Raw genomic sequence first — 55,873 nt, forward strand, 5'->3', positions numbered from 1 at the left:
TGTAAGCGTTGTGAGGCGTTGAGCTAACTGATACTAATGACTCGTGAGGCTTAACCATACAACCCTAATGGGTTTTACCGTAGCAATGATTTTTACGGTTCAAGATTAGAACAAAACACTTAATGTAAGTGGTACTCAATATTTATTTAACTTTTGACTTAAACATCAAAAGCAGCTTTTTAAATTGACATATTTAGGTTAATTACGCAGGAAATTGCGATTAACCGTGAAGAATTTGTCTGGAAACCATAGCATTGTGGCCCCACCTGATCCCATTCCGAACTCAGAAGTGAAACGCAATCGCGCCGATGGTAGTGTGGGGTCTCCCCATGTGAGAGTAGGTCATTTCCAGGCGCCTAATAAAAACGAAAGCCCTAGCAGAAATGCTAGGGCTTTTTGTTTTATTTGGCGGAAATGACACTAGAACATGGGAAAATAAAAAGCCCGAACGTAGTGAGATTCAATACCCATGTGCAGCTAGGGGGCATAATAAAAGGTCGATAAATGCTCCTCGGTAACTGCTCCATGCGTTACTCTCGATATTTGCTCCTGCATTATTCTAGCTTCGTCCATCCTTGATCTCGTACCTCCTATATCCTATACAAAGGCCAGTTCAGCATCCATGCTTCTCGTTCATAGGCCCATGACGTTGTCTATTCACCTTGGCAATCGGGCGTTGTTGGCGAAGCATAGCTTTGCGTCCATTGGTAGAAAATCGTTCTCGACATTTTCTGCATTTTCCACGTCCTTATGGGTCAATACGGAGGCACTGGCCATGACAGGCGCCTATTTTACTCGTAAAGAGTACGAAAAAATGATCACTCGAACATGGGAACGTTGAGAGCCCATGTGTGGCATGTTTCCTTTCTAGGCCGAATATCGCGCTAGCGATGTGCTTATGAGCGCGGAGTTTTAGCGTATGGCCATGACAAGCGCCTACTGTCTGTGGCACATATTTCTTAATGGAATTGGTATTATCTATTTCTGTACCTGTCGTTGTAATAATAACCATAGTAGTGAGCATGGGTGTACTCTTTTGCTTCTGCTTCAGTATTAAAGTGAGTGTCATAACGGGAGTGATAATCTTTATCTATGGGTAATTGTCCCGCTAAATGCGCTTCGGCCATTTGCAAATGATCTGGACCCATCTCTGCTTTACCATTTTCAGCCGGAGGTTTAGCACTGCTACTGGGCGCAATAACATGAGCCATTGGATCATCACTTCTTACTGAAGCGAGCGTCAGTACATCCCCCACATGAGGTGCTGCGGCATCTCTGGCTGTCAGGCTGGGTAAATTGAATCGTTTTTCAACGGTGGATAATATTGAGGTATGGTCTAGAGGCGTACTGGATTGGGTTCTAAATACCGTACCCGCTTCAATCAGAGGGGAGACTAATACTGTCGGCACTCTTACGCCAAAACGTTGAAAATTAAAACCAAGGTTATCAGGGCAATTAGCAGGCTGGGCTGCATTTTCTGGTGGCGCGACATGATCATAACAACCACCATGCTCATCATAAGTAATGATGAGCAGTGTTTTTTCCCATACTGGTGCATTTTTCAGTGTTTGGTATATTTCAAGCAGCAGTTGTTCGCCTTTGGCTACGTCGTAATTAGGATGTTGGCTGTTACCGTTTACGCCCCATTCGGGGGCTAGAAAGGTATAACTGGCCAATTGATTACTGTTAGCCGCTTGTTTAAAGGCGGCAAAATCACCAAACTTTCCATATTGAGGTTGAGGAGGCAGAGCAGCTAATGATTGACGGGTTAAAATAGGTTCACTGTCATAACCATAAATAGCCCAAGGCACTTGCGCATGCTCAAGTAAATTATAAATACTGGTGGCATCATAAACTTTATCGTGATCATTAAGCCGACCTAAACTGGTGGCCATTTGCACGAAGGCGCGATTGGGCAAGGTCTCTGTTGGCACAGAGCAGAACCAATGATCGCACACAGCATAAGAACGGGCAAGAGTGGACAGTACCGGTAATAGCTCAGGTGTATACATGCCCATAATATTTTTTGGTTGAGTACCTTCTGCAATGTACCAATTTGCCTCTGAACTTGCATTGTTTTTTCTATGGGTGTTTAGCGTGTAAGCAAAATCAGTAACAAAGCCTTGATTACTGGCAGGTGTGTTGGCTGAAGGCGTTTTATAGTCACCAAATAGTTGGCTATTAGTATTGGAATAACCTTCTCCGGGATCGGTACCGGGCCAATAATAGGCATATTCATTATTTGGTATGGGGAAAACCTGAATGGGTTGACCTTGGCTATCGATATTGCGCTCATTTCCCGTCAGCCCTTCAAAGGGGTGATCTAAGGGCGAGCGATTATTTTGATCTTTATATAAAAAGCCCAGCATATGATCAAAAGAGCGGTTCTCCAGCATGATCACCACTATGTGATCGATTTCATCGAGTTTATCTGTCATTGATGTCATGATCTGCCTCTTTAATCTTATTTTTCATTCGTGTATCCACCACAATAAATGTGGATCTCATTAGTGTGCTTTGCTTGATAAAATAACCACAGTTGGTCTTGATAACATGTTGAACTTAATGGCGTGTCAGGGCTGCGAATAACGCCATTAACCGCTACCTGTTCACTCCACCCCGCCTCGGCCAAGGTGCCATAACCATTACTGGTACAGTCTTCCTTACTGGGATTGTAAGAGACTGGATATCTTGGGGTGAGGGTGCCATTAATGGAGAAGGTTTCTGTAATGAGTTGCTCACCATTGGGGTTGTTATGCAGTAAATGAATGACGCCATTTAAGGTTGCACAGCAGAGATTTCCTTTTGCAGCATAATCATTATGATCTGGCTCGGGTTCAGTCGGCGTATAAATACTGGGTTTGTGACTAAAGTGATTGATAGAGAAAGCGCAGGGGGACCATTGGTTGATACTTGCATCATCATAGGGACCCGCATATTGACTCTTCTCGACCTGAATTTGATTAAACTCTGCTGTGTTGTAGCTAACGCAAGCGAGGCTATGATCTGTATTGGTATAAATAAGTAATAAGCTTGCACCGAGATGCGCTAAGGTAAAATTGGTTTGAGGGTGAGTGTTATTGCTGGGAATGATCTCGGTTTGCTCTTGCCATTGACCATCTTGATAACGGCGACTTAAAAATGTGCCTTGTGAGCTGCAATAAACCAGCATAAAGCCTTCTTGATGGGGAATGCAGGTCATGGCTGATTGAGTGATTTGAGTGTAGTTAAAACAGGTATTATTACGCCAGCCATAGGTGACATCATACTCAAGTACGGTGAGTTGTTGCTGGCTATCGTGATAACTCAACATGAGTTGTTGATTGTTCGCCGCCATGCTTAACTGCTGACACTCATCTTTTAAATGGATCGCCTCTGAAAATACCGTGCCATTAAAGGTACGATAATATAAATGATGCTCTGAGGTCACATAAGCAATAAACATTTGCCCTCGATAACAGCAGATTTGAAGGTCAAGCACATCAGCAATCGGTGTTGTACGATGCTGCTGCCAACGAAAGCGTTTACCCCAAAGGAATTGAAACCAATTGGCGTCGTGATCATTTTTATCCAAGCTAGCTAAATTGAAGTTTTTTTCTACTGTTTTTAGCAAGGAATAATGATTATAACCTTCTGTTTCTTGCCCTGGGATTATCATATCGCCGAGCAAAGTGGTGTAAATTTGATTTGGCCCATCGTAATTATATTTGTACTTTGTCGGTGTATCATAATCAGCTTCAAAATCAGCTTCATCATAGGTCACTACCACTAAGGTTTTTGCGGGCAGTTTGCTATTGGGGCCGGGGAAATTCAGCCGCTTGAAAAAGTTTTGTAACCAGTGTGCTTGTTGATCGACTAAGGCCGGGGCTCGCTCGCCCTTAAGATCGTTATCCGTTGTTGACATTAAGTAATGACCGTCATGCCACATGTTGGGTGTAAACCATGCATATTCAGGGAAAGTGCCATTGAGTAAATCAGCAAAAAACCCGGCTTCATTATCTATTTTTTGCCAACGTTTTTGTTGATTAATAATCCGTTGGTACGAAGTGAATGGATTATGTTTGAGAACATAAGGATAGGCATCGATCGGAGTAAAATCAATTGGTTTCCAAGGTGTCCAACCTGATATATAACTGTCCATATAGGCGCGCCAATCGAGTTGATAAGGTGAAGATTCAATTAAGTCGACAATGGTTTTTTGGGGAAGGTAAGGTGTAGGGAAATTATCATCATTGACCCCACATAATTCGCCTGAGATTGAAGCGATATAATTGGTTTGTGAGGGGTGCATAACCCCATAACTATTTGTTAATGCAATACCTTGAGCAGCTAAATTGCGCATGTAATCATTTTGCATCACATAACTTCGGTATTGATTTTCAAACATAATGATCAGTATATGGTCAAAGACTCTGTGCATCATAAAGGTCCTTTTAAGAGAGACTAGAATACTCAGTTAATCTTATTATCGAATGCTGGATAATGTGCGCTCTTCAGGAGATAAATACTCCCAAGTTGGCGCAGCGTATTCACCAAGCTCATTGTCAGGGATCGGGTTTCTCATCAGTATTTGTATCACTTCTTTGAGTGAAAACATGGTGCAGACAGCGGTTTCTAACGTTTTTGGCTGACCATTGAATGCGAGATGCAATTGATCCAGTAAGCGGCTAAAAATAACATTGACATTAAAATTCATTTCTTCTAATTCTGGATAATGAATGTAATCACCTGACTGAGGATCGGGTTTGAGGTTATACACATCATCATAATTTATGTTGATTTCTGGCCCTGTTGGGCCGCTATTATGACTGTCGCCTAATACATAACGTCGACCTTTTTTTAGTTCATTAAATCGATAAAAATGAGACAGTTCCCTTGGCTGCATAAAAAGCTGATGATCGCCACTTTCAATACCTGTGGTATCTTCAAGAGGGAAGGACTTATCAGGATCCCAATGTTTATTGGGCGCCCCTTCTCCTTGAGCGATAATGGCATTAAGGGCAAATAAGGCAGAGTCAAGGTTGGTGACTTTGTTAATGATCCCACCGCCACCATAATAATATTTATGCTCTATTTGTTTGTCTAATGTGCCGCAAGGAAATAAGTCAGCGCCCATTTTTTCATCCAGATATTTAAGTCCTTTTTCAATATTCTCATAGAATTTACCTATGGTGATCATCGATATTGGCACTAAGTCTCCGGGCATTTCAATGGCGAGAAATAGCATCAGTGCCTGCGGCGATAGCTTGAGTAACCTGGCTTCAAACCATTTTTCATTGTCCGGTAAGAAGGTAGGGTAAATGGGGATGAACTCAGGACTGTTTAAGGCAGGCGAACCGCCTGTGGCAATAAGCACATTAGCGGCATTGGTTAAATGAAACATTTCCTCCATGATAACAGAGCGGATCACACTATAAGCAATGGTATTGCTGCCTTCTTTGATCGAATACAAGGCTTGCAAATAAGTGGGTAAGGTTGAAAACTCTAACTCGACAGCCAGTTGCAGATTATAATGTAAGTCGTCGATGGTCTCGATGGTTCTAAGAGGTTGTCTACAATACATGAGTTATCTCCTTATTCATGTTTGTTCAAGTGCTTTGAGTACATTATCTGCAGCCCAATAAGTTAATGCCGCCATCGTTAAGGTAGGATTACTGGTTGAAATGGTTGGCATGTTGCCACAACCAACAAGGTATAAATTGGGATGGTCCCAGCTGCGTTGATGTTTATCTACTACGGAGGTTTGTGCATTAAACCCCATAATATGCGTACCCACTAAGTGTCCAGCACCATTGTAGCTATAACCTTCACCTTGATAAGTGACATAACCGGGATCGCTTTGTTTGTACTGGGTATAAGCTTCCACACCTAAATAGGCAAATAACTCATCGGATACTTGTTTAGCTTGGGCCATGCCTGCGCGTGTATAGTCAGTGACTTGATAATGGATCACGGGGCGATAATTCCCCAGTTGATCTTTATATCTTTCATCTATGGTAACGCGGTTGTTAGGATCGGGTAATTGCTCGACCAAAAATCCGAGCCTGAACATGCGTGGATAAACAGAGCTGATGGCGCGTTTGAGCTCTGCGCCATATAAATTTTTATTATCGATCAGATCGGGCACAGTACTAATGGGCGCGCCAGCAGGCCAGCTCCAGCCCCAATTACCTATTTCGATCCGAAAAGCCGCTTGTTTACGTCTAAACTCTCCGCCTCGCAGTGAAGGAATGCCAGAGGTCGACCCCGGTCCCCTAAAGGCACCTATGTCCGTTGGCATAAGTCCCCACGTTAACATGGTGGGGTGATCCATTAAATTGCGACCAACCTGATCGCTACTGTTAGCAATGCCTGCTGCCAGTAATATTTTTGCATTTTCCACTGCGTGGGCAGCTAATACGACGATACGGCCTGATACTGTTTTCACTTCATAATCTGTTGTTTGGGTGTCAGTGTATTGCTTGTAAATGACTGTTTTTACTTCATGGGTATATTCATCCAGTGCCATATCGCTGACCACACATTGATTGCGGACTTCAACAAAACCGGTGGTTTTTGCTTGTGCTAATGTTTTAAGGGCATTGTATTTTGCTTGGATTGGGCAGATAGGGACGCAATTTGAGTTGCCTGCGCAGCGCTGACCTAAATTTTGATTTCCTACCGCGCCTACGGGGCGATAATCCCCTCTTGGCATGCCGTTTCTGCCTTGTGGGGTGCTGACAACCTTAATGGGATAATGATGATAATCAATGGTCACCGACATACCTTGTAAACCTTGATTCATGTAATTATCGAGAAAGCTCTGGGGAATTTTCTCCATAGGATAATCATAACCCTCTCTAAAAGGGATGTGTACTGCAGGATTATCTATTTGCTGATAGTTTTGATCGCGTGCATTGGCAGAGACACCGATCATGGTTTCGGCGACTTCATACCAAGGTTGCAGTTCATCATAGCTAATAGGCCAGTCTAAGCCGTGGCCAAAATGGGTTTTGAGTTTAAAATCTTCAGGTAGCATACGTAAGCAAGTGCCAAGCCAATGCAGTGTCGTCCCGCCTTCAGAGCGGGTGTAAGTGCTGGCAAAAGGGTTGGGGCCCATTTGTACAAAATAGCCATTATTTGTAATGGGTTTACCATCAGACATATTGCGCGTGTCAGTCACTAACGGTTGTGGCGCATTGGGGTTATTTGGAAAAGGCGCATTAGGGATTTTGGCCATGGCGGTAAAAAAAGTATCCATATAGGATTCATAACCTTTTTTATCATTATTATTAAAAAAACGGCCATCGGTGCCAGTGCCTGCTTCAAGGATCAGCACCTTTTTTTGTTGCGCGCCAAGCTGCTGTGCCATAATCGCGCCGCTGATCCCAGCGCCGATGATCACCACATCAAATTGTTCACATTTAGTCATGGAGGTTATCTCATTATTGCAGGTGTATGGAGGCGATAGAATTTAGCGGTGCATCGGACCAAGTGCCGTAACCTGGCTGTTTTGCCCCCATAGGATGACTGCCCATTAACGGCCAAACTAAGCCCTGAATATAGGCATTATTGGAAATAATATAATCCTCAGGGGTGGGGGATTCGACACCAATAACCGGTGATGAATAGGCGGGGATACCGTAAGTCATACTCCAGTTGTCGGTCATTTTGTACCAAATGGAGAGGTACCACATCTTGATAATATTGCGGGCGATGGGGCCGTATTTTTCATTGGATAGAAGCTGATGGCGTAAGGCTTGTGGGCAGACTTGGCCGTCATTATTCCGTTCTAACTGAGAAAAACAGTGATAGAGTTCATCGAGGACATCTTGACGTACCCATTGACTCAAAGTTTGATTGTATTCATTGCCTACACCAGTGCCGATCAATCGAGTTACGGGGTAATCAGTTAACGTGGCACTGAGATCATAAAAATCATCTAATCGATACATAATAATATCCTTATTGATTTTTTTATCGATTTACTCAGCATAGAACAAAAATATGCCCTTTGTTGTGCGTTAATTTCCGATAGATATTTTTTTGATGTAGATCAGTTTAGAGCTGTATTGGCTGCTGTTACATTGGTCTTGCATTGGTCTTACATTCAGTTCCGTTTTTGGCTAGTTTCTTTTTATTAAGCCTATATACTTTTTGCATTAGTCAAATAAGGAAAGACGTTCTATGTTGGATGCGACGATTTGTCAAAAAGCGAGGTTATCGCGAGACCCTCGTTTTGATGGGCAGTTTTTTACCGCAGTGAAAACGACGGGAATTTATTGCCGCAGCATTTGCCCTGCAAGTCCGCCAAAAGAAGTGAATGTCACTTATTTTGCATCAGCCATTGAATGTGCCAGCTCAGGTTTTCGGCCTTGTTTACGCTGTCGTCCTGATAGTGCGCCCCATTCTCCAGCATGGAAAGGCGTTAATGCCAGCCTAGAACGGGCGATTAGGTTAATTAATGATGGTGCATTACAGACTCAGTCTTTAGTGCAATTAGCACAGCGTTTGGGGATCAGCGATCGTTATTTAAGACAGATTTTTAATCAATATTTGGGTATGTCACCTAAGCGTTATTCATTATATCAGCAGTGTTTATTCGCCAAGCAATTATTACAGCAAACGAGATTACCCATTATTCAAGTTGCTTTGGCCAGTGGTTTTGACAGTGTACGTCGGTTTAATGATTGCTTTAAATCAGAGTTGAAATTGACGCCGTCACAAATGCGAAAAACAACCGCTGAAAATGCCAATGAATTAACCTTAAAACTGTATTACAGACCGCCGTTTGATTGGACGTTAATGCAAACCACATTAGCCACAAGGGCGGTGGAGCAGATGGAGTGGTGTGATAATGACAGTTATGGCCGCAGTTTTAATTGGCATGGCACCCTGGGCCGTTTTAGTGCGCGACATAAACCTGAGAAAAATATGTTTTTAGTCACTATTGAATTAAATGAGATCACTCACCTAAAGCCTATTATTAATAATATTCGTCGTATTCTTGATTTAGATTTGGATATACAAGCAGTAGAAGCGGATTTAAAGCGATGTTTACCCAGTCACTTTGATTTTAAAGCCGGGGTGAGATTACCTGGAATATGGAGTGTCTTTGAAGCGGGTATTCGGGCTATTTTAGGTCAGCAAATTTCGGTGCCAGCGGCGCGTGATCTAGTGACTAAGTTAGTTAATGAATTAGGGGAAAGCTATCAGGGCAATAAGTTATTCCCGTCGCCGCAAGCGATTGCTGATAGTGAATTAACCTTTTTGAAAATTCCTGCTTCTCGCAAGCAAACATTACACAATCTTGCCCAGTATTATGTCGATGAGGCTAGTCCTGATGTGCCCCAGAATTGGTTGGCGCTCAAAGGCATTGGCCCTTGGACTGTGGATTATGCTCGTATGCGGGGGTTAAGCGATCCCGATGTGTTTCTGGCCAGCGATTTAGGCATTAAAAAAGCATTAGCAAAATACGCTCCCGCTGAAAAAGAGAGTGATAATACATTAGATATAGGCAAGAGTGCAGATCAAATGCCGTTTAAGGCCGAGCAAGTATCGCCTTGGGGCAGTTATTTAACCTTTCAGTTATGGAGTCAACGCTAATGTACACAGACTATATTGATACCCCTTTAGGCATGATGGAATGCAAAGCGTCTAATGAGGGTATTAGACAGCTGATATTTTGTGGTCCTGAGCAAAGTACTGTCAGTAGCAATGAGGTGACTGATGTCTGTAAAGTGCAATTACTTGAGTATTTCAAAGGTCAGCGTCAGCAGTTTGATTTACCACTGGACCCTCAAGGGACGGTATTTCAAAAACAGGTGTGGCACGCCTTACGTCAAATCCCATTTGGGCAAGTGATGACGTATCTTGATATTGCCAAAATGGTGAACAAATCCAAAGGTGCTCAAGCCGTGGGTGGCGCCAATGGCAGAAACCCCATTACGCTTATCGTACCTTGTCATCGGGTGATCGCTTCAAGTGGCGCGTTAACCGGATATGCTGGTGGGCTTGAACGTAAATTATGGTTATTAGCGCATGAAGGTATAAAGGTGAAATCACCACAGCCTCAGCTATTGCCTCAATCAAATGAGTTACACAATAGTGCTTTTGAGTCTGTGATTAAGACGCGACAAGCAAAAACACAGTTTTTAGATTAAGTCTCTTCAGGTAGTGAAGAATAAGAAAACGAAGAATAATAATATCAATCGGAGTGATATATCAATGAATAAATTTGTACAGTTTAGCGCCATGCATGAGCAAGATGAGCCTCTTTTTCTATCTAATGCGTGGGATGCATTATCGGCTTTGGTATTACAACAAGCCGGTTTTAAGGCAATAGGCACCACAAGTTGGGGAATGGCAAATAGCTTAGGTTATGCCGATGGCGAGAACATCACCTTTAGTGATCTTTTATATTATGGTGGAAAAAATCATGGCTGTGATTGATATTCCTGTGACGGTTGATATTGAGTCGGGCTTTGCAGAGAAAAATGACGAGATTGTTGATAATGTGATGACACTGGCAAACCGAGGTGTCGTTGGCATTAATATCGAAGATTCATATAAACCTTCAGCCAGTCATTCGTCTATCAGTGTTGAAGGTGGCTTGAAAGATATAGCTGCCCATGGTGAGCTTATAAAGTTAATTCGATCGGGATTGGACGGCGCGGGTTATCAGGACTTTTTCATCAATGCCCGTATTGATGCTTATTTTCATGTCAAAGATCCGCTTCAAGAGACGATAGCGCGGGGCCGTTGTTATATCGCCAGCGGGGCGAGCGGGATATTTGTTCCCGGCATGACTCAAGGTGATGATATAAAGACATTGACTCGCAGCATTGCTGTGCCCGTTAATGTTATGTCGCTACCCGATCTGACTGATATGAGTCAGCTACAAGATTTGGGCGTGAAACGTTTTAGTATTGGCAATGCGTTATCAGATCTGACGATTGCTTTTATGGAGCATACAGCCACTACATTACTAAAGCAGAACAATACGGTTGCTTTATATCAAAACCCTGCCTTTAATACCCAAGTAAGCACTGTTTTTCATACGGTTAATCAGCCGATGTAAGTTAATGGTGACGAGGAAGCTGCTTCTGGCGCTCTTTATATTGAGGAATAGGCTTGCAGGTTGGGATATTGACGCAAGATATTCTTGATGGTGTATGAGGTGATGTTGATTGGTGCCGCTACTATGAGTATCACTTTTAGATATTTTAGGGTCGCTATTGGTATTTATATTAATTCTAGCGTCATGTGAGTCTGATCGTTTCCCCTTTATTATGTTGAAATAAAAGAAAATTTATTGGCAGGGATCTTATACTGGTTGTGTTGATTTTTTTTATTGAGATTTTCTTGTAATAAGTCATCGATGTGTTTCTTCCAAACAATAATAGCTTTGAGCAAGTTATTTACCAACGCCTTTAATATGTCAGAGTTTATCATGGGTACATCAATTGATTTAAACAGAAGTAACCAATTAGTTTCAGGATTAATGCCAAAGTTAAATTGATTGCTACCTTGGTTCAAAAAGTTCTCTTTTAATAATTTAGATAACAAGTTAACGGATTTGATATGGGTTAAATCAGCAATTTCTTTAAAGGCTGTAATAATTTGTTTCATTCTATCATTTACCATCAGCATCATCATTAACGCCTATGGCATACGACTTTTGTCTGGCATCTATCGGTGAAATACACTAATTATAGATTTTGTAGTTATTTATAGTAAATCTTTTAGTATATTAATATTTTTATAATTGTCAGCACCATGCTGAATCTGGCTGCAAAGTCATTGAAAGGCGCGTTAAAAATTCTCAAAAGCTATTGCGAGAATAAGCGCGTAATGGTGCAACTTTCAGTAGATAAACGATCGCATAATAAACAGCTGTCTAAGATGTATAAAAAGGTGCAGTCGACTGGCCGTAAGCTAAAGCTAGGCTGTTAATACAGCACTGATTATATAGCAATTTTCAATGTCGCTAATTTAGCGGCATTTTTTATGATTAGCTTTACCTAATGATTTATCGCTTACGATTAAAGTAATATTTATTTTTAAGCTTGCTTAAGGAATACTTTTATTTTTAATCACAATGACGAATTCTAAGGATGATATGAGCCGTTTTATTTTATTGTTGACGGTTACAGTGACTGTAATATGGACTTTATTATTGCTACAAGGCTGTAGCTCAACAGAGGTAGTGAGTGATGAAAGTCATATTCATCCAGCTTCTGGAGAAGAGCGACTAGAAGTGATGGGGAGAGATCAAGAGGTACATTTTAAATTTATGTTTAGCGAAAATGGGGGATATAACGATCAGGTCGATGAATGTTGGGGTAATACAATAAGCGTAATAGATTAAAACGTGCTAAGAGAGGTCATTGAGGATAGAGCTGCGTTGAAATAAATTATCAGCAGTAAGGAGGATTAAAGGGTTTGCTGCATATACAACAAACCCGCACAAAATCAATTAACATTTTAATAGCATGGGTACAGAGATCGAGTGTATCAGTGGCAAACGTTAATTGATAAAGACTTGTGAGCTAAGTCTAAGCCTAATATAGTCAGTCTAAGCTTGCTTTTTATTTTGCTCATCAAAGCGCGCATGTTTAAAAGGCGTTATGTCTAAGTCGAGTGGTAGGCCGCGATAGAGATCATTGATGAGTTTACCTGTAATGGCAGAGGTGAGAATACCTGTTCTAAAATGTCCGCAAGCATTGAGATAGCCTTCAACGCCTTCCATTTCACCCAATATTGGTAATTCATCCGGTGTGCCGGGTCTAAGCCCTGACCAACAACGTTTGATGTTCATGTCATTGAGGATCGGTAAGCATCGCATTGCACCATTCGCAAGCTCTTTTAACTCGGGTAGGGTGTTGGTGGTATCAAAGCCTTTTTCTTCAGTGGTGCTACCAATTAACACTTCACCGTTGTCCTTTTGGGCAATATAGCAGTCTGTGGTGGATATACAGCCCTTGAGCACTTTAGGGAGTTTTTCGGATAAAATAATCTGTCCTTTGACGGGGTATACGGGGATTTCAACGCCGCAAGCCATTTTACTGAGTTCGGCAGCCCAGCTCCCAGCAGCATTGATGAGCATGTCGCAATGGAGTGTCCCAGATGAGGTATTAACTCCTGTGATACGATTACCTTGTTTTTCGATGTCAGTCACTTCGGTTTGTAAGAATAGCTCAACACCATTCTGTCTGGCGGCTTCCAGATAGGCTTCATTTAACCGATAGGGATTGACTTGGTGATCACATTTAAATTCTAATGCGCCGATGGCATCCGCATTGATATAAGGTTCATCTTTAGCCAGCTCTTCAGCGCTAAGCCAACTAATTTGATCAGCAAGATCTGGGATCTGTTCAACAATGGAATCGGCATAGAGTTTATCGTATTTGTCATACATGATGTATTTAAGACCGGTTTTTTCAAACTTAAAGTCGACATCATGTTTGTCTTTTAATTCTTGCCACAGGGCGGGATACATATTATTGCTTTTAAGAGCAAACTCAAAAAAACAGTCGGGTAAAATATGCGGGCGTAATGGTGGGAGATCGTCGCCTTCAGCTTCGGCTCTTTGCATTGATATACGTTTAAAAAAAATCACCCCACAACCGAGTCCAACCGACTCGCCAATGGCCCAGAGTCCACCTGCTGAGGCGCGAGAGGCATTCCCCGGCTTTTTTAAATCCACTAAGGCGATATTAAGGTTTTTTTCTTTACTTAAAAAATAGGCACAAGCTGCGCCAATAACACCACCACCAGCAATAACGATGTCATATTTTTTCTCTGAGAGAGTTGGCATGCTTATACACCTTCCGATAATGCAGAAAAAGGAATAGGATCGAGAGGGAAACGGGGTTTAACGTATCCCACATCTAGAGTATCAAGTTCTTGTCTTAATCTGTCTTGGCAATAGCTATTACAGGTTTTACCTTGGCAATCGCCCATTCCCACTCGTGTACGCATTTTTAAGGAGGTAATATCTTTCACACCTTGATTGATCACTTTATCGATATCGGCACGAGTGACGTTTTCACAACGGCAAACTAAGGTGTCAGGTTTAAGGAGAGATAATAACCCTTCTCTGCGGCGACCAACGCGATCGAATCCCGCTCTAAAGAGTTTGACTTTATTTAGTAGATTAAAATACTTACTGGCTTTTTTTTTTACGGCGGTGGATGACAGGATTTTGATTTCTTGAGCAATGGCTAATGCCGCTATTCGACCTTCCATCATCGCGCCTTCACCGCCCAAGATCCCGACGCTGTCACCCGCGATATAAATATTAGCTTGATTACTCATTTGCCATTCATTGACTTGAGGTTTGAGTCCACTGAAAGAGCAAATGTCATGCTCTATGTCCATGAGTTGGGCTAATTGATTACGGGAAACAAACCCATAACCGACCGCGAGGCTGTCGACTTCAATATCGGTTTCAGTATCCTGAATTGGGTACCAATCTTCATTATATTGGGCGACGGTGATGTTGTTTAGAGAGTCTTGTCCCTTTGCGGAGACAATTCCCCAGCCGTAATGGATAGGAATGGCGTGGGCTTTTAAATAACTTAATAATCCCATACCTTCAAGAGTGAGCAGGGGTCGATTTAAAAAGGCTCTACTTTCTTTAGCAAAACCACTAAATTTCCCCGCTTCATAAACACCGACAACATGCACTCCAGCTTTGTGAAGTTGGCAAGCCACTAAGGGGAGCAGTGGTCCGGTACCTACAATCGCTATCTTCTGCCCTGGTTTGACTAAACCGGATTTGAGCTGAAGTTGTACACCACCGAGCAGCATGATGCCGGGTAATTGCCATCCGTCGAAAGGAATACTGCGTTCATGGCAGCCCGTAGCAATAATTAATTGTTCATAGGGTACTTCAAAGACATCGTCTTTATGGCGAACTAACAGTGCGTTATCGCCTGAGGGGCCGAGTACTCTTGTTTCTAGCATTAATTGAATGTGAGGCTGATTATCTTGATATAATTGACGAATATTTGATATTTTTTTTCGGAGTTTATTGTCAAGGTGAGGGAGCTCTATTGCCTCACGAAAAGGGCCGCGAAAAACGGCACCGCCAATTCTAGGAGCTTCATCGATAACAATCGAGTGAATACCGGTTTCGGCTAATTCTGCCGCAGCGGAAATGCCTGCCGTGCCCGCACCAACAATGACAACGGGTAGAGTCGATTGTGGCATATTATAAACCCTCTTCTTGTAGACGGTTTACTTGGGTGGTGATTTTCATTTCTGCTTCAATGAGTGTTTGGCATGCTTTGACTTTATGCCGCCCGTTAACTTTAACAGTACAGCAATGACAGACACCCATGCCGCAGTAGGCACCAGTGATTTTTCCATGATCATTTTTAGTTATTGTTCTTTTGCCAATAGCAAATAGGACGCTGAGAATGTTCTCTCCAGGGATAGCATCGACTGCTTGGTTATCGACCCAAACTCGAGTTGATTGACCACTTGTGGGGACGATATCGTGATTTCTTAGTCGTTTTTCATTTTTATTCATTAGTATTTCCTACGTCTAAAGCTCAAATATACAGATAAATATATGGCTGATTGATAGGGTACAAGTTTTACTTGTTACTTACGATAACAAAAGTGTGACAAATATATGATTTAATATCGATTTTGAGGGTTATTTATACTTTATTTGATCTAGATTAACTCATGCTGATAAAACGAAGCTTATACAAGGAAATAGTAAGACTGGAAATTTGCGTTGCTTTTGGCATATGGATGGAGGCGGGATGGCTGGTGGATAACAGATTATCACTGTGACTAAAAAACATTCGTTTAAACATTTATCGTAAAAAAGTACTTTACCTTTGTCAGGCTTTTCAGCATAATGCGTCTCGTCAACAGGGGTGTAGTTCCAATTGGTAGAACAGCGGTCTCCAAAACCGATGGTTGGGAGTTCGAGTCTCTCCACCCCTGCCAAATAAAACAACGGCTTGCATAGAAATATGCGAGCCGTTTTCTATTTTTAAGCCCTTTATAGAATATCTTATAGAATATAAAAAAATCCGCTTGAATTTTTATGCATGATGATTTTTTTTCTTATGGTTTAATTCGGGCTTATTCATCGTTATCTTTTACTGTTGAAACTATAGGTACACGTCTGTCATAGGTGTCTACTTGTCTCATGGTCTTATGACCACTAAAGTGTTGTTTTTCTGCTATTGTGCCGTCAAAATCACTGATCCCTTTTGCTTTAATATCATGAAAAGTGAAGTCTGTTTTTATCTCTGGAAATTGCACTTTCATTTTTACTATGGCACGCTTCCATGCACTGCGGATCCCTTCTCCGGTTAATCTTCCTCCACCTGCTTTGTTGATCACATAGTCGCCATCAAAATCAGTTCGTAATGTATTGGCTTCATTAATAATATTTTTCAATCTATCGGTCCATGCTTTGATCTGCTTCTTGCCCGTTTTGCCCTGTTGAATATAAAGCCCATCTTCTAATACATGTTCCCACTTCAATTTGAGTACATCGGCTTGTCTTGTTGCACACAGATAACTTATCTCAACGGCAAGGCGTAAACGTTCTTCAGCGCAAGAGATCAACGCTTGATATTCGGCTTGAGTGATATAACGATCGCGCTCTTTAATAGCAAACTTCTTCACGCCTTGGGCGGGGTTACTTTTGCAGTGGCCGCGCTCATACCCCCATTTATAAATGACGCTTAGGCTGCTTAATTCGTTATTGGCCTGTACTTGGCTTTTTAAGCCCCGTTTATCGACATATCGCCTAACATGCTGTGGAAGGACTGCATCGGGTAACATTTCACCGAATACTGAGAGAATGTTATTAAGTTCTATTTGTCTGTCTTTTTGAGTTCGTGGTGCCAAAGCTTTAAAGTTTGGACTTTGCATATAGTCGCTAACTAAACACCTGAGCGTATACACGGCACGACTCATGTGCTTTTCATATTCTCGCCAAACTTCAGCTTTTGTTGCATCACTCTTACATAAAGTAATGCTTTTTTGAGAGCCGGTCGGCTTTAATATATAACAAGTATATTTGCCTTTTTGAGAGTGTTTATACACTCTCGGTGGCATCCATTTATCTTCTTCTTTACGGACTCTCATTGTTTAACCTAATGCTGCAAAATTGGGCTCATGAAGTTTCTTATCAAGCGCCGTTTTTTTATAAGGGTTATTAACAAAATACCAGGTCACGACAGGTTTTCCATCACGGCGTTCGTAATGGTTGATCCCAGCATCGTCCAGCCATTTTTTTTGTTGACCAGCTAATTTATAGCCTGATAGGGCTTCTAAATCTTTAGCGGTTAATAGTTCTGACATACAACCTCCTTAAGTTATTGTACGCGTTCCCAGTGAATGCCTTTGCCAACGGTTTTTGAGATCATACTGAACTGATATTCAACACCATGAATAAGGCATAACAATTTGAAGAAATTGATGTATGGCTTAACCCAAAAGGCGATGTGTGTTTTGACGATTGGTTTAGGTTGCGTCATGTGTTCTTCCTTATGCTGCGCCGGCTAATCTTGCTGGTTGATTGTAATTAGCAGAAACTAATGCGCTGGCTAGTAGTGGTGGGACAGCATTACCGCATCTGGCGACTTGCTTTGCTTTTGAATACTTTTTACCCGTGTGATCTTTATCGATGATGTAATCACTGGGGAAGGATGAAGCGGCAAACAGTTCATGGGGTTCTAGCATTCGCAGGCCGATATCAACGATCTGATAATTCTCTCCTTTGATTGTCACAAGCCCGAAACAATCACCCGTTCTTACCGTGTGTAGTGGCTCATTTATTTTCTGGCCCGTGCCAGTGCCATAATATTTAATCAAAAAGGCGCGAACTTCTCCAAGATGCAAGCCGCCTGCAGTGATTGTGTGAACCGGCTCATTGGTTGGAAAACCGATATTAGTGCCACGCAGTTTTATCATCGAGCTAGTGACTAAGGCAAAGTGACCACCTTTGACTTGAGCGCAAATTGTTCTTAACGGCTCATTGGCTGACATATTGCGCTGGTTTGACGCGTTAGCAAATTCGGTAATGAAAGGAATAATGGTTGCTTCACCTGGCGCAATGAAAGGCTCGTCGGCATCGATGATAAACTTTTGAATACCTCTCGCAATTCGTTGCATTGTTTTTTCTGCAAGTGGGCGTGAGCGATTGAAAATTGATTTACAGGGGATAGACCAGTCGATGATATCCGCTGCGGTTTTCCATGGCTTTAATTGTTTTTTATTAAAGGTAAGGCTATTGGGGTTGCCGTGGGTTGGCGTTGGCCAGTTGATGGGCAGGCCATCACGCCTAGCAACAAGGAAAAACCGTTTTCTAATCGTCGGGCAACCATAATCGCTTGCTGTTAGTAAGCGCCACTCAACTTTATAGCCATGTTGCCTTAATTGGTGGACAAAACTTCTAAATATTTTTCCTTTGCGCTTTTGACAAAGTTTGCCGTTCACCAATGGCCCCCAAGTAACAAATTCTTCGACATTTTCTAGCATGATAATTCGAGGTTTAACTAACGCTGCCCATTTTATTGCTACCCACGCCAATCCCCTGATTTTTTTATTAAGTGGTTTCCCTCCGGCAGCTTTTGAAAAATGCTTACAGTCAGGGCTAAACCAAGCAAGGCCCACAGGACGACCTGCGCAAGCCGTAATGGGGTTAACATCCCATGTCGATTCACAATAATGCGTTGTTAGTGGGTGATTGGTTGAATGCATAGCAATAGCATCGACATCATGATTAATCGCAATATCAACATGACGACCCGTTGACATTTCAATGCCCGTTGATGCACCGCCACCACCCGCATAATTATCGACAATAAGTTCGTGTTGTTCTAAATTAAACGAAAATTGATTAGGGCCTCTATACATTATTCATCTTCCTTGTCTGCGCTTTTCATTTGCCAACACGCTGAAGCATTAACGTCTAACCATGCTATGGCCTGTTCTCGATTTATTTTGTCGCTGTTGGCGATGACATACTCGATCAATTCTTCGGCGTAGGCAGTCACTTAACTGACCTTTTTTGTGAGTCGTTCTGGAAAACCTGCCCAGTCGAGTTCTTTAATTTGTTCAACAATCCGAGCTACTTTGTTTAATGTGCGCATTGCACGGCGTAAATTGCTGGTATCGATACCGTTGGCACCTGCTGCTGAACCAATACCAAAGCCACGAACATAATGATCAACCAAGGCGCTTTTTATCGCGTCAGACTCAATGTCAGTTAGTAACAAGAGATATTGAAGGCGCCGACAATCTTCGCCGCCTTGGATGAGCATGTTCATGATTAATCGCACCCTACGTAGATTGCTTCATCATAAATATCGTTAAGGCGGTGGATTTTGGTTTGTTTGCAGTAAAGCTTGTAGAAGTAGCCTGCTAATCCCATTGCGTGGGTTGCATTGCCGATACCTGAGCTGATAACCCTGTCATCTTCATTAATATAACCAATGTGATAAACGTTATTTTCTTCACCGTGGTTGTAGAAGCTAATCTTTATACTGTTTGAATCATATTCAGGATGCTTTAGCGTCATATAGATCGCGTTATCGCTTTCTCTCCATTCAATATCAATTTCGTCTTTCCCTTCAGAATGAGCAGCTTCTTCCCAATATTTTTTGGTTTCATCTATCAGTACCTGTACATCGATAGCATCTGGTACAGGTTTAAGCTCTTCTTTTAATAATGCATCAATGTTGCTTGCTGCTTCTTTACTTAAAACTTCACTGTATTTCTCGACGACTAATTGACTGACGAAATGGTTGTATTCAGGAAATGAGACTCGATTAAGGCTAGTTCCAATTGATTTCTCAATCGATTCTTTTAATGCTTTACCGAACGAGCTATAACTCTTCATCGCATCATTGACTGTTTCAGCGAGTAAGCTTTCTAGCTTATTTTCGATTAGTTGTTCGATGGTGCCATCTTCAACCATGTTACCGATTTTATTGGTGACGATATCGTGTAGTTCTTTCATTATGCTGCTCCTTGTTCGTTAAGCTTGGGTAGTTGAGTTTTGGTAAGTTCTGATTTAATTCTGTTGATGCAACATAAATGGGAAGGAACGGCTTGAAGGCTGTTTGCTAAAAAGCTTTCTGCGCTGATATTACTTTCATGTGCGTCAAACACAGCATCTAGCAAACTTTGGACTGACAATGCGTTTTTCATTGCGTTGAAACAATCAAGCGGGTTTTCAGTTTCGAGCGACTTTAAAACGGCAGCTTGGGCAGTTGCTAGCTGATTATTGAGTAAGGTTGCATATTGAATATGCAGCGCCGCCTGATTGACTAAAACGTCATATTCAAGTTGGGTATTATTTAGGGTATTAGCACTCAAAGTATTTCTCCTTTGTATACGGTCATTGCCATTGCAGGCTTTTTTGTTTTTGGGTTAGTTTTCCCAGTAGGTTTACGATAACGAATGGTTAAATCGCGGCACTCAACTTGCTGCTGAACGAGTTTTAAAAACTCTTTGGCACGAGTAGGTGATGATAGCGAGTAACTCAACTTGACAGGTTTCATTGATTTATAGAGATTTTGTGTCAAGTCATCGACTTTTTTCTCATACTGCTCTTGTGTGAGCTGGATCATGTTTTTGCCAAATCCTTCAACTAACGTGCACTTTTTTAGCGCTGTTTTTTTCGCGACATCTCGTGTGACACCAAAGACTAAAAACATAGTCATTTCCTTTGAATAACAGCTTTAATAAGACTTAAGTTGATTAGACTTTTGTGCTACTCGCGTGTGACTTTTGCTTGCGTAAATCCCTGCGCATTGCCCGCCACTGCTGAATTAGGCGCTGGAAACAATGTGACTCATGCGGATAGTCACGCTGTGTCTGTTTCAGGCTGGCTATCATGTGGCTGCAATAGCTGATAGCGGGGGCGTTTGAACGCGTACTTTGTAACATGCTGATACAACTAGCGTTTTGAGTAGACATAACAAGCTCCGCTTGTTGTGTAAACGTTAACTTTATATATTGACTTGATTAGACGAATGGACAATATTGTCAATCGCTGTTTTTTTGGAAGTTGTTGTTAACGCGGTTGTTATGCGACTAACATGCAGACGCTTATCTTTAATCTGCAAATTAAAGTTTTTACCTAACTGGCCGATTTGTTTACAATATGTTTCACGGAACAAGCGGCTAGGGTTAAAGATATCAAGACGCTCTTGCAGCTCATTTAAGCGCTTTTGAACACGAGGGCAATGCATTGGATTGCCAACGGCCATAAGGCAGGCGAAATGCAGTAAGGCGAGTAATGGAAACTCAGCGCGTTCTTTATTGGTGTGGGGACACTTTGTTAAGATCATGTTTGGCTCCTTTGTTGGATACATAATGTATCCCTATAACCAAAAGATAGTATAAGTATCTTTTGGTGTCAATACTGTATTTACTAAATTGATAGAAATGCTATCATGAGTTTGCGGCGTGAGTTACATTAACTATGTTTTTATAAAAGGAAGAGTTGATATGATAAGTGGAATATCTAATAACCTATATGTTTCTGTTAGTGCTTTTGATAATAAAATTGATGGGGGGGGCAGCGGTGTAGAGCCAGATAGAAAAAGTAATCCCCTTACTAGCAGTGTTGATACAGTTCAAATATCAGAAGAAGCGCGGCGTTTAAATGAGCAATCATTAGGTAATGGTAGCGGAAACGAGCCTCCATTATCTAGCAATAAAGAAGAATCAATGTTAACAGTTTCAGAATATAGCATTCTTGGTGAAACATCTCCCCAAGGTAGTGGAAGTGGTGGTGGAGTGGAGCCAGACTCAGTATAAAAGTTAATAATTATGGATGAAAATTAAGGATTGAAAATGGATGTTTTTTTACTTAAATTGGATTTTGTTTTAATATTGATAGAAATATTTTTATTTTTAACTATTGTTTATTACTCTTCACACTCAATTTTAAGTGTTTATCGAGGCGGCGGTAATAAATTAAATGAAATAGAAACATCGATATTTATCACGTCACTTTTAGTTCTTATTTTTCACACTATAACATCTTATTTATCATCGAAAATATCAGGCCTTGACACTGACACTGACACTATTACTATTAGGATTTATTTTTATTCTTTTCTAGTTTTAGCTGAGACTTTATGGTTCTTATCTGTAATTTCAATTCATAGAGTAAGTAATTGTCATATAACAAAAATCTCAAGACTTTGCCTCTATCTTTCTCCTTTACTCATACTTACTCAATCTCTTAGGGGGGTTGAAAGAGTTTTTTATGATACGAATGAATTGTTGTATTGGTACAAGTTTGTTGTGACTTTTTCTAACATATCTACAGTTACTCTCCTTTCTTTATACCCATTATATAAAATCATTGGGTTAATTGAATTTAACGAGGCTTAATAAATGAATTTATTAGTAGCATACGTCTTATATTGTATTTTTAGTTTACTTCTAGTTTTATTTTTTTTAAGAAAAGTAAACGTCACAGGTGATACAACTGTCAAAAACAGCGAGGATGTTAATATAAGAGTAATATACAGTGATAATGAAAAGGACGTTGTGACTTCAAATAATACAGGGGTGATTTTAAAGTTTAGAAAGAAAGTTGAACGTTTTTACTTTGGTGATTATAGTCCAGAATTGATTTCTGAACTTGGAAAAATAGCTGTTGATCGTTTAAAAATAGAAGAGGAGGCGTCGTTAGAAAAACAAACAATAGGGCTGAATGAAATTGACGCAAAACTTATGCTAGCTGGTAAGAAAATCCTACTTACTCAAAATAAAATTACAAATTGAATATGTTAGGATATTTTTCTAAAGTCCTCTAATTTTATTATAGAAGAAACATCTCCAGTGCGTTCTATTTCATGCAAAACTTCATATACTTGTATAACCCTTGAAAGATCCAGTTTTTCAAGTAACTGAAATAAGCTTTTTATTTCAGAATCATTCAATTTATCTATTCTAGCTAAGTATTGGAATGATTTAGCGAGAACAGAGTGATCGTTAATGTCTTTATGTTGATCGGTTGATGTAGGTAATTCATCTGAATCACCTATCAGGTAACTTACAGTCGTCCCTAGCTTTTTAGCTAGTCTTTGAACTTCTTCTATTCGTGCTAGTTGACGACCGCTAAACCTATGACCGACCGAACCTCTAGTACCTACATCAAAAACATCTAAAAGATCTTCCTGAGTTATACCTTTAGTTCCCATCATTTCTTCTGCGCGTATAGCCCACAATGGTTTTGCTTTAGTCATTGCACTCATCTCTGTATACAAAAATCCATCCTTAGTTGTAATGATACATCTAGTATCCTAGCTCATCAATGACAATTATGCTACCCACGCGTGATACTAAAACTAGCTTGACTAATTCCAGTGCGATACATATAGTATCTTTACGGTTTTAAAAAGGTATTCATATGGAGAGGTTTAATTCTTTACATAAGTATTTTTCTAGTTTTAAGGAAAAAGAAAGAAAAAAACAAAGGGAAAGGCTTGCTGTTTTTTTGGGTAAAGAAGAGGTAACTATCAGGGCATACGCTAATGGAATTCGTAATATCCCATTTGAGGTTGCATTATCAATAGAAAAATATACCGCTGGTGAAGTTACTGCAAAGCAATTACGTCCTGATTTAATAGAAATTTTAAACTACAAACCGACAAAGAGGCTAGTGCATGAGTGACTGTGCCGATCGCGCCGCTTCGCAAGAGCAATTGAACTTTAATGTTGCCATGGCTAATCGTGTTAACACCCCACCGCTTCCAAAAATTGGCCGCTGTCATAACTGCCATGAGCCTATGGACGAACAACTTTTTTGTGATGCTGATTGTCGGGATGATTATGAACAAAGGAAAAGGGTGAGCAGACAAAATTAACACTAGAAATAAGAAAGCCTGCGTAAGTTTTGGCGACCAGCAGGCTTAATAACGCACCTTAGATAAGGCAAATTTATGCTAGCTGAGATTATTTAATTAATCAAGCGGGTTATTTTGCTAAGGAGATATATGGCGATTTATAAAGCGAATATTTCACAAGAGTTTACTGTGATCCCCAATTCAACCATCCAAGATAAAGTGCTCACTTTTGAAGCTCGTGGTTTGTTAAGCTTCATGCTGAGCCTGCCCGAAAATTGGGGATTTCATACTAAGTGGTTACAAGAGCAGTCTCCTAAGTGCGGCAGGGATAAACTCACTCGTATGTTGACAGAGTTGCAAGGTGCTAATTATGTGCGTAAGCAGGTGGTTAGGAACGATAAAGGGCTAATAACAGGGACGGATTGGTTAGTGTATCCCACGCCCGTTATTCAAGACTCATCCGAACAACTGAAAACCAGCACCGTACAACTGGAAACCCGTCCGACGGATAAACCGTCCGACGGTGAACCCGCAACTATAAAAGAAACAGATCTACAAAATAAACATTTAAAAGATATTACACCCGAAAATAATTCAGGCTTGCCTAGCAAAACGAAAAGAGCCAAAAAGACCAAAGCGGATCCGTTGGCTAAGTTTGATTTTAGCAACTGGCCTTCAATGCCAAGTGATTTGGTCATGCAAGACTGGATTGCCGTTCGTAAAGCTAGGCGTTCGCCGCTGAATCAAACTGCGATTAATCGTATAACACCACATCTAAAAAAGGCCGTTGAAGCGGGATATAGCGTAGAGGACTGCATTGGTACCAGCGCCGCAAGAGGATGGGTTACATTTGAATTTAGCTGGTTACTTAACGCGAATATCAGGCCTAGTGCTAGACCGGTTCAAGCACCACAAGCTGATGACGACTGGACAAGCCAAGTCTTTGACCCAAATGACCCATTATTTTAATTCACCGTAGGCACTGAACAAGGAGCAATTTTAATGAATAACTCAATGAAAAATTTACATACATTAATGCCAGAGCCTGATTCTAAGTCTGGTGATTTTAATGTAGAGCAGACACAAGAATGGGTGTATTCACAAGCGGGTACAACACAACCTCAGCAATCATATCAGCATCATGAAGTGACTAATTATGAGAAAGAACTGGTCAATAGCGTGTTTGCTAAATTACAGATTTTATTTCCTGTTGCTGGACCTAAAGCCGATCAGGTTGGTGTTCACAAGGTTGAATGGTTAAAGACCTTTGCAGTGCAAAAAGTGAATAGTGAGCAGCTTGTTCAAATTGGTCTTAACCGAGCTCGCAGTGAACAAGGCGAACGGATTTTTTGGCCTTCACCTAGACAGTTCTGCAGTTGGTGTTTTAGTGATAACAGCGATGGCTTACCTCGTTTTGATAAGGCGTTTAGAGAAGCGCTTAAATATTATCGACCCGATATAAAACACAAGCACAAGTGGAGTCATGTTGTTGTGCGTTTAGCGGTTGAAGAAACTGGACAATGGCTATTTGCTAGGGGAACAGAGCAAGCGGTAAGAGATGCGTTTGAGCGACACTTGATGATTTATTCGAGGCGTTTTAAGGCTGGGGAGGATTTAGCCGCGCCTATTCATGAGGCACTGCCTATGCCAGGTAAAGCCAGCAATGATTATATGAAAAATAAGCGCAAGTTGGCCGAGTTTAGAGATAAGTTAAATTTACAATGTAGGAACGGATAAATGAGCAGTGTGCAGTATGGCAAACTCAATGACAGTCAAATTAAAAGATGGTTGGCTGATAGTTCGTCGCGTGAGTTTCGAGATCATCGGTATCCTGAATTGCGATTAAGAGCTATTAGCAAACGCGGCCGAGCATCGGTGCATTTGATTTTGCCCAGTGACGGTAAAACCGCATGGAAAAAGCAGGGCAATTGGCCAAGCCTTTGTTTAAAGACTCTGGTGAATGATTTGCCTAAACGCCTAGCAAAGGTCGCTGCGGGTGAGGTGGTGAACTCGGCTGAGCTGGTAACAGTATCTGATTTACTTAATTGGTATGTGGGCCATATTCAAAGCAATACGACGTTAAGTAAAAGCTGGCGGCGCAATTGTAAAAGCATGAGCAAAACGCACCTTCATCCACGCTTAGGCGATGTGCTTTTGTCGCAGCTTGATTTCATCACAGTGGATACCGAACTCGTTAAAACTATGCTGGCAGATGAGTATGCACCGCACTACATAAGATTGACGGCCAATGTATTAAAGCGGGCCCTAAGTACGGCATGTGATTTGCGTTTACTGAGTCAAGATCCATTAGCCGGGTATCGAGTGCAATTAAGTTTAACTTTGCCTCCTGAAATTGATGCGCCATTAAGTGAAGCTGATTTAAACGCGCTATTTAGTTCACTAAAATCGGCTAATAAGCCCTGCAATATGTTGTTCATGCTGATGATTATGTTTGGCTCGCGCATTGATGAGACAAGGCTAGCAAAATGGTCCCATTTTGCGGGGGAGTATTGGTCTATCCCTGCGTTAGATACCAAAACCAAGCAAGCGCACCGGTTGCCATTAACTGGCGCGGCTAAAGGTTTGTTACGTGTTTATAAACGTTGGCAGTTAAAGCATATCGGCAAACGAGAATATTTGTTTGCTGGGGATCGTAGTGAAGTGGTTTCAATCCGTACGGTTCAGTATTGGAGTGAGTCTATCCGGTTTAAATATTTTACTAGCCATGCATTGCGCAAATTGTGCCGCACGATCATTGCCGATATGGGCGTCGATACCATGGTCGGAGAACGCATTTTAAATCATGCATTGCCGTTGTTGTTACGCACTTATGTGCGCACATCGCTGGATAGCGGCATGTTACGAGCGTTGAATGATTACCACATGTATTTGATTGATAAAGGCTGTGCTGAATTGAACAGAGCAGGGGAGCAGGGTGATGAGCAAAAAAGTGCAGGGCTTTGATATTTTGAAAACTGGGCGGCGTATTCGCGGCATGACGCAAACTGAGGTGGCCCTTCATTATGGTATTTGCATTCGCACTTATCGCAATTGGGAGAGTGGCGCCAGCCCTGTGAGCTATGACGATATTTTGGCATTCTGTGATGATGTGTTTCAAATTCCTTTGGCCGAAGTGCAACGGAGCGCAGCTTATGCAAATTGAGCGAATGAGCATTAAAACACTGCGGCGAGAGCTTAAAACATGGGGCCTATATTGGCGGGGGCAGGAGTACGGTGGTGGCTATGGGAGCCGGAGCGCTTGCGACAAACTCGGTGAAATTCGAATTGAAAGCACGGAACAGCCAGTGCCAGATCATGTTCATCAATATGACCAACAAGTCGAGCAATTAAGTAATGATTGCCGTCGTGCGCTGCGCGTTCGCTATATCTGCACAAAGAATTGGGCTCTAGTCGGGTTTGATTCTGAAAAATCATATCAATATTGGCTCAGACGTGCCGAAGGTGAGCTGTTAGCACTATCTTACCCTAAACATCTAACAGCCTCCCTAGAAATTTAATCACAAATTTTAGTTATGCAGAAAGCAAAAATAACAGTGTTTCATGTAAAAGTGACAACTCGTGGCTTATGCTACATTAAATTTTATAGTGACTAATGGTGTGGAAGAGTGACGCACTGGCTTAATAGCACTCAGAACAGGTGTTATTAGGCCATTCAATGATAAATATATAGTCGTAATAAAGTTCACTAGTCCGGTAAACACCACCGTGGTTGTTATAGGCAATACAAAGAAAGCCTATAACATTGAATAAAGCCAATTTAAAAAGGATTGAGATATGTATGCACAAGTAGAGAAACCGAAAGAGAATAAAAGCAGGACGGTTGCTAATACTGTTGTTCAGAAAAAAGGAAATGGGAAGCAAGGTATTGGTTTCGTAGTTAACAGACCTGAATTCATCGCTCAAAGAAAAATGAGACCAGTAGCGTATAATATTCTTTCACAACAAAGGGATGGGCAAGTTGTTCAATTAAAATGGTATGATTGTTTTCTGTCATGTTGGCCTTTTCACAAAAGGACAAAGGTGCCTGAAGCAGAATCTTTATTGAACAGTCAAGAAGAACAACCTAAGTTTGAACAACACTTGGGAGAGCAGTTTAAGGAATTCTTTAATGAGGACGAAGATTATGAGGCGTTAGAGTCTGCTTGCAATGACGAAAATCTTCGCGGTGTGTGTACAGCTTTGACAGTGGACTGGTTTCTCAAGATTATTGCAGGTGACAATATCACAGAGAACCCCTTAAGAATGCCAAAAAAATTGAAGATACTAGTGCAGGAGCACCAAAAATATCAGAAGAAGGCTTTAAAATCATCGAATGGAATGGATGAATATTTGGAAATGAAAGGTCTTAAACGAATGCTGGTTCCAGATGGCTATGATGATTTTGTTCGTGGCTGGATTGATATGAAAACTGGAGAAATCGGTGAAATGAATTATTTAGAGTTGGAAGTTGGGAAAATGTATATGATGGATTTTGGAGATAAAGGGGGAGAAGGAAGAGGACACACAATTGGGATATTTAAAAAAGAGAATGATCAAATTGTTGTGCGTGACCAAAACGTAGGTCAAGTTGTTGTTGAAAATATGGAAGAGCTTTCAACAAAGTATTCCAAAGCCTTTGAGCAAACTGCGAGAGAACGTATTCAAGGTAAAGATGTTCCCCTATATCGCAGATGGACTCTTTACCATGTAATTCAGAATTAGTTGTTACCGAGTTCGAATGCCCATAACAAAACCTATGAATTATTAAAACTCTTTTTAACCCAGTTGATATGAGAGGTGGGCTGACTTAACAATTCCCTTCTAAAGTGAATCTATCAACAGAACAAATAATTTCCCTCAAAAACCGTGCATTTACCATGATAGAGAAGTATACCACGCGACTTTGGCTTTCAGCCGCCAAAGTCCATGCTTTAAGCCTCAAAATTAGGCGTGGGGGGGAATTCATTCACTTTGATGGTCGTGATGGGTTTATAAGTAATATTGCATCTTCGAATAAGGCATTACTAGAATTGCAATGGCAAGGACAGCAACCAACTTATTTTGAATTTTCGCTAAATGGATCATCTAAAGAGTTAAGCGAAATTAAAAAGAGCTGTAAAGCTTCTTTATAACGTATTCACATCGTTTTTAGAGTTAAGTTTCAGAGTGGCGGATTTCACCACTTATTATCATTTAAATTTTTGCCGTTTTTTGCTAAGATAAGGGCTCATTTTAAGGGGGTCAGAGCTCTTTTCCCTCGAACCCCAATGCCGCGTGGCGTCCAATCAGTATTATGGTAAATCGGCGATTTTTGAGGGAAATTATCTTTATTATTGATCACTATGTTTTTTACTATAATTAATTTGTGACCTTCAAACATTAAAAAAATTGCAACCCTATAGCATGATGCATATCAGTTAGCAGGACATACAACTTAACAGATAAACAGGTGTTGATTATTTTCAAGGAGTGACGATGACTCTTACAGATAAGACTGATTTAATGAAAAATGAAAAATGGCACTGGAAATCAGCTTTATTTCTCATTTGGTTATGCTCATTAGGTTTTTATTTTCATCAATATATGTTTCGACTTATTCCTAGTCTATTTGTTCCCCATATACATGATGGTAATATGTTGAACCCCATACAGCTCAATATGGTATTATTTGTTTTTTGGTTTGCTTATGTGGCTTTTCAATCCCCTGCAAGTGTGATAGTTGATAAATTATCCTTTGAGTTTCTCCTATTAATCATGTCTTTGTTACATATTTCAGGCATACTATTACTCGCAATATCAACTCATTTCTACATGGTGGCGATGGCACTCTTTATTTTAGGTATCGCTTCTAGTTTTTCTTTAGTGTTTAGTCTATATATTGCTAAAAATATTTTTACTCAAAAGATGTATTCTTTAGCGTTAGGTATTATATTTGCGATAGGGGGGACAGGAGCCATTCTATCCAGCTTTATTTTTACACTTTTATTTTCTCAATATGGACCGAGTACTGCATTAAAGTTACTTACCTTTATTCCCGTTATCTTAGTCGTTGTTATACTTTTCTTTATGATGATAAAAAAAAGACGATTTTTATTAAAGAGTAATGCTGTTGTTTCTTCTTTACCTTCATACCCTACTGTTAACAATGATCAATCAAAAATAATTAAAAAACATGCTAATTTAATGAAATCTTATGCGTACGTTTTTTTTCATGCGTTACCTATGGTCTCTTTTTATGCTTCTTGGCTATTTCCTTTTATGGAGGATAAATTGGGTGCTCATAATTTATATACAGAAACATCTGTTGCGACCGTTTTTATTGGTTATATTATCGGATCACCTTTGGCAGGTTGGTTAACGAAAATGTTTTATCATTATAGAGAGTTTATCCTATTTATAATCAGTTTATTAGGCATGGTCATAAGTATATTCGTCATTTATGCTACCTTGTCGAATATGTTAACGGCACTGTTATTATTAATGTTAGGCATGATAAGTAGCTTTACTGTGATGGCGATATCAATTACGGCCGATATTGCGCCAAAAAAAACACATTCATTATCAATGAGTATCAGTAGTCAATGTATTAACTTAGGGGGTGCTGTGGCGCTATTGTTCATTGCAGGTGTTTTTTACTGGTTTGATATTGCCAGTTTTTATCCCAATCTAAAAGAGTTTCATGTTATATTGTTTATTATACCAGTGAGTTATGCTGTGGCCATGCTTATTGCATTATCAATGGCAATATATGAACATCAGTTTGTAACGTTATTGACTGATTTTCAGCACTATAAAACAAATTACAATGAGAATAAAACTAATACCGATAAGTTCATTACTCAGAAACCTTTCATTGAAAAAAAGAAGAAAAACCACCCAAACTGAGTAGATAACAGGCGAGATTTATGGATGAATATTTCAAATATGGAGTTAAACCCTACCAGTGATAAGGCACCTTATCACTGTAAGACTTCCCAGCTACATCTACAAATACTGTGTTAATACCAATGTTATAACGAGAATCAAACCAGTATGCTGGTATGATTTTATTTATATCCTAAACTGTAATAAACATACTATTAAAGGGAATGATTATGGTTGCTTCTCGCTATGTTTACTTTCGTTGTCTTGGGTTCATGGGAATGTTCAGTGTCCTTTTCGGTTGTGCTAATAATATGACTCAGTTAACACCAATTTCAGAGCCATATGTTTTATTTAAAGTTTATGACATATCTGATAGTAGCAAAAATAAAGTGCTCACTTCTTTTTTGAATGATAAAAATGTGAGGTTCACCTACGGAAGTGTACGGAATGACAGAGTTAAAATTTTAGTTGAAAGACAATTTAAAACAAGAGAGTCGATGACTGCGTATTTGTACAGCGAAGCTTGGCGCTTGCCTGATCATGTACGTCACCCTGATAAAGAAAAGGGAAAAGAGCCTGTATTTACAGAATCTTTTCTTGCTCCTCCCCATAAATTCGCCTTTAAAGAAGTCATTGAAAATAAAGATTTCTTCTCTAAATCAGAACAAGGGTTACCTACTTCTATTATCGTGTACAAGTTTAGAGATAAACATCAATTAAACACAGCGGTTGATTATTTTTCAAAGCACATTACTCAAGTAGATCTGTATCAATATCAATTATCCTCATCAAGTTATCTAGCTAAAAATGAGGCTGCTTTGGAAGTTTTGCTAGCAGTTAAGTTTAAAAGTGCTGAGAAACAATTAGAATGGCTTAAAATGAAACGGGGTGTTTTACCACCTGATTTCCATCAAGGTTTATATTGCCCTCACCTTCCAAAAATTACCCTTTGAATCTATTGATAATTAAATAAAATTAAAGTTCCTCTACCAGTGATAAACCGGGTTTATCACTGGTAGCCCAATTTGAATACACCCGTGATAAGAACAGTTATCACTGGTAGGGGGAAGGTTCGATTGGGAGATTTAATAGAGTTTTTTTGTGGAAAGTAGAATGGATCAGTGTAACAATCATTACATCCTGTAAACTCAATCACAAGTTGTTATTGTTAATAACATGATTATGATACTGAAATATATTGTTTTTTAATTATAGTTAGTGAGCAATCGTGAAACCCAATGCATGGATAAAACTTACACTCTCTATAATTAAAGGATTAATACTATGCTTCATAAGCGTTATTTTATTGGATTGTTACTGGGTTTAATCTTAAGCCCTCTAGTACAAGCTCAATCAACCTCTTTTTTTCAGATTGTTATTGATAGAACTGGTTCTATGGATCAAATTCGTCAATCAACAGGCAACACTCGTTATCAAGATGCAATTACTCAAGCGCAAAGCGATCTTGGTAAAGCTATCGCAGAGGCTGCCGCTCAAGGTGGGATATTAAAAGTAGCGGTTGCAGCATTTGAATCAAATACTGGTTTTGATAAGCGTCTTGATTTTTCAGATCCCCTTGATGCCATGACAGAACTCGATAGCCTAAAAAGCTTGCCTACAGGGAATATGACACCGTTAGCTGATGCACTTTGTCATAGTGCTGATGAGTTGTTTACACAAAGTAGTGTAAATCCTTACCAAAGAAATATAGGGTTTTACACCGATTTAAATGAAAATCAAAGTTCAGGTGAATGCTCAGGCTCTGATTGGACAGCAAAAGTTATTCAGAAGTTTTTTAGTGGATTTCCTGCCCCAGTCTTTAATGTCACAATGTTTGCTACCATTGATGAATTGACCCAATCGAGCATAAATACATTTAATTTACGAAAAGCTTTAGCTAAAAATGAATCTAAAGCTATTGTCGAAAATTCATTATTTAAAACTGCCAATGCAATTGCTAATATTCAAGATGAAGTAACTTTCATGACATCTTTGGCTCAATATTCAGGAGGAAGTACTTTAGGCTTTGCTGATGCAGTAGAAGATCCAGTTTTAGATTCAGGTGATTCTGATTGCGGAATATTCTTTCCTTGTATTGCAAAATAAATATTTAAATAAATAGAATACCAGTGATAAAAAAGCCTTATCACTGGTAGTATGAAAGAGTCTTTAGGGGAATTTAAATATTAACTTATTTTTAAATCCCCCCTAATAGCTTCTTTTAAGTCATGCGTAAATACAGATTTTAAAGAAACTCACTAATAACTAAACTCATCTCTAAAATCTGTTTCAATAGAATTTAAATTAGGTTGGTCTCCTTGCCAATCGAGAGCATTTTCTAAGCAAGCATATTTACCATCAACCGGAAGTAAACAGCCTTCTATTACTGCGAAGTTATCAGGATGAATATCTGATGCTCTACCGCCTTGCTGCCAATAGTTTCTAAAAAGCTCTAAATCGATTTTTTCAGTTCTACTTGGATTACTCTGATCTTCTATGTAAACATGTGCATTTTTTACATCATTTATGTCTGGGGCTATTGTATAAGGGAAACCATCTTTGGTGACACCAGAAGAAAATTGCTCAGATAAATAAGCAAATCGACCATCATATAGTGCATTGTATAAACCTTTGAGATTTTCACTTGCATCTTTATATACGTCGCGGTCTAAAGCAGCAGTTCCTATTTTAAGAAGCCTACCATCAGGCATTTTATAGGCTTCTCTAGAATTACCGTTCCCAATCATCTCAAGATCTCTAATCATTTCATCTTTGGTTTGAGTGTTTCGATTAAGCTTTACATTATCAATTTCTAAAAATGGATTTGCAAGTGAAGCTGCTTCTGCAATTACATTATCTGCATAGGCAAACTCATTATTTGAAAAGGAGCCGTGACTCCCTTCACCTTCATACATCGCTACCCCTGGTCCCCCTTCACCTTCATACATCGCTCCCCCTGGTCCCCCTTCACCTTCATAAATCGCTAGCCCTGGTCCCCCTTCATCTTCATAAATCGAGAGATTAACTTCTCGTAGATTGTTATGAGCTAATAATTGATTTCTAATTTGGGAATGATTATCAGGATGACTGTGTTGAAGTTCTATCACTTCAACTTCATTTTTCATATTCCCCTTTCGAAAAAGAATATCTGTGCCTTCAATCCAAAAGTTGTTTTGATCGCTCTTGAAGTATTGTTGTGAACTCACACCACACATATCTTTAAGTTGTTGAAATGAAGCTGCTCTACCTTCGTCGCTTGTTTGATTATCCATAATCTTAAATAACAATTCACGAGCTTGGTCTTTGTCAGTACCACAAAAATAATCAGCTATAATGTCCCATACTTTTTCAAATTTACTTTGCTGTTGCTTGAATTCGATAATATTACCAGCATTTTTTATATGCTCTAGTTCGCTCGATCCGATATTTCGTTCTGAGAAAAAATTGTTATTTGAGGATAATGTTATATTAGTCATATTTATATCAAATGAAAGTGGATTACCTTCTATTCTTACTTAAATAAGCAAGATTTTCTTCTAGATTACGTAAAAACTATAAATTTTAGTTGAAAATTTAGTAAACGAGAGAGATTTTCCCTATTGAACATAATAGAGATTGTATGCCACGCGACTTTGGCACTCTGTAGATCCAATATAGTAATGTCACATTCCCCCAATTTAGAGATGTCACATTTTGGTATGCTGGGCACAAATAATCCAGTGTATTAGATGGGTGCCATGTTAATTACGATGAGCGAAGAAGAGCTGCACCGTATTGGTGTAATTAAGGGCGTTTGCAATAAACAATTAACCCAAATGACCGCTGCGTCAATGTTAGGACTGACGCGTCGGCATATTCAAAGGCTGGTGAATCAATTTCGTCAGGATGGCGAAGTGGGTCTAGTGTCTAAACGTCGTGGACAGGCTAGTAATCGTCGTTTCTTGCCTGAGTTTCGAGAGAAAGTTTTCACGCTCGTTAAGCAAAAATATGCGGATTTTAAACCGACCTTTGCCTGTGAAAAATTGGCTGAATTACATGGGATTAAACTGTCCAGTGAAACTTTAAGGCAATGGCTAATCACAGAAGGATTATGGCGGGTCCGTAAGCGTAAACAGAAAAAAATCTATCAACCCCGTTATCGACGTGAATGTTATGGTGACTTGGTTCAAATTGATGGTTCTCACCATGATTGGTTTGAAGGCCGTTCGGCTAAATGTTGTTTACTGGTTTTTATTGATGATGCGACCAGTCAATTGATGTCATTACGCTTTTGTGAATCTGAGACCAGCTATGATTATATGAATATTACTCGTGAGTATATCGATAATTACGGCAAGCCGATCGCTTTTTATAGCGATAAACATTCGGTCTTTAAGGTTAATTCGCCTAGTCGCAAAAGCAGTAAGCAGATGACCCAATACGGGCGGATTTTGTATGAGCTCAATATCGAATTAATTTGTGCCAACAGCTCGCAAGCTAAGGGACGGGTTGAACGAGCAAATAGAACACTCCAAGATCGCCTGATAAAAGAAATGCGTCTTGCAGGCATTAATACCATTGAAGAAGCCAATGCATGGCTCCCCGAGTTTATGGCGGACTTTAATCGTCGTTTTGCTTGCTCTGCTTATTCTTCACAAGATGCGCATCGTCCAGCGCAAGAGTCCGCTGTTGAACTGGACGATATCTTTACAAGGCAAAGCAGTCGTACAGTCTCAAATTCACTGACACTACAATACGATAAAGTCATTTACTTACTTGATCCAACAGACAAAGCGAAGCGGTTAGTTAACAAAAGGGTTATGATTTATGACTACCCTGATGGCACAATTGCGCTTCGATATTGTGGTGAAGAGTTAACATACAGCGTGTTTGATACGTTGAGACATGTTCAGCAAGGTGAAATAGTCAGTAATAAACGTTTAGGTGCGGCGTTGGCTTTTGCGAAAGAGAGTCAAGAAGAAAGAGCGGAAGAACATCACCGTCATAGGAATAAGAAAGCGGGTAGTAGAAAGGCACAGGCAAGATGCATTAATCCCGTGTTTATGCAGGATGTGGAGTTTAAGGCGAGTTTAACAAGGGATTGAAAAGGTATACGACTCATGTGACATGTCTATTTTGCTCCCTAATGTGACATCTTTAACTTGCCTTAACAAAATAGATCTTTAAATTGATCCTATACATCCTAGATATGGTTTGTTTTAGATGTAAGACAAACACTCATTTTTAAGATCTATTGACATGATTTCTAGGGAGGATGTCAATGGTTTTAGCCTCCTTTCTCGTCAATTTCATGAAAATACAGTGCGCATGCGCGTTTTTACTAGTCTAATATGTAAATGCGCATGTGCGCTATATAAAGGTTATGCATCCTAAATTATGAAATACTTTATTATTTTTATCATAATGGCTTTTGGTCCATTACGGCGTCGGTACGTCCAGCACTCAATAACTAAATACATCAAAAAAGTTAATGCATAACAAGCAGCTCAAGCGGGACCTCCAAGAGCTCCACTCTTTCCGGCCCCTTATCTGGGCGTAAAATGCTAAACGGAGGCAGTATGTTTTCATGGTTAATTAGACTGTCAGGCTTGGCAGTGTCTTGGTACTACACCGACCTTGAGTCTTCTATAACATTTCAGAGTACCTTTTGCCCAATATTAGTAGCTGTTTTTCTTGTATCAATCTTACTTGAAATAGTGGGACCGAGGGGGCGAGGAAGTGGTACAGGCGGTGGCGGTTCAGATGGTGGTGGGTTCTTTGGTGGCGATGGAGGCTGTGGTGGTGACGGAGGTGGAGGTGGAGATTGATTAAAGGTAGTGTTCGTAATTCTGTGTCATTTCCGTACAATAGTTAAAAACAGGGATGACACATGATTCAATCTTTTGATTTTGAAGAAGCCTTAAAAGCGTTATAAGCAGGTAAAAACTTAACGGGTAAAGACGGTATTCTCAGCCCATTAATTAAACAGCTCACCGAGGCGGCACTTAATGCTGAAATCGAACAGCATCTTGAGCAAGATACACAGCCTAATCGTCGCAATGGCATCAGTCAAAAAACCGTAAAACATGCCTCTGGCAGCTTTGAGCTTGATGGGGTGCGCTTGGAAAACGGAAAATACCCCACGCTAAGCAATTTATCGAATAATCCCCGCCTGTACAAAACCCAGCAGTTACGTACAGCATCAACTAAACATGTCCGAAACTAAGCTAAATCACTTATGGACACGTAAATCATTTCGTACAACCATTTCGGTCATAATCATCATTAAATATTAATGAATGGAAAAACCTCAACACCTTGCCATACCTACACATCGATTTCCTTAACAAGGGATTGATAAAAGACACTGACTTGTGTGACATGTCTACTTTGCTCCCTAATGTGACATCTTTAACTTGCCTTAACAGCGACTTTGGCACTCAGCCTAAATCCCTATCGAACGTAGTAAAACACACAATAAACGTTAATAAAAACCTAAAAAATTCCACTACTAAAAAGTAGTGGATCTCACCACTTTGGTATTTCAAGTGAAAATCAATTGAAACTCTCAAAAGTATATTTTTTAAGACATTCCTAAGATCAACTCTATTTTGCTCTCCTATTCAATGCTAGATACAGACTGGGCTAGATGGTAGGTCATTGCATCAGCCTAAGAGAAGTATGCAATCACAGGTTGAAAAGTGACCACTGATAAGTGCCGAAATGTAAGGGGTGTCAGTTGAGTGACCCTTTTTAATGGTTAAAAAGGCGGGTTTTAGTGTCGTTTTAGCCTGAAAATAGGTAATTCGGCACCATTTTACCTAAAAGCGGCAAGATTTTGCCGCTTTTTTCCCATAGAAAACGCTAGGATATTTATAAGCTCGAAGTTGTTGTATTTAAATGGGCCGTCTAAATTGACCTTGCATTCCTTACCCGCCTCGAGCGGTTTTTTTTATGCCTATATAAAGTCACCCAGTATTTTGTTTTAGGGATAAGCAATGACAAAAATAACAATAGAAAATGGATTTACCTTATATAACGATGATTGCTTAAATGTATTAAAAGAAATGGAAGATAACTCAGTTGATTTGATTGCGACTGACCCGCCTTACTTTAAAGTGAAAAAAGATGCCTGGGATAATCAGTGGGATGATGAATCATGCTTCTTGGCTTGGCTAGATTCTATTTTGTTTGAAATGTGGCGAGTATTAAAGCCCGCTGGCAGCTTATATCTGTTTTGTTCAGAGCGGCTAGCTGCAAAAGTAGAGGTCTTAATAGATAGTCGTTTCAATGTATTGAATCATATCGTTTGGCGTAAAAAGAACGGCATTCATCGTAAGCACCGTAAGGAGGGGTTAAGAAAGTTTGCTTCTCAAACAGAGCGGATTATTTTTGCTGAGCATTATGGTGCGCAGGGTTTCGCCAAAGGTAATTCTGGTTATTCAGATAAATGCAGTGAGTTAAAAGGGGCTGTGTTCGAACCGTTGATTGCTTACTTTCGTGATGCAAAGGCGAAAGCTGGTATTCAAAGTAAGCAGGTTAATGAGGCAACTAATACTCAGATGTGCAGCCATTGGTTTAGTTCCTCTCAATGGAAGTTACCGACAGAAGCTCAGTATCTTGAGTTACAAAAATTGTTTGCTGAAAAAGCAGGGACTTTAAATAAAACCCATAAAGAGTTAACGACTGAATATGATGTATTGCACCGTTCTTATATAGAACTGAGGTGTGATTATGATGATTTACGTCAACAATATGAGAATTTACGCAGACCCTTTAGCGTTAACAAAGATGTTCCTTACACGGATGTGTGGGATTTCGACTCTGTTCAATTTTATCCAGGTAAACACCCTTGTGAAAAGCCGTTGAAATTAATGAAGCACATCATTAGTTCAAGTACTCGTGCCGGAATGGTTGTACTTGATCCTTTTATGGGTTCAGGCAGTACAGCAAAAGCATGCAATGAGTTGGACTGTGGATTTGTTGGGGTTGAGATGGATAGCGATATTTTTAACCAAACACTTCAATCACTAACCAGTGAATAATTATTATGAATATTTCTAGGAAGTTGATGATGTTCGGCTTCGCCGCCAGTGTTGCAGGTGGTGGTGCATTAATAGCTGAGCATGAAGGCCAAGTATTTAGTAGTTATTTGGATCCTATTGGGGTTTTGACTAGTTGCTATGGTCATACGGGAACAGATTTAAAGCACGGTCAGACATTTACAGAGAAAGAGTGCTTAGAGCAATTAGTCGTTGATTTAAGCAAACACAATTATAAATTGATGAAGTTAACTCACCCCGTGATGCTCACAGATAGCGAACACGGGGCATATTTGAGTTTTATCTATAAAGTAGGTCATCAAGCGTTTGCCGATTCCACATTGCGAAAGAAATTATTAGCCGGTGATAGAATCGGTGCTTGTAATGAGCTATCGCGTTGGGTGTATGGCGCAGGTAAAAAGTTAAAAGGTTTAATCAAAAGACGTCAATCGGAGAGACAGCTTTGCTTAAGGGGGCTTGATGCCTAATCCATTTAATAAAACCTTTGTTATTTTGATATTTGCCTTGGCTGGTTCGGTGGCGTTCGGACTCATGCTGCAACTGAAGTTAGATGTTGCACAGACAAATATTGAATTGTTAGAAATTCAAAAGACTTCATTGCTTATTGATTTGAATGCATTATCCGATGTTGTCGCAACACAAGAAGCGGAACAACAAAGACTTATGCTTGAGCTTGATTTATCGGCGGCTCTCAACAAACAGAATGCGATAGAGAAAGAACGAATTAACAAACGGTTGGTAGTCGCTAAATCTAAATTAACTCATATGGTAAAGTCTAATGAAACATTGCAGATATGGGGTGATACTGCTGTGCCTAATGATGTTGCTCAGCTGCTCCAACACGCCACCCATTGTACGAACAGTAACAGTCACACAGACCGAGTATGTGTTCCCCCCTGACAATATGCTAAGCAACTGTTTAATCCCTGATTACTCAGCACAAACCAACGCTGAGCTAGCTGAGTACACATTGATATTAATCGCCAAGATCACAGGATGCGATGCGGACTGGCAACGTTTAACCCACTGGGTAGAGAGTAAGCGATGAGTGAGCCAACCATTCAAAAAGTTATAAGTACTGCTGCATATAGTGCATCAGTATCGACAGCCGCAAGTAGTGTATTGACAACAAATGATTGGATATTAGCTGCCAGTATAAACGTGATGAAGAACTACATAATCTAGATATGAAGCTCAAAGGTCAGCAACTTGATGATTGTGGTAAGGCTAGTGGCATGGGTCCTTCTGGGCGTATTTAAAGCCTACGGGTCTCTATACCCGCAGAACTTCGCTTGTTAATTTTTTTTTTTGATTTTGGGGTTTCCGGTTTCCGGTTTTTAAACACGTATGGCAAAGCTATTTAACCTTGATAAAAAGTTTAACCAGGAGGATATCGCCTCACTTCTTTATATTTCATCTCGTCAGGTTAGAAACCTTATGCAGCAAGGGTTTCTGCCTCAAGCAAAAGGCCGAGATGGTATTGATCCTCTAGCATGTATCCATGCTTATATCACATATAAATCTAAGAGTAGAAACAGCAAAGAAAAAGCGGAAACCGATGCTGATGAAGAGGAAGAATTTGATAAAATTGAGAACAAACTCAAACTAGAAGATAAACGCGAAAGTATCGCGATGAAACGAGCAAAACGGATGTTGTTCGAAAAGACCTACGGGCCTTTGGATATTATCTCAGATGTACTTCAACAAGTAGGCGGAAATTTAGCAACAATACATGATGGCCTTATCTCAAAAATGAAACTGGCTTGGCCCGACATGCCAGTTGAAGCGGTTGAAGTGTTGACGAACGAACTAACGGCAGCCGCAAATGAATGTTCAGAAATTACTCCCGATCTCTCAGATTACACAGATGGCGATCCAGAAGACGGTCCGGCGTGGATTGTTGGTGATGAGGAAAGTGCTTCCAGTATCGGGCCGTGAATGGTGCGATAAACATTTTAGATTACCAGCCGGATCATCACAAACTGCTGGGCGATGGACAACAATGCCATTACAAGTTGTGCCTTTAAATATGATGTGTAATCGCAATATTCGTTGTGTGGTTTTTCAAAAATCTGCTCGTATTGGGTATTCAAAAATATTGGTGGGTTCGGTCAGTTGTCTGCAAGCGCAATACAATACTAACGTTGTTATTTATCAGCCAACGGATGATGATGCTAAAGATTTTACTATTGATGAAATAGATGCTGCGTGGGAAATGATGCCTATCATGCAGCGTATATTTCCTTATTTATTTGCAAAGAATGAAAAAAACACGGTTAAAAAGAAAGTCGGTGCAGGCTGGACGTTAGATATAAAAGGGACCCACACACCTAAAAATACTCGCCGTTTAACGAAAAGCGCTTTATTCGCCGATGAAGTTGATGGGTGGATTTGGCGTTTTGCAAAAGAGGGTACGCCGATAAAACCTGCTCGAGCTAGATTAGAAGGAGCAGCTTTTCCGATGGAACGTTGGGGTACTACACCAACTGTCGCCGGTGAGTCTCACATTGAAGTGTTAATGTCAGAGGTTGATTTTACGTTTCGTTTTTATCTGCCATGTCCCCATTGTGATCATGAGCAGGTGTTAGTGTGGGGAGATAAAGATAGTCAGCATGGGATGAAGTGGGAAAACACAAAAACCAGTATTGCAGCTAAGTCTCGTACTGCTCATTATCTCTGTATTAGTTGTACTCAAAAAATCCACTATAACCAACTTAGCGCAATGGAAAAGGCGGGTCGATGGATTGCAGAGGATGGTACCTGGACAAATGATGGTATTCAATTTTTCTCAGACTCAAATGAAAAAGTGTCTACGCCTCGAAAAGTGGGTTTACATTGCTGGGCGGGTTACAGCATAAACTTATCGTTTGGTTGGATTGGCCTAGTTGAAGAATTTTTAAGTTGTGGTGGCGATCCTGCTAAGCTCCAACCATTTGTAAATTTGGTTTTAGGTGAGTTATGGGAAGGTGATAACGCTGAAAAATTAGATTGGGAACACTTAAAATTACGAAGAGAGATTTGGTGGGCTGGTGATCGTAAGGAGAACCCTGTTCATTCTCGGGCTTGTATATTGACTGGTGGGATAGATACTCAAGATGATCGCGTTGAATTTTACGTATGGGCATGGGGGGTCGGTGAAGAATGCTGGTTAGTTGATCATATTGTCGTGCTTGGTGATTTATCGAGTGATGCCATGCAAGAAATGGCAGGTAAGCAGCTTTATAATCAGTACATGAAAGCCAATGGTGAAAAAATGGATGTAAGTTTGTGGTGCTGGGATGCCATGGGCCATAAAACAGATGATGTTTATAAAATGAGTCGTGAACATGGGAAATTATGGGTCATTCCGATCCAAGGTGAAAATAAGTATGGGAAACCCATCGCTAGCTTTCCTCGTAAGAAAAACCTTAAAAAAGTCTATTTAACGCGTCTTGGCACTGATGGATTAAAAGAGCGTCTTTATGGACGTTTAAATTTAACACCAAAATCAATTAATGATCCTGTACCTGGCTGTATTCATTTTCCTCTCGATGACGACATTTGTGGTGATGAGTTTTTTAAACAGCTCTGTAGTGCCTCTAAGAAATTAGAGATTAATAAATCAGGACAACGAAACTGGCGCTGGGTTAAACAATATCATGTATTTGATGAAGCCTTGGATTGTTGGAATTATGCTAATGCTGCATTAAATATTTTGATGCAGAGGTTTGGTTTTGTATTAACAGAGCCGTAATTCATTAATTATAAAACAGTTGGTTAACGGTGGTTAAATGACATTAAATGACATTAAATGACATTAAATGACATTAAATGATAAATTACAACAGGCAGAAACGGCGTATCACAGACTGCAAACAGGTACGATGGCGGTATCAATCACTGAAGATGGTCAGCAAATCGATTTTAATCGGGCCAATATACATCAACTTAAAAATTATATTGATGAGTTAAAACTTCAATTAGGTATGAAAAGCACGCGACGTAAAGGTCCCGCTGGAGTAATGTTTTAATGAACAATCAACTTCTTGCACCCGATGGTGTTACGTCATTACGAGAAGAGGTTGCTCGTCAAAATATGGTGTTTCGCGGTGCTGGTGCAGGATTTGGTGGCCAGCTTATGGATTGGAACCCTCAACTTCAATCCGTTGATGCAGCATTACTACCTGTTTTACCGCGAGCGCAGGCTAGAGCTGATGATGTTATTCGAAATAATGGGATTGCGGCTAATGCCATCCAATTGCATCAAGATCACATTATTGGTTCTGAATATCGATTAAGCTATAAACCTAATTGGCATTTGTTGGGCATAAAACCGGATAGTGGTTTTGTGCGTGATGTTGAAGCCGTTTTTCGAGATATAGCTGAAGATCCTAATTGCTATATTGATGCAGAGCGAAAGCGTACGTTTACGATGATGATGCGTGAATCAGTTGCTATGCATGCGTCTTCTGGTGATGTAATGGCAAAACCAGAAATGTTCAATGATGTGCACTCGCCATTTTCTACCTGCATTAGGTTGGTGTCGCCAAAGTGTGTAACTAATCCTAATCATAAAATGAGTACCGAATATCTCAAAGGCGGGATTGAACTCAATCGACGTGGCCAAGAAATAGCGATTCATATTGAACAAGGGGGACACCAGTTCGGTGTTGGTCGTAAGTGGCGAAGAGTCAATAAGCGACTTGCTAATGGTCGTATTGGGTTTATTCATGTTTTTGAGCCGACAGAGGCAGGTCAAACTCGAGGTGTAAATAAGTTTTTGAGTAGTTTAGAGCAATTGAAAATGCTCGATACGTTACAAAACACCACGCTGCAACAAGCAATTGTTGCGGCTATGTATGCGGCGAGCATTGAATCAGAACTCGGCACCGAAGAAGCGATGGAGTTTTTAGCAGGTACCAGTCGAGGGGGAAGTAATATAGCACCTCTTGATAAAATGCTTGCAGGTTATGGTGATTATTACGCTAAACCAGAGAATAATATCAAATTAGGCGGTGTCAAAGTACCTCATTTACTCCCTAATGATAAATTCAATATTAGAACACCTGGAAATATGGGTGCAGGATTTGCTGATTTAGAAAAATCTATCCTTCGTTATGTGGCAGCGGGTACAGGGTTAGATTACGCACAGTTATCAAAAAATTACAGCCAGATGAGTTATTCAACTATTCGAGCCTCAATGAATGATTCTCACCGGTATTTTATGGGTGGCCGTAAGATAATTGCTAATCCATTTGCCAATCAAATATTTGAGCTTTTATTTGAAGAAATGTTGATCCGGAAGTACGTCACCTTACCCAAAGGGGCGCGTTATAGTTTTCAGCAGCGCCGCCACGCGTGGACTCGCTGTGATTGGATTGGTTCTGGGCGCATGGCCATCGATGGACTTAAAGAAGTCAAAGAAGCGGTCCTCTTGATTGAATCAGGCTTATCAACGTATGAAGAAGAAGCGGCAAAATTAGGTAAAGATTATCAAGAACTTTTTGCTCAGCAAGTTAGGGAGGTTGATGAGCGTAAAAAGAGCGGTCTTCCTCCGCCCAGTTATATGAAAACGGAGCAATTCTCTCCGGCTGAACAAGGACAAACTGATGGCTAGAAATTTAGCCCACATTGCAAATGTGGCATTTAATCGACCTATTGCACTCGAACCCGGCTATGCCCGGGTTTTTTATTCTGTGTTGGCGAGTGAGATTGGCATTGGCCGATTAATTGATGGGATGACGGGGGAAGTTTTAGATTCACAAGGAATGATCCAGCTTGCAGATTCATATTCGTATGAGGATCAGGTAACAATAGATGATAATCGCGACCGATATTATAAATCTGTTGGTGGAATAGCGATTATTCCGGTCGATGGGACGCTAGTTCATAAATTCGGTTACCTTCAGCCTCGTAGCGGTATGACAGGTTATGACGGTTTAATTTCAAGAATACAGTTTGCTATAAAAGACCCCTCAATTAAAGGTATTCTCGTTGATTTTGATACGCCTGGAGGGCAAGTTTCCGGCTGTTTTGATGCGATGGATATGATAGCGAGGTTGAGAAGTGAAAAACCTATTTGGTCATTAGGCTGCGATATGCATTGCAGCGCAGGTCAAGCGCTTTCCTCAGCGTGTTCTCGTCGTTTAATTACTCAAACGGGGGGTTGCAGGTTCGGTTGGTGTGATGATGATGCATACCAATATGGAAGCATTATTAGAAGGTCAGGGAGTTGAAATAACATTGATTTATGAAGGTGAACATAAAGTTGATGGCAACCCATATCAAAAATTACCTAATGATGTCAAAAAACAATTTCAGCTTGATTTGAAAAATACTCGTCAGATGTTCGCTCAAAAAGTAGCAGACAACATCGGAATGACGGTGGGTGATGTTTTAGATACGGAAGCCGCTACATATACAGGCCAAGAAGTTGTTGATATTGGTTTTGCTGATGAATTGGTGAATAGCAGTGATGCCGTGGAATTAATGATTGAGCATGTTAATGCTCAGGAGAAAACAATTGTCAATATGGGAGCCAATATGACAACGGAGAAAAGTAAAGGAAAGGTAGCAGCTGTTACTGTAAAAGAAGATGCAGAAGCAAACGATGAACAATTGGATGCAACTGCCATTGCGAGCGCGGAGCGTGGCCGTGTATTGGGCATTATGGGGTGTGATGAAGCCAAAGGCCGTGAAGCCATGGCAAATCAATTAGCGAGCATGCCTACCATGAATATTGATGATGCTAAAAAATTATTGGCATCAACACCTCAAGTCAAGAATGAAGATGCTGGCGAAAGTGATAACGCTGCGAAAGAGGCGTTAGCTGCGCTTCAAGCTGGGCATGGTCAATCACTAGAGCAAAATGGTGGCAGTGATGCAACTGACGATGACAAACAAGTTGGTTTGTTACTTGCGGCTATGGGTAAAAAAAGGAACGATGGATAATGATGGAAAAACAAACCTATACACCTGATGATTATGTGATCAAAAAAGGTGATTTTACACGCCGTTATATTAAAGCGGGTGAGTCGTTTCCTGCTCGAACGCCATTAATGCCGGATGAGACCGATAAAACCCTGTTAGTGAAATGGGATGGTAGCGTAGGCACTGCAGTATCGTTGAGTGTGTGTTTAGCTGATAGTCCAGCGGGTAATGAATTGAAAGCGGTAATTGTCTCGGGAAAGTATCGGATCAGCGAAATTAACTGGCCTGATAACCTAACTGATATGGAAAAACGAGCGGCGTTTCAAGGCACCGCCATTAGTGTAGACGACGAGTGATTTCGTCGTTTTTTTTGTTCTTTAAATAGAGATTACTATGGCTGACATGTTTACACCTAGAGCATTATTGCTTGCAATTCACGAATCCGGGATCCGTAAAGATAATTTTTTCTTACGGATGTTTTTTCATGAAACATACACATTTACGACTAAAAAAGTTGATTTAGACAATATTCCTAATAAACCTAAAATCGCGCCATTTTGTGCGCCGTATATTGGTGGGATTGTCGATAAAAATCAGGGGTACAGCACAACATCATTTGAACCTGCCTATGTAAAATCAAAACATGCTGTTAGTGCTGAAAACACAGTAAAACGTTTAGCAGGAGAGGGGCTTGGTGGTACAAAATCTGCGGGTGAGCGTTTAAATGCCATTGTAATGCAGAATATTGCCAGTGAAGAAGAAGCTATTGCGATGCGTGAGGAGTGGATGGCGGCGCAAATGGTCCTAAATGGTGAATATATGGTCGACGGGCCAAATATTGAAACCCCCTATCAGATAAGCGCAGGCCGTCGGGTTGAAAATAATATTGTATTAATTGGTGATGAGCGTTGGTCTCAATTAGATTTTGATACTCATGATGTGATATCAGATATTGAAGAGTATGCAGCGTTGTCAGATAGTGAAACAAATATCATGGTGTTGGATCCTAAAGCATGGAGCTTTCTACGTAAATTTAAAAAATTCAGGGATGCATTGGAAACTCGTCGTGGCTCAAGTTCTGAAATTGAAACAACCCTGAAAGATCTAGGTAAGGCAGTGAGCTATAAAGGTCATTTGGGTGATGTAAATATCTGGGTAGTAAATGAAGAGTACACCGATAGAGACGGTAGCACTAAAAAACAAATGCCCGATAATACAATGATCTTAGGCCACACGTCGGCGCGTGGTTTGCGATTGTACGGTGCAATTCAAGATTTAGATGCTGTAGAGCAAGGTTTAAATGAAGCGGAACGTTATGCAAAAGACTGGAAAGAAGGAAGCGATCCTGCTGTTCGTTATACAAAAATTGAATCTGCTCCCGCGCCCTATTTAGCCGATGCAAATTCATTCGTTGTTCTTAAAGTTAATTAATTTCGTGATATTCAGTTATTACAAAGGAGGCTTTTGCCTCCTTTTTTATGGGAAATTGTAATGAATAAATCAAAAACACGTTGTCATGAACAAATTGACATGTTGTGTAAAGAGCTGGGAATTTCAGAACCTCAATATCAAGCGAATACAAGCATTAAAGAACTGGAATCGATTATTGACAAATTAGAAGAACAGTTACCAGATGAAGGCGCTAATTCTGATCTAGATGTTGAATTACCCATTCAGCAATCAAGTGATGATGAACATAAGCAAGCACCAACTTCTAAGCCATCGTCTGAAATGAGTGCTGAATCTGATATTGATCGTCAATCTATTCAGGTTAGAGCCCTAAAAACATTCCGATGCCGTGTTGATAATGAACGAGTTGATGTGCTTAAAAGTAAACTTAAAACGTTACCTCAAACCGTTGCTAACGACGCTATTCGTGCCGGTGTAGCTGTCAAAGTGCCGTAGGTGCAATTATGTTATTAGATTCTATTTTCTCTGATACAACAGCGTTGGCTGATGATGCCGTTATTGATGCATTTTCAAATGTGAACGTGTTGGTTGATGGCCATGATCCTGTTCGGGGTATTTTTAAATCATCCTCAGCTATTTCAGATTTACCTGGTGGTGGCCAAGTTGATAATTTTGATGCGACATTGAAAATAAAACTAGTTGATGCTGCGCACATTAAAAGAAGAACAGCATTAGAAATGCATTTTGATGATGGTTCATTTATGCGTTATCTCGTGATTAATCCCGAGAAGAAGCGAGAACGTTGGATTTTAGCGACATTAAGCGCGGCAGAGGGTGAAAATAATGGAACACCAGCAAACCTTATTCCCGCTTGATTTTGATGAATTTGAGGCTGCAAGGCTTGAATTTGGCGCAACTGAAAAACAGATGAGAATTGCTTATGACAGGGCATTATCACGTACATTAGTGACGGTGAGAAAGTTAAGTCGTCAATTTTTATGTGATGAACTCCAAGCTAGGAGGATTAAAGACGTTCAGCGACGAATGAAGGTGTTTAAATTAAAAAAAGCAGGGAAAAAAACATTTAATGAATTAAAACTTTGGTTTGGTTTGAATGACATGTCAGTAGGGGCATTGAAAGGACGGAAAACGCAACATTCAGACGGTGCGGCTTTTTCATCATCAAGTAGATCCATTGGCAGTAAAAAATACAAAGGAGGTTTTGTCACTAATCGTTATGGGAATAGGTCTATTTTTATTCGAAAAGACGATGGTCGATTTCCTATTTTAGATCAAAAAATTACATTAAGTGAGGATCTTGAATTTAAAATTGAAGATCAAATCTTTGCCGAAATTCCTGATATTTTTTTTAAATATTATTTTGCAGATTTAAAATACAGAGTAACAAAAAAATGAGTAATGGTATTCATTTAACGGCCTATCATGATGCAATCAAATCATGGTTAACAGCTGAGCTAGATTGGCTGCAGCTTGTCGATGTTTATCCTGAAACAGCCACAAAACTAAAAACGCCTTGCGCTTTCTTTAGTGTGTTGAATTTTGAACGCGCAGATGATCAGTGCATGAATGGTCAATTAACCGTAACGCTTAACTGTGAGATTTTGGCAGTGTTGGGTATGGTTGATGAGCAATATCAGTTATTAGTGCGCCGAACAGCTATGGCCATTGCATTAAAAGTGGAAAATTCGCGATTTGGTTTACCGATTGAACCGGCTGTTTTCATTAGTGCTGAGCCAGATGAGTTTAGTCCAGAATTAAATGATTATGCTGTGTGGTCCATTCGGTTTAATCAGGATATTGATGTCGGCGATGATATGTTCGACGTGCAGAATTTGCTTCCTCACACACTCAATGTGGGTATAACACCTGAAGTTGGGGCTGATCATGTTGATGATTATCGCCAGGTGATCCCCGATGAGTGATTTACATTATATTGTGCGTGAACTGCAGCGCCGCGTTGCCAACATGGTTCGTCGTGGTCGTGTGCATAGTGTTGATTTTGGGCAAATGCCTCCTCGGGTTAGAGTTGAGTATGCGCCAAATGCTGTGACCGCATGGCTTCCTTGGATTTCGGGCAGGGCATCAACATATAAACAAGATTGGGAACCGTTAGTCATTGGTGAAGCTGTTTTGATTCTTTCTGAATCGGGAGATTTAGCCGCAGGTGTCGTCATCCCCTCTATTGCTGACAGCATTACAATTGTTCCTAGTACGTCTGAATTTGAGCATGTGAGTCAGTACCAGGATGGTACCAAACTTGTTTATAACCGTGATAGCCATAAATTAACAATAACTATCGGTAGTGAAGGAACCACAGAGCTCAATTGTAAGACATTTTTTATTAATGCAGATATTGAGCAAAACGGTAAATTACATTCGACAGGTGATATTCAATCAGATGCTAATGTGTCAGATAGCACTCGTTCTATGGCAGATGATAGAGGTATCTATAATTCTCATAAACATGCCCACGGCTCACCAAATACATCAACTCCTGACAAATCTCAATAAAACTAATTCTAGGAACGATTATGCGTGGGATGGATGCCGTAACAGGTCGATCTATTAGTGGCATAGAACATCTTAAACAATCAGTACGTGACATCCTGACTACCCCTATTGGTTCGCGTGTTATGCGTAGAGATTATGGGAGTCGATTGTTTTTGTGCATAGATAGGCCTCTTAATGATGACACTATTGCCGATATTGTCAGTTTCATCGCAGAAGCATTGAAAAAATGGGAACCGAGAATCAATGTGACTAGAGTGGTTATTAATAACATGGGCCCAGGGTTTATTAATCTAAATATTGAAGGCGTATACAGGCCCAATGGACAAAAAATCACGTTAGATGGAATTGAGGTGAGTTAATGACAGCGTTTAATGTTGACATGAGTAAGCTGCCGAAGCCAGCAGTAATAGAAGAAATTGATTATGAAGTGATTTTGCAGGAATGGATTGAGCGTTATCAAATGTTAAACCCAGATTATATAGCATTAACTGAATCTGATCCCGCGTATAAATTAATAGAAACCGCCGCTTATCGAGAGGTGCTGTTTCGTCAGCGAGTTAATGATGCGACTTATGCCACCATGCTAGCGTACTCGAATGATGAGGATTTAGAGAATTTAGGATTCAGTGAGGATGTAGATAGATTAGTTATTGACGAAGGTGACTTGAATGCTATCCCGCCGCGTGAACCGGTCATGGAATCAAATGATGCATATCGTTATCGCATTCGATTATCCAAACGAGCTAAAAATACAGCGGGAAGCGGTGATGATTATGAATTTTTTGCGTTATCAGCCGATGGCCGTGTAAAAAGTGTTTCGCCGTTTTCACCTGCTAATACATTAATTGTTTATGTTTCCGTTTTATCACACGATGGTGACGGTACTGCCAGTGATGAATTATTAGCAATCGTTGAAGATAATTTATCCGAAAAAGTAACACGCCCTTTGAGCGACAAGGTTATTGTACAAAGCGCGATTATTAATGAATTTCAGGTCGACGCGGAGCTGGAGTTGTTCCCAGGACCAGACCAAAACACAGTCATTATCGCCGCTAAAACTCAGCTTGAAACTTGGTTAGCTAAATCGCATCAACAAGGGTTTGATGTGACCTTAGATGGTTTTTATGCCGCGTTACGTGTTGAGGGGGTTTATAAAGTGCATTTGAACTCGCCTGATAGCGACATTATTAACGATGAAATGAGCGCGGCTTATGCATCAAGCATCAATATTACTATAAGAAAGGTGACGCAATGACTAATAGTCTGTTGCCGTCGAACGCGAGTCAATTAGAGCGAGATGTAGAGGCGGTGATTTCACCGCCTCTTTCTTTTCCTACGCGACATATTCGCAGCTCTCGTGATTGTGCTGAGCATTTATTACCTTATTTAGCTTGGGAATCTGCAGTTGATGATTGGGACTCGAATTGGTCTGTTGAGCGTAAAAGAAAGGTGATCCAGGACAGTAGCTATATTCATAAAAAACGCGGTACCAAATCGGCAATTGAACGGGTAGCTAGTGCGATAAACGGTCAGGTGAAAGTGATCGAGTGGTTTGAGGATGAAGAGAGGCTGGCGCCAGGTCATTTTGAGGTGAGCTATTTATCAACGGTTGAGCCGATTGATATTAGTGAATTAGTCAAACTCGTACCCGCATTCAATGCAGCAAAAAATTTGCGCAGCACGTTAGACAATATTGTAGTGACTAGTCAGGTTAAAAACCTCAGTAAATATATTTGTTTTAGCCGGCAACGAATTGATATTAAATTGGGTCCATGGGGAGCTTAATAGCTCCCCTTTTTATTTTGGGTAAATTATGGCATCAACACTTGAAAGTGAGCAGCAATACGGCTGTATTTTAACGTTAGCTGGCGAAAATGCAGAGCAAACCGGCAAGACAACTAACACGCAAATAGAATTTAAATGGTTAGCAATAGGTGATGCTAATGATGAGTATATTCAGCCTATTCGTGAGCAAACAGGGTTAGTTAATGAACGAGCGTGTATTCAAGTCAATTCAGTTGATGTTTTTCAGGCGACTGATGAGAGTGTGCCCATGCTCAAAGTTGAGGCCATTTTACCCGAGGATGTGAATAATCTTGTTATTCGTGAATTTGCCTTAATTGGTCTTTTTCAGGGTAATGAGTATGTTCATGCTGTGGGAAATTGTGCGCGAATCCATGTTCCGTCGCCGGCGAACAATGGCAACGTGGGTACGCCCGTTTCAATTGAGATGCTGTTCATCATTACCAGTGCTGAGCCAATTATTGAAATTGAAGCCGCGACAGCGTATGCAAGCCGTGAATTTGTTAATGAAAACATTGGTTATTTATCCGATGATTTAGTGAAAACGGTCATTGATCAAACGGGAAAAAATTGGTTTATTGATGATGGTTTTAAGATTGGGTCGGCAGGCACTGCAGGGAGTTTTTCTGTCACTCCAGGTGTAGGCTATGTTTCAGGATTTCGAATAGAGCAAAATACTGAGTATGAGTTTACAGCAGATACGTATCCTCAAATTGTATGTGTTGATGTGAGTTTTCATGGCATTTTAAATAAAAATTGGGAAGTTAAAAAAGACTTTATTTTATCCGAAATAGATAGCGGAGATTATATTGATGAAAACGGTATTCAGCATTACGTGTGTAAAATTGCGGTATTGCATTCAAGTTCTGAAATTGAAGATTTAAGGGGGCGTCGTCGTCCCGTTCGATTGTGGGTTCCTGGCGGGGAAATCACAAATTCAAGTGAGATTATTCGTTATACGCCAGCTAACGGGCTTGAGTTTGATGTTTATGTGCCTGCGGCTTCTGTTGATAATCCGATTATCATGGGTGACAGCCCAGATGATGATGCATTAACGTTTATGCATAGGGGGTCAGCTCGCTGGGAAAAGGTGGTGACACCCGAAGATCCCGATATTGGTTACACGGGAAATTTGAACGAAGATGCAGCGCCATACATCGCAGAAGCTCGCAGAATAGCCGATAAAATCAATGGCCGCGTGCGATTAAATGGCCAATATACGTTAAAAACGTATGTCGAAGATTCATTAGATATTGATATAGAGCTTAGTGGGAAAATCTATATTGATGGTGGCGGATTTCGTTTTTCAGGTAGCATTGAAGAAGAGCGGAAATTAGCAGAGGACATTATTGGAATCGGTAGTAATTTAATTAAACTGACTGACTTTGATGATATTCAAAGTAATGATTTCTTTTTTATACATAGTGCAACAAACTGTTTAAGTAGCGATGCTGGCGATATGCAATTAGGTATTCCAACCGGAGGTGGCGATCTTAGCTGGTTTGGTGAGTTTTTTACTGTGAAACAGGTTGCCCTTGGTATTGTTGAAACAACAACGCCATTGGTTTTTGGGAGTTATTTGACGACACCGGAAACGAATAGTGATGAGCGGCAATACAGTTATGTCACTAGAGTGAGGCCTGTTAAGGTGAATATGTCTGGCCACGGCGAATTTATTCGTTTAAGACATGGTTTAGATATGGTCAAATTTAAATGGGGTATGTTTTCTATTGTTTCGACTATCAAATTTAATCACCAAAAGTTTGCGGGTGGGTCAGTGGATTTTGAGACATCTATTCATTGCAATACATCACAGTGTGATTTTTATTTAGACGATGATACGCCAATTCGATACGGTGATAATAATCCAGATGCCCCATATTATTATGAATTCAATACATTGAAATGTCGTTCATCAACATCGTGCGGTGATGACGGCAGTACGTTTTCAAACGGAACCCAAAATTTTGATGTGACGTATAGTGACGCACCCTCAATCCAGTGCTGGATGAAAAACTCAACGGTTAAAAATGCCAAATTCAATGTCGCGACGAGTCACGGAGGCAGTTATGCAACCACATTTTCAAATATTACGGGTGTGGGAGCTTGGGGCGGGATAGCCTGTCGTAGTCGTGAAGATGTCGTAATTGGTTGTAAATTAACAGGGTTTAGAAATAGTTCACTAAATCCGTATCGTTCAGGTGAAGAAACCCATGGCATCAGCTTTAGTGAAGGGTTTACTGTGCATGGGAAAGCGCTCAACAATGATATTAGCGGTTTCGATATTAATTATAAGGTGATAAATACTAGCACGCGCGGAAGCGGTTTTCCGTATTTGAACGTTACATTAAAAGGTGGAGAATCTAACTATTGCAAGCATCATGTATATGCGAGTGTTTGGGTTGTTGATGGGTCATCGCTAGATGATAAATTAGTAGATTCGTCATTAATCATATCGGGTATAACATTCAAAGGAAACACTGAAGAAGCAATAATAATCGGTAATTATATTCGACGACCGAGGATACGTAATTGCGAGTTTATATCGAATAGTAAAGATGATATTTATTATCATATTAGAGCGGGTTACAACTGCATTGGTGTCGAAGCCGCAAACAATAGTTTTGATCAAGGCCGCATTCTTAAAGTGATGAATATTACAGACAGTGAACTAGGTGAAGATCATGTGATGACAGCAGCAGTGTTAACGGAGGGGAACGTTGAGCACGGAGATCGTTCAATTTCATCTTATGCATACGGTAATGAAGTCCTTTCAAGTTTAACCGGATTTAATCCAAATAATTTAGGTTATAAAAAATTATATTTGAATAGTAGCGATACATTAATAGATAGTTCAACGCATGATGTTATCAATATGTATCCCGAAGTTGATGGGATTGTGATTACAGAGATAACTCCCGCAGCTCTTGACGGGCGAGAGATGACAATTTGCTCAGAGCTTCAAAGTCGCCCTGTTGTTTTTTCAGATAGTGATACGATTAGAACCCGTTCGGGGACGGTTGAAATACGATTAAACAGTCCGTGTCGTTTTATTTTTATCAACGGGCAATGGATCCAATTAACATAGTTAAAAAATAGATTTATGTGCATTAAACGCCTCGCTTTTAGCGGGGTTTTTTATTACTTAAAAATAGGAATGAGCAATGACGCAATTTCTGCATGGTGTTGAGATTATCGAGATTGATAACAGCTCAAGACCAATCCAAACCGTTAAATCGGCAGTGATAGGGTTAGTTGGAACAGCGCCAGACGCTGCTTTAGCTACTCAGGCTACTCTGGCTTTAGGTAGTGCTATTTTAAATGATGGTTTAGCGTTTCAAGCGGTAACAGCGGGTAGGGCTGGCAATGGTATTAGTGTTGAGTTAATTGATCCAGAAACCGCTGACAATGTGCTCGGCGTTGTGGTTGATGGCCATAAAATTAAAGTCGTATTAGCAACTGATGCAACGAGTGTGATTACCTCTACTGCAGTGGATGTTAAAGCAGCTATTGAGGCGAGTTCTGCAGCCATTGCTTTAATCACAACGACTGTATTAGGTGACGGTAGTGAAGTCGTTGCCCCTACTAATGTGACTTATTTAGCCAATGGAACAGATGAAGCTTTTCCTATCAATACGCCTGTTGTGATCGCCGGTAGCCGAAAGTCTGCTGAGGCATTAGGCACTAGCGGCACATTACCCGCTGCAATTGATGATATTTTTGATCAAACAGGGGCGCTCGTCATTGTTATTCGTGCTGAGGTTGGGGCAACGGATGCCGAAACGCAATCTAATGTTGTTAGTGCGATAGAGGGGGTTATTGCCAGTCAAAATGAGACAGGCTATACCCCTCGAATTCTAGTGGCGCCTGAGTTCAGTGAATATGATTCAGTAGCCTCCGAACTTGAAATGAAAGCTAAGCGATTGAAGGCGATCGCTTATGTCGATTGTTCACGAGTCTCAACCTACACGGATGCGATTAAGCGTACTCGACAATTTAGCGAACGGGTTGAAATTACTTGGCCTTGGGTGCGAGTTTTTGATGACGAAGGTGCTCTGGAAATCGATAGACCTTATTCAGCTAGAGCAGCGGGTTTACGAGCCCGTGTTGATGCTGAAAAAGGGTTTTGGGAGTCAAAATCAAACAAACAGGTGTACGGTATTATTGGTCTGTCTCAATCGGTTGATTGGCAGCATGGAAATGCTGAATGTGTTGCTAATATTTTGAATGAAAACAAAGTCAGCACGATTATTCGTGAAGGCGGGTTTCGGCATTGGGGCAATCGTACCTGCAGTGTCGATCCCAAATGGAAGTTTGAACAAACCAGGCGAACGGCTGACATTATCAATGATAGTTTGCAGCGTGAACATCTGTGGGCAGTAGATAAAAGTACCAACAATGCATACATCACTAATGTGACAGATGGCGTGAACGCGTATCTTCGTAGCCTGAAAAAGTTAGGTGCCATCATTAATGGCAAGT

General features: G+C 40.4%; 67 protein-coding genes, 1 tRNA gene, 1 rRNA gene and 1 pseudogene (1 of these 70 cut by a window edge). 48 read left to right on the forward strand and 22 right to left on the reverse strand.

Annotated features, from left to right (window positions below):
• Positions 1-238: 238 nt before the first annotated feature.
• Together rrf and L2764_RS06330 are read left to right on the forward strand one after the other, a co-directional pair.
• A 5S ribosomal RNA gene (gene rrf, locus L2764_RS06325) occupies positions 239-354 on the forward strand.
• Positions 355-649: 295 nt separating this feature from the next.
• The gene (locus tag L2764_RS06330; protein WP_248939386.1) at positions 650-841 is read left to right on the forward strand and encodes a hypothetical protein; all 192 of its coding nucleotides are present in this window, start codon (positions 650-652) and stop codon (positions 839-841) included.
• Positions 842-974: 133 nt separating this feature from the next.
• Here L2764_RS06330 and L2764_RS06335 read toward each other — a convergent pair whose 3' ends face one another.
• Genes L2764_RS06335 through L2764_RS06355 form a run of 5 tightly spaced genes read right to left on the reverse strand, consistent with a single transcriptional unit; the run spans position 975 to position 7,934 of the window.
• Positions 975-2,447 (reverse strand): alkaline phosphatase family protein, encoded by a 1,473-nt coding sequence (locus L2764_RS06335; protein WP_248939387.1) that lies wholly within the window; start codon positions 2,445-2,447, stop codon positions 975-977.
• Positions 2,448-2,464: 17 nt separating this feature from the next.
• A complete protein-coding gene (locus tag L2764_RS06340) occupies positions 2,465-4,423 on the reverse strand; it encodes an alkaline phosphatase family protein (RefSeq protein WP_248939388.1) in 1,959 nt (652 codons plus the stop codon).
• Positions 4,424-4,465: 42 nt separating this feature from the next.
• Positions 4,466-5,563 carry a ferritin-like domain-containing protein gene (locus L2764_RS06345; protein WP_248939389.1) on the reverse strand — a complete coding sequence of 366 codons (1,098 nt, stop codon included), beginning with the start codon at positions 5,561-5,563 and terminating at the stop codon, positions 4,466-4,468.
• A 15-nt stretch (positions 5,564-5,578) separates the two neighbouring features.
• Positions 5,579-7,411, reverse strand: a complete 1,833-nt coding sequence (locus tag L2764_RS06350) for a GMC family oxidoreductase (RefSeq protein ID WP_248939390.1) — start codon at positions 7,409-7,411, stop codon at positions 5,579-5,581.
• A gap of 13 nt (positions 7,412-7,424) precedes the next feature.
• Positions 7,425-7,934 (reverse strand): hypothetical protein, encoded by a 510-nt coding sequence (locus tag L2764_RS06355; RefSeq protein ID WP_248939391.1) that lies wholly within the window; start codon positions 7,932-7,934, stop codon positions 7,425-7,427.
• Between the two features lie 232 nt (positions 7,935-8,166).
• Between L2764_RS06355 and L2764_RS06360 the strand changes: the two genes are divergently transcribed.
• The 4 genes from L2764_RS06360 (at position 8,167) to L2764_RS06370 (ending at position 11,059) form a co-directional block, all read left to right on the forward strand.
• Positions 8,167-9,585 carry a DNA-3-methyladenine glycosylase 2 family protein gene (locus tag L2764_RS06360; RefSeq protein ID WP_248939392.1) on the forward strand — a complete coding sequence of 473 codons (1,419 nt, stop codon included), beginning with the start codon at positions 8,167-8,169 and terminating at the stop codon, positions 9,583-9,585.
• Positions 9,585-10,142 carry a methylated-DNA--[protein]-cysteine S-methyltransferase gene (locus L2764_RS06365; RefSeq protein WP_248939393.1) on the forward strand — a complete coding sequence of 186 codons (558 nt, stop codon included), beginning with the start codon at positions 9,585-9,587 and terminating at the stop codon, positions 10,140-10,142. Before L2764_RS06360 ends, L2764_RS06365 begins: the two co-directional genes overlap by 1 nt.
• A 64-nt stretch (positions 10,143-10,206) precedes the next feature.
• The gene (locus L2764_RS27695) at positions 10,207-10,431 is read left to right on the forward strand and encodes an isocitrate lyase/phosphoenolpyruvate mutase family protein (RefSeq protein WP_283106933.1); all 225 of its coding nucleotides are present in this window, start codon (positions 10,207-10,209) and stop codon (positions 10,429-10,431) included.
• Positions 10,418-11,059 (forward strand): isocitrate lyase/PEP mutase family protein, encoded by a 642-nt coding sequence (locus L2764_RS06370; RefSeq protein WP_283106934.1) that lies wholly within the window; start codon positions 10,418-10,420, stop codon positions 11,057-11,059. The genes L2764_RS27695 and L2764_RS06370 overlap by 14 nt, the downstream gene beginning before the upstream one ends.
• A gap of 209 nt (positions 11,060-11,268) precedes the next feature.
• On the opposite strand, the gene L2764_RS06375 is transcribed toward L2764_RS06370, so the two are convergent.
• Complete coding sequence (locus tag L2764_RS06375; protein ID WP_248939394.1) at positions 11,269-11,610, reverse strand: type III secretion system chaperone; 342 nt, start codon at positions 11,608-11,610, stop codon at positions 11,269-11,271.
• A 490-nt stretch (positions 11,611-12,100) separates the two neighbouring features.
• On the opposite strand from L2764_RS06375, the gene L2764_RS06380 reads away from it, so the two are divergent.
• A complete protein-coding gene (locus L2764_RS06380) occupies positions 12,101-12,349 on the forward strand; it encodes a hypothetical protein (RefSeq protein ID WP_248939395.1) in 249 nt (82 codons plus the stop codon).
• A gap of 207 nt (positions 12,350-12,556) precedes the next feature.
• Here L2764_RS06380 and L2764_RS06385 read toward each other — a convergent pair whose 3' ends face one another.
• Genes L2764_RS06385 through L2764_RS06395 form a run of 3 tightly spaced genes read right to left on the reverse strand, consistent with a single transcriptional unit; the run spans position 12,557 to position 15,517 of the window.
• The gene (locus L2764_RS06385) at positions 12,557-13,798 is read right to left on the reverse strand and encodes an NAD(P)/FAD-dependent oxidoreductase (RefSeq protein ID WP_248939396.1); all 1,242 of its coding nucleotides are present in this window, start codon (positions 13,796-13,798) and stop codon (positions 12,557-12,559) included.
• Between the two features lie 2 nt (positions 13,799-13,800).
• A complete protein-coding gene (locus L2764_RS06390; protein ID WP_248939397.1) occupies positions 13,801-15,195 on the reverse strand; it encodes an FAD/NAD(P)-dependent oxidoreductase in 1,395 nt (464 codons plus the stop codon).
• A gap of 1 nt (position 15,196) precedes the next feature.
• Entirely contained in the window at positions 15,197-15,517 is a 321-nt protein-coding gene (locus L2764_RS06395; protein WP_248939398.1) for a 2Fe-2S iron-sulfur cluster-binding protein, read from the reverse strand.
• A gap of 354 nt (positions 15,518-15,871) precedes the next feature.
• Between L2764_RS06395 and L2764_RS06400 the strand changes: the two genes are divergently transcribed.
• A tRNA-Trp gene (locus L2764_RS06400) sits at positions 15,872-15,948 on the forward strand.
• A 138-nt stretch (positions 15,949-16,086) separates the two neighbouring features.
• Here the strand turns inward: L2764_RS06400 and L2764_RS06405 are convergent.
• The 11 genes from L2764_RS06405 to L2764_RS06455 are packed head-to-tail and all read right to left on the reverse strand — an operon-like array spanning position 16,087 to position 21,317.
• Positions 16,087-17,103: a tyrosine-type recombinase/integrase gene (locus L2764_RS06405; RefSeq protein WP_248939399.1), complete on the reverse strand. Its 1,017-nt coding sequence runs from the start codon at positions 17,101-17,103 to the stop codon at positions 16,087-16,089.
• A 3-nt stretch (positions 17,104-17,106) separates the two neighbouring features.
• Complete coding sequence (locus L2764_RS06410) at positions 17,107-17,319, reverse strand: DUF4224 domain-containing protein (protein WP_248939400.1); 213 nt, start codon at positions 17,317-17,319, stop codon at positions 17,107-17,109.
• A 14-nt stretch (positions 17,320-17,333) separates the two neighbouring features.
• Positions 17,334-17,495, reverse strand: coding sequence for a hypothetical protein (locus L2764_RS06415; RefSeq protein ID WP_248939401.1), 162 nt, complete (start codon positions 17,493-17,495; stop codon positions 17,334-17,336).
• Between the two features lie 10 nt (positions 17,496-17,505).
• Positions 17,506-18,876 (reverse strand): DNA cytosine methyltransferase, encoded by a 1,371-nt coding sequence (locus tag L2764_RS06420; protein ID WP_248939402.1) that lies wholly within the window; start codon positions 18,874-18,876, stop codon positions 17,506-17,508.
• On the reverse strand, positions 18,876-19,016 hold the full coding sequence (locus L2764_RS06425) for a hypothetical protein (RefSeq protein ID WP_248939403.1): 141 nt from the start codon (positions 19,014-19,016) through the stop codon (positions 18,876-18,878). The genes L2764_RS06420 and L2764_RS06425 overlap by 1 nt, the downstream gene beginning before the upstream one ends.
• Positions 19,017-19,289 (reverse strand): hypothetical protein, encoded by a 273-nt coding sequence (locus L2764_RS06430; protein ID WP_248939404.1) that lies wholly within the window; start codon positions 19,287-19,289, stop codon positions 19,017-19,019.
• A gap of 2 nt (positions 19,290-19,291) precedes the next feature.
• A complete protein-coding gene (locus L2764_RS06435; RefSeq protein ID WP_248939405.1) occupies positions 19,292-19,981 on the reverse strand; it encodes a hypothetical protein in 690 nt (229 codons plus the stop codon).
• Positions 19,981-20,340, reverse strand: a complete 360-nt coding sequence (locus tag L2764_RS06440; protein WP_248939406.1) for a hypothetical protein — start codon at positions 20,338-20,340, stop codon at positions 19,981-19,983. Before L2764_RS06440 ends, L2764_RS06435 begins: the two co-directional genes overlap by 1 nt.
• A complete protein-coding gene (locus L2764_RS06445) occupies positions 20,337-20,681 on the reverse strand; it encodes a hypothetical protein (protein WP_248939407.1) in 345 nt (114 codons plus the stop codon). Before L2764_RS06445 ends, L2764_RS06440 begins: the two co-directional genes overlap by 4 nt.
• 43 nt (positions 20,682-20,724) lie before the next feature.
• The gene (locus tag L2764_RS06450) at positions 20,725-20,943 is read right to left on the reverse strand and encodes a hypothetical protein (protein WP_248939408.1); all 219 of its coding nucleotides are present in this window, start codon (positions 20,941-20,943) and stop codon (positions 20,725-20,727) included.
• 32 nt (positions 20,944-20,975) lie between these two features.
• Positions 20,976-21,317, reverse strand: a complete 342-nt coding sequence (locus L2764_RS06455) for a hypothetical protein (protein WP_248939409.1) — start codon at positions 21,315-21,317, stop codon at positions 20,976-20,978.
• Between the two features lie 118 nt (positions 21,318-21,435).
• On the opposite strand from L2764_RS06455, the gene L2764_RS06460 reads away from it, so the two are divergent.
• The 3 genes from L2764_RS06460 to L2764_RS06470 are packed head-to-tail and all read left to right on the forward strand — an operon-like array spanning position 21,436 to position 22,767.
• A complete protein-coding gene (locus L2764_RS06460) occupies positions 21,436-21,789 on the forward strand; it encodes a hypothetical protein (RefSeq protein WP_248939410.1) in 354 nt (117 codons plus the stop codon).
• Positions 21,790-21,825: 36 nt separating this feature from the next.
• Positions 21,826-22,371, forward strand: a complete 546-nt coding sequence (locus tag L2764_RS06465) for a hypothetical protein (protein ID WP_248939411.1) — start codon at positions 21,826-21,828, stop codon at positions 22,369-22,371.
• A 3-nt stretch (positions 22,372-22,374) separates the two neighbouring features.
• Entirely contained in the window at positions 22,375-22,767 is a 393-nt protein-coding gene (locus L2764_RS06470; RefSeq protein ID WP_248939412.1) for a hypothetical protein, read from the forward strand.
• A gap of 5 nt (positions 22,768-22,772) precedes the next feature.
• Here the strand turns inward: L2764_RS06470 and L2764_RS06475 are convergent, their stop codons facing one another.
• Positions 22,773-23,252: a helix-turn-helix domain-containing protein gene (locus L2764_RS06475; RefSeq protein WP_248939413.1), complete on the reverse strand. Its 480-nt coding sequence runs from the start codon at positions 23,250-23,252 to the stop codon at positions 22,773-22,775.
• 143 nt (positions 23,253-23,395) lie between these two features.
• Here L2764_RS06475 and L2764_RS06480 point away from each other — a divergent pair, with 143 nt between their 5' ends.
• The 12 genes from L2764_RS06480 (at position 23,396) to L2764_RS06535 (ending at position 32,801) form a co-directional block, all read left to right on the forward strand.
• Positions 23,396-23,659, forward strand: a complete 264-nt coding sequence (locus L2764_RS06480; RefSeq protein ID WP_248939414.1) for a YdaS family helix-turn-helix protein — start codon at positions 23,396-23,398, stop codon at positions 23,657-23,659.
• Entirely contained in the window at positions 23,652-23,852 is a 201-nt protein-coding gene (locus L2764_RS06485; RefSeq protein ID WP_248939415.1) for a hypothetical protein, read from the forward strand. The genes L2764_RS06480 and L2764_RS06485 overlap by 8 nt, the downstream gene beginning before the upstream one ends.
• A 129-nt stretch (positions 23,853-23,981) precedes the next feature.
• Positions 23,982-24,800 (forward strand): phage replication initiator YdaU family protein, encoded by an 819-nt coding sequence (locus L2764_RS06490; protein ID WP_248939416.1) that lies wholly within the window; start codon positions 23,982-23,984, stop codon positions 24,798-24,800.
• Positions 24,801-24,833: 33 nt separating this feature from the next.
• The gene (locus L2764_RS06495; protein ID WP_248939417.1) at positions 24,834-25,568 is read left to right on the forward strand and encodes a replication protein P; all 735 of its coding nucleotides are present in this window, start codon (positions 24,834-24,836) and stop codon (positions 25,566-25,568) included.
• On the forward strand, positions 25,569-26,795 hold the full coding sequence (locus tag L2764_RS06500; RefSeq protein WP_248939418.1) for a tyrosine-type recombinase/integrase: 1,227 nt from the start codon (positions 25,569-25,571) through the stop codon (positions 26,793-26,795).
• Entirely contained in the window at positions 26,770-26,994 is a 225-nt protein-coding gene (locus tag L2764_RS06505) for a helix-turn-helix domain-containing protein (protein ID WP_248939419.1), read from the forward strand. Before L2764_RS06500 ends, L2764_RS06505 begins: the two co-directional genes overlap by 26 nt.
• A complete protein-coding gene (locus L2764_RS06510) occupies positions 26,984-27,349 on the forward strand; it encodes a hypothetical protein (RefSeq protein WP_248939420.1) in 366 nt (121 codons plus the stop codon). Before L2764_RS06505 ends, L2764_RS06510 begins: the two co-directional genes overlap by 11 nt.
• A 277-nt stretch (positions 27,350-27,626) precedes the next feature.
• Positions 27,627-28,553 (forward strand): hypothetical protein, encoded by a 927-nt coding sequence (locus tag L2764_RS06515; RefSeq protein ID WP_248939421.1) that lies wholly within the window; start codon positions 27,627-27,629, stop codon positions 28,551-28,553.
• Positions 28,554-28,708: 155 nt separating this feature from the next.
• Positions 28,709-28,963, forward strand: a complete 255-nt coding sequence (locus L2764_RS06520; RefSeq protein WP_248939422.1) for a hypothetical protein — start codon at positions 28,709-28,711, stop codon at positions 28,961-28,963.
• Positions 28,964-29,306: 343 nt separating this feature from the next.
• Positions 29,307-30,716, forward strand: coding sequence for an MFS transporter (locus L2764_RS06525; RefSeq protein WP_248939423.1), 1,410 nt, complete (start codon positions 29,307-29,309; stop codon positions 30,714-30,716).
• 209 nt (positions 30,717-30,925) lie between these two features.
• Positions 30,926-31,648, forward strand: a complete 723-nt coding sequence (locus tag L2764_RS06530) for a hypothetical protein (protein WP_248939424.1) — start codon at positions 30,926-30,928, stop codon at positions 31,646-31,648.
• Positions 31,649-31,979: 331 nt separating this feature from the next.
• A complete protein-coding gene (locus tag L2764_RS06535; protein WP_248939425.1) occupies positions 31,980-32,801 on the forward strand; it encodes a hypothetical protein in 822 nt (273 codons plus the stop codon).
• A 152-nt stretch (positions 32,802-32,953) separates the two neighbouring features.
• Here L2764_RS06535 and L2764_RS06540 read toward each other — a convergent pair whose 3' ends face one another.
• Entirely contained in the window at positions 32,954-34,171 is a 1,218-nt protein-coding gene (locus L2764_RS06540; protein ID WP_248939426.1) for a hypothetical protein, read from the reverse strand.
• Between the two features lie 273 nt (positions 34,172-34,444).
• On the opposite strand from L2764_RS06540, the gene L2764_RS06545 reads away from it, so the two are divergent.
• The 25 genes and pseudogenes from L2764_RS06545 to L2764_RS06660 all read left to right on the forward strand — a co-directional run.
• Entirely contained in the window at positions 34,445-35,779 is a 1,335-nt protein-coding gene (locus L2764_RS06545; protein WP_376708384.1) for an ISNCY family transposase, read from the forward strand.
• Positions 35,780-36,253: 474 nt separating this feature from the next.
• A complete protein-coding gene (locus tag L2764_RS06550) occupies positions 36,254-36,502 on the forward strand; it encodes a hypothetical protein (RefSeq protein WP_248939428.1) in 249 nt (82 codons plus the stop codon).
• A 62-nt stretch (positions 36,503-36,564) separates the two neighbouring features.
• Positions 36,565-36,864: pseudogene (locus L2764_RS06555) on the forward strand (transposase); the annotation flags it as partial.
• An 808-nt stretch (positions 36,865-37,672) separates the two neighbouring features.
• Positions 37,673-38,719: a DNA-methyltransferase gene (locus L2764_RS06560; protein WP_248939429.1), complete on the forward strand. Its 1,047-nt coding sequence runs from the start codon at positions 37,673-37,675 to the stop codon at positions 38,717-38,719.
• A gap of 26 nt (positions 38,720-38,745) precedes the next feature.
• On the forward strand, positions 38,746-39,204 hold the full coding sequence (locus L2764_RS06565; RefSeq protein ID WP_248939430.1) for a lysozyme: 459 nt from the start codon (positions 38,746-38,748) through the stop codon (positions 39,202-39,204).
• Positions 39,197-39,637: a hypothetical protein gene (locus tag L2764_RS06570; protein WP_248939431.1), complete on the forward strand. Its 441-nt coding sequence runs from the start codon at positions 39,197-39,199 to the stop codon at positions 39,635-39,637. Before L2764_RS06565 ends, L2764_RS06570 begins: the two co-directional genes overlap by 8 nt.
• A complete protein-coding gene (lysC, locus tag L2764_RS28160) occupies positions 39,558-39,785 on the forward strand; it encodes an Rz1-like lysis system protein LysC (RefSeq protein ID WP_376708385.1) in 228 nt (75 codons plus the stop codon). Before L2764_RS06570 ends, lysC begins: the two co-directional genes overlap by 80 nt.
• A gap of 299 nt (positions 39,786-40,084) precedes the next feature.
• Entirely contained in the window at positions 40,085-40,675 is a 591-nt protein-coding gene (locus L2764_RS06575) for a hypothetical protein (protein ID WP_248939432.1), read from the forward strand.
• Positions 40,644-42,470, forward strand: coding sequence for a terminase gpA endonuclease subunit (locus L2764_RS06580; protein ID WP_248939433.1), 1,827 nt, complete (start codon positions 40,644-40,646; stop codon positions 42,468-42,470). The genes L2764_RS06575 and L2764_RS06580 overlap by 32 nt, the downstream gene beginning before the upstream one ends.
• A 67-nt stretch (positions 42,471-42,537) precedes the next feature.
• Positions 42,538-42,747 carry a gpW family head-tail joining protein gene (gpW, locus tag L2764_RS06585; RefSeq protein ID WP_248939434.1) on the forward strand — a complete coding sequence of 70 codons (210 nt, stop codon included), beginning with the start codon at positions 42,538-42,540 and terminating at the stop codon, positions 42,745-42,747.
• On the forward strand, positions 42,747-44,333 hold the full coding sequence (locus L2764_RS06590) for a phage portal protein (protein WP_248939435.1): 1,587 nt from the start codon (positions 42,747-42,749) through the stop codon (positions 44,331-44,333). Before gpW ends, L2764_RS06590 begins: the two co-directional genes overlap by 1 nt.
• The gene (locus L2764_RS28505) at positions 44,326-44,952 is read left to right on the forward strand and encodes a Clp protease/crotonase-like domain-containing protein (protein ID WP_248939436.1); all 627 of its coding nucleotides are present in this window, start codon (positions 44,326-44,328) and stop codon (positions 44,950-44,952) included. Before L2764_RS06590 ends, L2764_RS28505 begins: the two co-directional genes overlap by 8 nt.
• Entirely contained in the window at positions 44,921-45,667 is a 747-nt protein-coding gene (locus tag L2764_RS28510; RefSeq protein ID WP_248939437.1) for a S49 family peptidase, read from the forward strand. Before L2764_RS28505 ends, L2764_RS28510 begins: the two co-directional genes overlap by 32 nt.
• Positions 45,667-46,002, forward strand: coding sequence for a head decoration protein (locus L2764_RS06605; RefSeq protein ID WP_248939438.1), 336 nt, complete (start codon positions 45,667-45,669; stop codon positions 46,000-46,002). The genes L2764_RS28510 and L2764_RS06605 overlap by 1 nt, the downstream gene beginning before the upstream one ends.
• A 37-nt stretch (positions 46,003-46,039) precedes the next feature.
• Entirely contained in the window at positions 46,040-47,077 is a 1,038-nt protein-coding gene (locus L2764_RS06610) for a major capsid protein (protein WP_248939439.1), read from the forward strand.
• Positions 47,078-47,137: 60 nt separating this feature from the next.
• Positions 47,138-47,551 (forward strand): hypothetical protein, encoded by a 414-nt coding sequence (locus L2764_RS06615; protein WP_248939440.1) that lies wholly within the window; start codon positions 47,138-47,140, stop codon positions 47,549-47,551.
• An 8-nt stretch (positions 47,552-47,559) separates the two neighbouring features.
• On the forward strand, positions 47,560-47,931 hold the full coding sequence (locus L2764_RS06620; RefSeq protein ID WP_248939441.1) for a head-tail joining protein: 372 nt from the start codon (positions 47,560-47,562) through the stop codon (positions 47,929-47,931).
• A complete protein-coding gene (locus L2764_RS06625; protein WP_248939442.1) occupies positions 47,900-48,472 on the forward strand; it encodes a phage tail protein in 573 nt (190 codons plus the stop codon). Before L2764_RS06620 ends, L2764_RS06625 begins: the two co-directional genes overlap by 32 nt.
• Positions 48,469-48,999 carry a hypothetical protein gene (locus L2764_RS06630; protein ID WP_248939443.1) on the forward strand — a complete coding sequence of 177 codons (531 nt, stop codon included), beginning with the start codon at positions 48,469-48,471 and terminating at the stop codon, positions 48,997-48,999. Before L2764_RS06625 ends, L2764_RS06630 begins: the two co-directional genes overlap by 4 nt.
• Positions 48,992-49,588 carry a phage baseplate assembly protein V gene (locus L2764_RS06635; protein ID WP_248939444.1) on the forward strand — a complete coding sequence of 199 codons (597 nt, stop codon included), beginning with the start codon at positions 48,992-48,994 and terminating at the stop codon, positions 49,586-49,588. The genes L2764_RS06630 and L2764_RS06635 overlap by 8 nt, the downstream gene beginning before the upstream one ends.
• 20 nt (positions 49,589-49,608) lie before the next feature.
• Complete coding sequence (locus tag L2764_RS06640) at positions 49,609-49,947, forward strand: GPW/gp25 family protein (RefSeq protein ID WP_248939445.1); 339 nt, start codon at positions 49,609-49,611, stop codon at positions 49,945-49,947.
• On the forward strand, positions 49,947-50,843 hold the full coding sequence (locus L2764_RS06645) for a baseplate assembly protein (protein ID WP_248939446.1): 897 nt from the start codon (positions 49,947-49,949) through the stop codon (positions 50,841-50,843). Before L2764_RS06640 ends, L2764_RS06645 begins: the two co-directional genes overlap by 1 nt.
• On the forward strand, positions 50,840-51,373 hold the full coding sequence (locus tag L2764_RS06650) for a phage tail protein I (protein WP_248939447.1): 534 nt from the start codon (positions 50,840-50,842) through the stop codon (positions 51,371-51,373). The genes L2764_RS06645 and L2764_RS06650 overlap by 4 nt, the downstream gene beginning before the upstream one ends.
• Positions 51,374-51,401: 28 nt before the next feature.
• Positions 51,402-54,479, forward strand: coding sequence for a phage tail-collar fiber domain-containing protein (locus tag L2764_RS06655; RefSeq protein WP_248939448.1), 3,078 nt, complete (start codon positions 51,402-51,404; stop codon positions 54,477-54,479).
• Positions 54,480-54,555: 76 nt separating this feature from the next.
• Positions 54,556-55,873, forward strand: the 5' portion of a protein-coding gene (locus L2764_RS06660; RefSeq protein ID WP_248939449.1) for a phage tail sheath C-terminal domain-containing protein. 149 nt of this gene lie beyond the right edge of the window; 1,318 of the gene's 1,467 nt are visible here — the first part of the coding sequence; the start codon lies at positions 54,556-54,558; the stop codon falls past the right edge of the window.

It is taken from the genome of Shewanella surugensis (genome assembly GCF_023284005.1).
Classification (GTDB): domain Bacteria; phylum Pseudomonadota; class Gammaproteobacteria; order Enterobacterales; family Shewanellaceae; genus Shewanella; species Shewanella surugensis.

Coding starts and splice junctions, on each gene's coding strand:
- L2764_RS06335 (WP_248939387.1), bottom strand. CDS start 2,447: ATGACATCAATGACAGATAAACTCGATGAAATCGATCACATAGTGGTG.
- L2764_RS06340 (WP_248939388.1), bottom strand. CDS start 4,423: ATGATGCACAGAGTCTTTGACCATATACTGATCATTATGTTTGAAAAT.
- L2764_RS06345 (WP_248939389.1), bottom strand. CDS start 5,563: ATGTATTGTAGACAACCTCTTAGAACCATCGAGACCATCGACGACTTA.
- L2764_RS06350 (WP_248939390.1), bottom strand. CDS start 7,411: ATGACTAAATGTGAACAATTTGATGTGGTGATCATCGGCGCTGGGATC.
- L2764_RS06355 (WP_248939391.1), bottom strand. CDS start 7,934: ATGTATCGATTAGATGATTTTTATGATCTCAGTGCCACGTTAACTGAT.
- L2764_RS06360 (WP_248939392.1), top strand. CDS start 8,167: ATGTTGGATGCGACGATTTGTCAAAAAGCGAGGTTATCGCGAGACCCT.
- L2764_RS06365 (WP_248939393.1), top strand. CDS start 9,585: ATGTACACAGACTATATTGATACCCCTTTAGGCATGATGGAATGCAAA.
- L2764_RS27695 (WP_283106933.1), top strand. CDS start 10,207: ATGAATAAATTTGTACAGTTTAGCGCCATGCATGAGCAAGATGAGCCT.
- L2764_RS06370 (WP_283106934.1), top strand. CDS start 10,418: ATGGCTGTGATTGATATTCCTGTGACGGTTGATATTGAGTCGGGCTTT.
- L2764_RS06375 (WP_248939394.1), bottom strand. CDS start 11,610: ATGAAACAAATTATTACAGCCTTTAAAGAAATTGCTGATTTAACCCAT.
- L2764_RS06380 (WP_248939395.1), top strand. CDS start 12,101: ATGAGCCGTTTTATTTTATTGTTGACGGTTACAGTGACTGTAATATGG.
- L2764_RS06385 (WP_248939396.1), bottom strand. CDS start 13,798: ATGCCAACTCTCTCAGAGAAAAAATATGACATCGTTATTGCTGGTGGT.
- L2764_RS06390 (WP_248939397.1), bottom strand. CDS start 15,195: ATGCCACAATCGACTCTACCCGTTGTCATTGTTGGTGCGGGCACGGCA.
- L2764_RS06395 (WP_248939398.1), bottom strand. CDS start 15,517: ATGAATAAAAATGAAAAACGACTAAGAAATCACGATATCGTCCCCACA.
- L2764_RS06405 (WP_248939399.1), bottom strand. CDS start 17,103: ATGAGAGTCCGTAAAGAAGAAGATAAATGGATGCCACCGAGAGTGTAT.
- L2764_RS06410 (WP_248939400.1), bottom strand. CDS start 17,319: ATGTCAGAACTATTAACCGCTAAAGATTTAGAAGCCCTATCAGGCTAT.
- L2764_RS06415 (WP_248939401.1), bottom strand. CDS start 17,495: ATGACGCAACCTAAACCAATCGTCAAAACACACATCGCCTTTTGGGTT.
- L2764_RS06420 (WP_248939402.1), bottom strand. CDS start 18,876: ATGTATAGAGGCCCTAATCAATTTTCGTTTAATTTAGAACAACACGAA.
- L2764_RS06430 (WP_248939404.1), bottom strand. CDS start 19,289: ATGAACATGCTCATCCAAGGCGGCGAAGATTGTCGGCGCCTTCAATAT.
- L2764_RS06435 (WP_248939405.1), bottom strand. CDS start 19,981: ATGAAAGAACTACACGATATCGTCACCAATAAAATCGGTAACATGGTT.
- L2764_RS06445 (WP_248939407.1), bottom strand. CDS start 20,681: ATGTTTTTAGTCTTTGGTGTCACACGAGATGTCGCGAAAAAAACAGCG.
- L2764_RS06450 (WP_248939408.1), bottom strand. CDS start 20,943: ATGTCTACTCAAAACGCTAGTTGTATCAGCATGTTACAAAGTACGCGT.
- L2764_RS06455 (WP_248939409.1), bottom strand. CDS start 21,317: ATGATCTTAACAAAGTGTCCCCACACCAATAAAGAACGCGCTGAGTTT.
- L2764_RS06465 (WP_248939411.1), top strand. CDS start 21,826: ATGGATGTTTTTTTACTTAAATTGGATTTTGTTTTAATATTGATAGAA.
- L2764_RS06470 (WP_248939412.1), top strand. CDS start 22,375: ATGAATTTATTAGTAGCATACGTCTTATATTGTATTTTTAGTTTACTT.
- L2764_RS06480 (WP_248939414.1), top strand. CDS start 23,396: ATGGAGAGGTTTAATTCTTTACATAAGTATTTTTCTAGTTTTAAGGAA.
- L2764_RS06485 (WP_248939415.1), top strand. CDS start 23,652: ATGAGTGACTGTGCCGATCGCGCCGCTTCGCAAGAGCAATTGAACTTT.
- L2764_RS06490 (WP_248939416.1), top strand. CDS start 23,982: ATGGCGATTTATAAAGCGAATATTTCACAAGAGTTTACTGTGATCCCC.
- L2764_RS06495 (WP_248939417.1), top strand. CDS start 24,834: ATGAATAACTCAATGAAAAATTTACATACATTAATGCCAGAGCCTGAT.
- L2764_RS06500 (WP_248939418.1), top strand. CDS start 25,569: ATGAGCAGTGTGCAGTATGGCAAACTCAATGACAGTCAAATTAAAAGA.
- L2764_RS06505 (WP_248939419.1), top strand. CDS start 26,770: ATGAGCAAAAAAGTGCAGGGCTTTGATATTTTGAAAACTGGGCGGCGT.
- L2764_RS06510 (WP_248939420.1), top strand. CDS start 26,984: ATGCAAATTGAGCGAATGAGCATTAAAACACTGCGGCGAGAGCTTAAA.
- L2764_RS06515 (WP_248939421.1), top strand. CDS start 27,627: ATGTATGCACAAGTAGAGAAACCGAAAGAGAATAAAAGCAGGACGGTT.
- L2764_RS06520 (WP_248939422.1), top strand. CDS start 28,709: ATGATAGAGAAGTATACCACGCGACTTTGGCTTTCAGCCGCCAAAGTC.
- L2764_RS06525 (WP_248939423.1), top strand. CDS start 29,307: ATGACTCTTACAGATAAGACTGATTTAATGAAAAATGAAAAATGGCAC.
- L2764_RS06530 (WP_248939424.1), top strand. CDS start 30,926: ATGGTTGCTTCTCGCTATGTTTACTTTCGTTGTCTTGGGTTCATGGGA.
- L2764_RS06535 (WP_248939425.1), top strand. CDS start 31,980: ATGCTTCATAAGCGTTATTTTATTGGATTGTTACTGGGTTTAATCTTA.
- L2764_RS06540 (WP_248939426.1), bottom strand. CDS start 34,171: ATGACTAATATAACATTATCCTCAAATAACAATTTTTTCTCAGAACGA.
- L2764_RS06545 (WP_376708384.1), top strand. CDS start 34,445: ATGAGCGAAGAAGAGCTGCACCGTATTGGTGTAATTAAGGGCGTTTGC.
- L2764_RS06550 (WP_248939428.1), top strand. CDS start 36,254: ATGTTTTCATGGTTAATTAGACTGTCAGGCTTGGCAGTGTCTTGGTAC.
- L2764_RS06560 (WP_248939429.1), top strand. CDS start 37,673: ATGACAAAAATAACAATAGAAAATGGATTTACCTTATATAACGATGAT.
- L2764_RS06565 (WP_248939430.1), top strand. CDS start 38,746: ATGATGTTCGGCTTCGCCGCCAGTGTTGCAGGTGGTGGTGCATTAATA.
- L2764_RS06570 (WP_248939431.1), top strand. CDS start 39,197: ATGCCTAATCCATTTAATAAAACCTTTGTTATTTTGATATTTGCCTTG.
- lysC (WP_376708385.1), top strand. CDS start 39,558: ATGTTGCTCAGCTGCTCCAACACGCCACCCATTGTACGAACAGTAACA.
- L2764_RS06575 (WP_248939432.1), top strand. CDS start 40,085: ATGGCAAAGCTATTTAACCTTGATAAAAAGTTTAACCAGGAGGATATC.
- L2764_RS06580 (WP_248939433.1), top strand. CDS start 40,644: ATGAGGAAAGTGCTTCCAGTATCGGGCCGTGAATGGTGCGATAAACAT.
- gpW (WP_248939434.1), top strand. CDS start 42,538: ATGACATTAAATGATAAATTACAACAGGCAGAAACGGCGTATCACAGA.
- L2764_RS06590 (WP_248939435.1), top strand. CDS start 42,747: ATGAACAATCAACTTCTTGCACCCGATGGTGTTACGTCATTACGAGAA.
- L2764_RS28505 (WP_248939436.1), top strand. CDS start 44,326: ATGGCTAGAAATTTAGCCCACATTGCAAATGTGGCATTTAATCGACCT.
- L2764_RS28510 (WP_248939437.1), top strand. CDS start 44,921: ATGGAAGCATTATTAGAAGGTCAGGGAGTTGAAATAACATTGATTTAT.
- L2764_RS06605 (WP_248939438.1), top strand. CDS start 45,667: ATGATGGAAAAACAAACCTATACACCTGATGATTATGTGATCAAAAAA.
- L2764_RS06610 (WP_248939439.1), top strand. CDS start 46,040: ATGGCTGACATGTTTACACCTAGAGCATTATTGCTTGCAATTCACGAA.
- L2764_RS06615 (WP_248939440.1), top strand. CDS start 47,138: ATGAATAAATCAAAAACACGTTGTCATGAACAAATTGACATGTTGTGT.
- L2764_RS06620 (WP_248939441.1), top strand. CDS start 47,560: ATGTTATTAGATTCTATTTTCTCTGATACAACAGCGTTGGCTGATGAT.
- L2764_RS06625 (WP_248939442.1), top strand. CDS start 47,900: ATGGAACACCAGCAAACCTTATTCCCGCTTGATTTTGATGAATTTGAG.
- L2764_RS06630 (WP_248939443.1), top strand. CDS start 48,469: ATGAGTAATGGTATTCATTTAACGGCCTATCATGATGCAATCAAATCA.
- L2764_RS06635 (WP_248939444.1), top strand. CDS start 48,992: ATGAGTGATTTACATTATATTGTGCGTGAACTGCAGCGCCGCGTTGCC.
- L2764_RS06640 (WP_248939445.1), top strand. CDS start 49,609: ATGCGTGGGATGGATGCCGTAACAGGTCGATCTATTAGTGGCATAGAA.
- L2764_RS06645 (WP_248939446.1), top strand. CDS start 49,947: ATGACAGCGTTTAATGTTGACATGAGTAAGCTGCCGAAGCCAGCAGTA.
- L2764_RS06650 (WP_248939447.1), top strand. CDS start 50,840: ATGACTAATAGTCTGTTGCCGTCGAACGCGAGTCAATTAGAGCGAGAT.
- L2764_RS06655 (WP_248939448.1), top strand. CDS start 51,402: ATGGCATCAACACTTGAAAGTGAGCAGCAATACGGCTGTATTTTAACG.